This window comes from Paraburkholderia sp. (genome assembly GCF_024281035.1).
GTDB lineage: Bacteria > Pseudomonadota > Gammaproteobacteria > Burkholderiales > Burkholderiaceae > Paraburkholderia.
In genome coordinates this window covers 1-55,950 of record NZ_JAMXLH010000023.1, presented here as the reverse complement: position 1 = coordinate 55,950, position 55,950 = coordinate 1, and the positions used below count along the sequence as shown (strand labels likewise).

Sequence of the window (55,950 nt, the reverse complement as noted above, 5' to 3'; positions counted from 1 at the left end):
GTGATAGTCGAGGCCCGCGCGGCGCATTTTTGCGTCGTCGAGCGGGAAGCCGAGCGGCTCGATCAAATGCAGCCGCGCGCCCGTATTCGCGCACAGGCGAATTACGTTACCGGTGTTCGGCGGGATTTCCGGTTCGACGAGAACGACGTTGAACATGGTGATGAAAGTCGATGAAAAGCAGTTGTCTCTAGCAGTTTTACCTGGCCGTTGCCCCGCGCAGTTGTGTCGATTCAGCCCGTCAATCTTTCGACGTGCGCAGCGCGACGAAATTCGTCACGCGCCGTGCGCCGGCTGTCTTGAGCGTGCGCGCGAGCGCATCGAGCGTGGCGCCGGACGTCATGACGTCGTCGACCACGCCCACGTGCAGGCCGCGCACCGGCCTCGTCAGCGCAAACGCGCGTTCCACGTTGCGTCGGCGCGCATTGCGGTCGAGCCGCGATTGCGCCGCGGTGTGAAGCGCGCGGCGCACGAGCGTCGCGTCTGCACGCGTACCGAGTGCGCGCGCGAGCGGACGCGCGATCTGCCACGCCTGGTTGTAGCCGCGCTCGATCAGCCGTTTGCGCGAGAGCGGCACGGGCACGAGCACGTCGGGACGGTCGGCGGGATCGAGCGCGTCCTCGGCAATCCGCGCGAGTTGCCCGGCAAACGCCGCGCCCGCCGCGAGCTGCGCGCGGAACTTCAGGCCGAGCACCAGCAAGTCGAGCGGCGCACGATAGTCGCCCAACGCGAGCGTGGCGTCGAACGCGGGCGGCGTGTCCACGCATGCGCCGCAACGGTAGCGCGGCTCACGCGTGACGCGTCGTGCCCCCGCGAGCGGCATCGCACACACGGTGCAGCGCAGGCGCGGCTCGTTCCAGCAGAGCGCCGCACAATCGGCACATAGCGTCGTACGCGACAAATTGCCGCACAACGTGCACAGATTGGGCAACGCGAACTGGGTCAGCCGGGGCCACTGCGCCCGTGCGACCTGAGAGACGCGCACGCCGACCCGACGGCTTTGACGGCATGCGCGACGGATGGCGGGCAGTAAAACGGACGACGGCGGCATCGACGGACGGCCCGGGTGCGGACTCGCGAACTGAAAGCCTGGGAGTGAGCGAGTATACTTCGCACACTTCGCCAATACGACCGACATGTCCCTGTCTTCCCCCAGACCCGGCCGTCCGGCCTACGATCCCCGGCATCTGCGGCGGATTTTCGACCGCCGTGCCGCGACCTTCCATGAGGTCGCTTTCCTGCCACGAGAAATCGCTCAGCGCATGCGCGAGCGGCTCGACTACATCAAGATGACGCCTGCGAGCGTGCTCGACGCGGGCTGCGGCCCGGGCGAGGACCTGCCCGGCTTGCGTGAGCGCTTCCCCGAGGCGCCCGTCTTCGGCACCGATCTCTCCTTCGCGATGCTCCAGCGCGCGCTGCGCCACGACGCGGGCGACACGAGCTGGCGGCGTTTCCTGCCGGCCTCGGTGGGGCGCGCGCTCGGCTCGCGCGGTCCGCGCTTCACGCAGGCCGATTTCGCGGAGCTGCCGTTCCCGCATGGCACCTTCGAGCTGCTCTGGTCGAACCTCGCGCTGCACTGGCATCCGCACCCGGACCTCGTGTTCGGCGAATGGCAGCGCGTGCTCAAGGTGAACGGCCTCCTGATGTTCAGCACGCTCGGCCCCGAGACATTCAAGGAGCTGCGCGGCGCCTGGGCCGAAGTCGAGGCCGCGCACGGCGTGCCGACGCGCAAGCACGTGATCGACTTCGTCGACATGCACGATCTGGGCGACATGCTCGTCGAAAACGGCTTCGAGATTCCGGTCATGGACCAGGAGACGCTCACCGTCACCTATCGCTCGGCCGAGAAGCTGCTCGCCGACGTGCGCCGCTGGGGCGCGTATCCGTTCGAGCGCGAGGCCGGCATGGGCTACGCGGCGCGCCGCCTGCACCGCGCGTTCATCGCCGCGCTCGACGCGCGCAAGCGCGACGACGGCACGATCCCGCTGACTTTCGAAGTCATCTATGGGCACGCCTGGAAGGCCGTGCCGCGCACCACCGCGGATGGGCACGGCATCATCCGGCTCGAAGACATCGGCCGCGGTCCGACAAGGAACCGCTGAAGCTACTGAAACCACTGAAGCGATCGCGCGGCCTTTGCCGCGCCCGGGAATCCCGGCTGAACAGCCTTCAAAAGAATCGGTTAAAAGCCCGAAGATCCTTGACTGGCAAGGGTTTGACGGATATCAAGGTTGCCTTGCTGACACAGGTGTTCGCGTTATAATGCGTCAGTTTGTCGCGCAAAGGTGCACCAATTCCAATGCGTGCGGTACCGATGCCTACAGAGTTGTGCGAGGTTGTGCGAGGCGCCGGGCAGCGATAGTCTGAGGTTGTTGCAGTGCTGGGGGCGGGAGACAGCGATGCAGACGTCCGATCTGCTGGCGAGTCCGGAGCCGGTCCTGAAGGACTGGACCATGAAGCGCAACTGCTCGCTCTCCCCCAGGCAATTCATGTGCTTCTATGCTTCTCTGGCATTCGTATCCATCGCAATTGCCGTCCTGCTGTTGATCTACGGTGCCTGGCTGGTGTTGCCGTTCACTGGCTCGATCTGTTGGTGGTGGGGTGCGCCTTTGCCGTCTATGCGCGCCATGCTGTCGATTACGAACGAATCAGGCTGTATCCGAACCGGCTGGTGATCGAACAGGTAAGCGCGGATCTGCGCTCCCAGTTCGAATTCAATCCCCGCTGGGTCCGGGTCGAGCCGGGCGTGATGCTTCGCGATCCGGTGCGTCTCGTGTCCCGCGGCCAGTCGGTCGCTGTCGGGTTGCATTTGCCGCAGTATCGGCGTGCGCAGTTCGCGCGGGAACTGCGCGTGTGGCTCGCGTGCGGCGCCTGAGCGGTGCATTTCATCCCAGGGATTTGCCTGGGTGCCTGGCCGCCGTCCGTGCGCACGATGCGAAACCTTCCTGCGGGGTCGAGGGTTGGAATGGAAAATATGGGTAAGGAAGCGATGAAAACAATCAAGCGAACCCTTTCGGGCGTGCTGGCATCCTGCGGACTCCTGTTCGCTGGCGCGGCCCAAGCGGTGGGCGACAGTCCCGGCGGCCCGCGGGTCAACCAGATCAATCTGCAGCCGCCCGTGACAAAAATCGCGGAGCAACTCTACAACCTCCATACAACGATGCTGATCCTGTGCACCGTGATTTTTGTCGGTGTGTTCGGCGTCATGTTCTATTCGATCTTTGCGCATCGAAAATCGAAGGGCCATCAGGCCGCGCACTTCCACGAAAGCACCACCGTCGAAATCCTCTGGACCGTCGTGCCGTTCGTCATCGTCGTGCTGATGGCGCTGCCCGCGACCAAGGCCGTCGTCGCGATGAAGGACACGTCCAACGCCGACATCACGATCAAGGTCACCGGCTACCAGTGGAAGTGGGGCTACGACTACGTGAAGGGGCAGGGCGAAGGCATCAGCTATCTGTCGACGCTCAGCACGCCGCGTGAGGAAGTGAACGGCCAGATGCCGATCAGCGACACCTATCTGCAGGAAGTCGACAATCCGCTCGTCGTCCCGGTCGACAAGAAGATCCGCATCATCACCACCGCGAACGACGTCGTGCACTCGTGGTACGTGCCCGCCTTCGGCGTGAAGCAGGATGCGATTCCGGGCTTCGTGCGCGACACGTGGTTCAAGGCCATCAAGACCGGCACCTATCGCGGTTTCTGCACGGAACTGTGCGGCAAGGAACACGCGTTCATGCCGGTCGTCGTCGAGGTTCTCTCGCAGGACGACTACGCGAAATGGGTTGAGACGCAGAAGGCGAAGATGGCGTCCGCCGCCGACGATCCCAACCGGACCTACACGCTCGCCGAACTGAAGGAGCGCGGCGAGAAGGTGTACATGTCGAATTGCGCGGTTTGCCACCAGCCGACCGGCAAGGGCGCGGGTGCATTCCCGGCGCTCGACGGCAGCAAGGTCGCGAACGGTCCGGTCGGCGCGCACGTGAGCCTCGTGCTGCACGGCAAGAATGCGATGCCCACGTGGGGGCCGGTGCTCAACGACGTCGAGATCGCTTCGGTCATCACCTTCGAGCGCAATTCGTGGGGTAATCACACAGGCGACATTCTGCAGCCGCGTCAGGTTGCCGATGCGCGCAACGGCAAGCTGCCCGAAGGCGGCGACCATACGGCCGACGCGGGCGCTGCGGGTGCCGGGACTGCGGCGGCGGCCTCGGGCGCGGAGGCTGCGAGCGGCGCGGCGGTGAGCGGCACAAGCGGTGCAAATGGCGCAGGCGGCACAAGCGGTGCAGGCGGCGCCGTCGCGGCATCGGGCGCGGCGCAGGCGAGCGCATCGCTGCCGGCCAGCATCTATTTCGACATCGGCAAGAGCACGCTGCCTGCCGATGCGAAGGACGCGATTGCGGCGGCCGCCGACTACGCGAAGGCTCACCCGGAGGCGAAGTTCACGCTCTCGGGCTACACCGACGCGAGCGGCAACGCCCACGCAAACGAGGAACTCGCAAAGCATCGTGCACAAGCGGTACGCGACGCGCTGAAGGCCGCGGGCATCGCCGACGATCACATCATTCTCAAGAAGCCGGAAACTGTCACTGGTGGCGGCAATGCCAAGGAAGCGCGACGTGTAGAGATCAACGCGGCAGCCTGAGCGGTCGACCCGGTACGCAACGCAGCATTCGATCCAGGAGGAAGTCATGTCTAGTATTGGACACGATGTCGCGGGCCACGGTCACGTTCACGGCGACCATGCGCACGCGACGCCCCACGGCTGGCGACGCTGGCTGTTCGCGACCAACCACAAGGACATCGGGACGCTGTATCTGATCTTCTCGTTCACGATGTTCCTGTCCGGCGGCGTGATGGCGCTCGCCATCCGCTCCGAGCTGTTCGAACCGGGCCTGCAGATCATGCGGCCCGAGTTCTTCAACCAGCTCACCACCATGCACGGCCTCATCATGGTGTTCGGCGCAATCATGCCGGCGTTCGTCGGCTTCGCGAACTGGATGGTGCCGCTGCAGATCGGCGCGTCGGACATGGCGTTCGCGCGCATGAACAACTTCAGCTTCTGGCTCCTGCCTGCCGCCGCGTGTCTGCTCGTCGGTTCGTTTTTCGCGCCGGGCGGCGCGACCGCCGCGGGCTGGACGCTCTACGCGCCGCTCTCGACGCAGATGGGCCCGGGCATGGACTTCGCGATCTTCGCGGTGCACATCATGGGCGCCTCGTCGATCATGGGCAGCATCAACATCATCGTGACGATCCTGAACCTGCGCGCGCCGGGCATGACGCTCATGAAGATGCCGATGTTCGCGTGGACATGGCTCATCACCGCGTACCTGCTGATCGCCGTGATGCCGGTGCTCGCGGGCGCGATCACGATGCTCCTCTTCGATCGCCACTTCGGCACGAGCTTCTTCAATGCGGCGGGCGGCGGCGATCCGGTGATGTACCAGCACATTTTCTGGTTCTTCGGCCATCCCGAGGTCTACATCATGATCCTGCCGGCGTTCGGGATCATCTCGCAGGTGATTCCGGCGTTCGCGCGCAAGCCGCTGTTCGGCTATAGCTCGATGGTCTACGCCACGGCATCGATCGCGATTCTCTCGTTCATGGTCTGGGCGCACCACATGTTCGCGACCGGCATGCCGGTGACGGGCCAACTGTTCTTCATGTACGCCACGATGCTGATCGCCGTGCCGACCGGCGTGAAGGTGTTCAACTGGGTCGCCACGATGTGGCGCGGCTCGCTCAGCTTCGAAACGCCGATGCTGTTCGCGATCGGCTTCCTGCTCGTGTTCACGTTCGGCGGCCTCTCGGGCCTCATGCTGGCGATGGCGCCGCTCGACATCCAGTATCACGGCACCTACTTCGTCGTCGCGCACTTCCACTACGTGCTGGTGGCGGGATCGCTCTTCGCGCTCTTCTCCGGGTGGTACTACTGGTCGCCAAAATGGACCGGCTGGATGTACAACGAAACGCGCGGCAAGATCCATTTCTGGTGCTCGCTGATCTTCTTCAACCTCGCGTTCCTGCCGATGCACTTCGTCGGCCTCGCCGGGATGCCGCGCCGCTATGCGGACTATCCGGCGCAGTTCACCGACTGGAACCAGGTGATCACGATCGGCGCATTCGGTTTCGGGCTTTCCCAGGTGTATTTCCTGTTCGCGGTGGTGCTGCCCGCCTATCGCGGCGGCGGCGAGCTGGAACCGGCGCCGGATAAGCCGTGGGACGGCGCAACGGGCCTCGAATGGACCGTGCCGAGCCCGGCTCCGTTTCACACGTTCGAGAATCCGCCGACGGTCGAGTAATCCGTCAACGGGCAATGCCCGAACACCCGGCTGTGTACGCGCGGCGAGCGCAGCCGGGGAAGAACAACAGGAAGCGTCGAAAAGAAAACAACGCGGCGCCATTTGCAGCGAGCAGTCAAACACGCATGAACCGGAATTCACAAAAAAGGCGAACGCCCGGGCAAATCCGCGCGGGCAATCTGCGACTCGGCCTGATCCTGCTCGCCGTCGTCGTCGTCTTTTTTGTGAGCGCCATCGTCAAGCAGGTGTACTTCGGCGGCCATTGAGCCGGTGCGTCCTGCGAGGAACGTAAGAGGTAGTCCGATGCCCACGCAACCAACGCGCAGCGACCGCGCCTTCAACCGTTCGATGCTCATCAAGCTCGTGATCGTGGCGATCCTGATGTTTGGCTTCGGCTTCGCGCTCGTGCCGATGTATCGGGCGATCTGCCAGATCACGGGCGTCAACAACCTCGTGCAGCGCGACGCCACCGAGCGCGACGCGCGCAACATGCAGGTGGACACGACGCGCACGGTATCGGTCGAGTTCGACGCGAACGCGCACGGGTTGCTCGCCTTCAAGCCGGAGCAGTCGAACCTCGACGTGCATCCGGGCGAAGTGATGACCGTGATGTACGACTTGTCGAATAACGAAGGGCGCACGGTGAACGCACAGGCGATCCCGAGCTACGCACCGAAGCAGGCGACCGAGTACTTCCGCAAGATCGAGTGCTTTTGCTTCACGCAGCAGACGCTGAAGGCGGGCGAATCGCGGCGCATGCCGGTGGTGTTCGTGATCGATCCGAAATTGCCAAAAGACGTGAAGACGATCACGCTGTCGTATACGTTCTTCGAATTGAATACGCCGACGGCGGCGAACACGCCGCCAGCGGCACAGAGAACCGGTGCCGGCACGTAAGGCAGGCAGGGCGATGTTCACGGTGCAACACGGTACAACGCGGCACAACACGGCATAACACGGCGTATGGAGACGACGCCCATGAACGGCGGTACGAACGGAGATGGCGGCGCAGGGAAGAAGAAGAGCGGCGCGCTGCAGCTTTTCAAGGCGGTTGCGTGGTCGTTCATGGGCGTGCGCAAGCGTGCGGATCTCGAGTCCGACGCGGCGCAGCTTCACCCGCTCGCGCTGATCATTGCCGGGATCCTCGGCGCGGCTATCTTCGTCGGTGTGCTGCTGCTGGTCGTGCACGCCGTGGCGGGGTAGCGAGCGAAGACGCCCGACGTCGCCCGACGTTGCCTGATGTTGCGCACTGCAGGCCGCACGAAGGCATGGCGAAGACAGAAAGCCGGAATATTTACGGAGCAACTGGAAATTGGAGAATCAGGTATGAGCGGCCAAAACGATAGCCCGTACTACTTCATTCCGCACCCGTCGCGGCATCCGATCAGCGCGTCCATCGGCCTTCTCGTCATGCTCGCGTCGCTCGCCTCGTGGATCAACGGCGAGTCCTGGGGGCCGATCGGAGTGGCGATTGGCCTGCTCTGGGTGCTCTTCACGCTGTGGCACTGGTTCGGCGACGCCATCGCCGAATCGGAAGGCGGCATGTACGGCAAGCGCGTCGACGCGTCGTACCGCTGGAGCATGAGCTGGTTCATTTTTTCCGAGGTGATGTTCTTCGGCGCATTCTTCGGCGCGCTCTTCTACGCGCGCGCGATTGCGCTGCATCAGCTCGGCAGCCTCGACTACAAACTGATCTGGCCGGACTTCACGGCCGTGTGGCCGAACACGGGACCGGGCGAGCTGGTCTCGCAGTTCCGCTCGATGACGCCGTGGCCGGTGCCGACGATCAACACGGCGCTGCTGCTCTCGTCGGGCGCGACGCTCACCGTCGCGCACCACGCGCTGCGCGAGAATCATCGCACCAAGGCCATCGCCTGGCTCGCCGGGACGATCGTGCTGGGCTTGAGCTTCCTCTGCCTGCAGGCATTCGAATACATTCACGCCTACACCGAATTGAATCTCACGCTGGCGTCGGGCATTTATGGCTCGACGTTCTTCCTGCTGACCGGCTTCCACGGCTTTCACGTGTTTCTCGGCGGCACGATGCTGACTGTGGTGATGATCCGGCTGATTCGCGGCCACTTCACGTCCGAGCATCACTTCGCATTCGAAGGCGCGGCGTGGTATTGGCACTTCGTCGACGTCGTGTGGCTCGGCCTGTACATCGTCGTGTACTGGCTGTAGAGGCTATAGACGAAAGCGACGCTACGCATGGCGCGGATGATGAATCCGCGCCATGCGTGAAGCCGAATAAGAGTAGAAGAACCTGATGACGCGCCGCGGCCGACTTTGTCGGCGCGGCGTTTTGTCTTTGTGGGCCACACATGCACGCGCGCGTGCGCGATATGGGCGATCCTAGCGGCCGTACGGAATGCCGGTTGACTGGATCCAGCCCATCCAGTGCGCGAAAAGGATGAAGAGGAAGAGTGAGATGGAGAGCCCGACGCGCGTCGCGAGCGACCAGACCATCCTTTTGGTGCGACCGCGGTCGTGCATCATGAAGTAAAGTGCGCTGATCAAGCTCGCAATGATCAATGCAAACGCAATAGGAACGAGGATGTGCATGAAGTTCACGGAATCCGCCATGCCTGAAAGCTATGGCTTCATTATGTCACCGTGCGCTGGCGGACGGCGGCCGATCGATTTTGGCGAGGAACGTGCGCGATGAAGATCCGACTCGTTCCCGTATTGCTGATTATGTTCGTCATGGCCGTGACGATCCGGCTCGGCTTCTGGCAGCGCGATCGCGCGCATCAGAAGGAAGCACTGCAAGCGCACATCGAAAGCAACGAATCGGCGCCGCCGCTCGCCGTGGGCGCAACGCCGCTGCCGCTCAAGCAAGTCGAATTCCACCGGATGCGCGCGACCGGCACGTTCATGCCCGAGCTCACCGTGTACCTCGACAACCGGCCGTACAACGACCAGCCGGGCTTTTACGTCGTGATGCCGCTCAAGCTGCAGGACGGGGGCTACGTGCTCGTGAACCGGGGCTGGCTGCCGCGCAACTATGAAGATCGCACTGTGATCGCGCCCTTCAACACGCCTTCCGGACCGGTCCAGGTGGAGGGCATCGCGCGCGCGGATGCCACACGCGCCTATGATTTGGGAGCGGAAGACTCTGCGCTGCATCAAAAGATACGGCAAAATCTCGACGTTACATCGTACGCGACGGAAATCGGACTGCCGCTTCAGCCGTTCGTAATCCAGCAGACAGCCTTTGTGCCAGCGGCGAAAGACGGTCTCGTGCGCGATTGGCCGCAGCCGAATTTCGACGTCGACCGCAACTATGGCTACATGCTTCAGTGGTGGGGAATGGCTGCCGCAGCGCTTGTTTTTGGCCTTTATGCGGGCCGTCGCGCTGCGACAAAAGCGCGCAGCGCGGGTAGCGATCAGACCGCGAAGGGGACCTGACGATTCGTCGGAATGGTGATTCGCGCTGCTGATATCGCGTGGCGCGGATTGCACGGGCCGACCAGGAAAATACGCGCTGCGTTCGTAACACATCAACAAAAGGAAGAGGTTCGAGCAGTGTCGACACAAACCCCCCGTTCGCCACAGGCTGGCAGCGACGCCGCGCCCCTTCGCGCGGCGGGCTCGCCCGTGCGCCCGGACGGCGCTGCGGCGAGCGCGCGGCGGGGGAGCCGCTGGACGTTTTGGCTGATCGCGCTGATCTGCGCGGCGCCCATTGCGATCTCGTACTTCGCGTATTACGTGATCAAGCCGAAGGGCGGCACGACGAGCTACGGCACGCTTATCGAGCCGCAGCGCCCGATTCCCGACGCGCTGACCGTGACCGGCGACGACGGCCAGACGGTCCCGCTCGCATCACTGCGCGGGCACTGGCTGATGATTTCGGTCGATGGCGGCGCGTGTGGCGAGCCGTGCGCGACCAAGCTTTATTTCATGCGCCAGGTGCGCGCGACGCAGGGCGCGGAGCGCGAGCGCGTCGAGACGCTCTGGCTGCGCACCGACGACGCACCGGTCGCGCAGGTGCTGAAAACCGCGTACCCGGATACGCGCATGCTGCGCGCCGATCCGGCGGCGCTTGCGCAATGGCTGCCCGCTGCGCAAGCGATGAAGGACACCGATCACATCTACCTCGTCGATCCGAACGGCAATCTGATGATGCGTTTTCCGGCGCACCCGGATCCGTCGAAGATCAAGGGCGACGTGACGAAACTGCTGAAGTGGTCGCGCATTGGATAAGGCGCGGCGCACGCTTTTAACGCTGACAAGGTAAGGAATGTTCATACTGGAGCTGGGTCTGATCGGTCTTTGCATCGCGCTGCTGCCGCTCTCCTGGGTGTGGGTGAAAGCCGACGACAACAAGTTCCGCAAGCTCGTTTGGGTGACGACGTTCATGACGCTCGACCTCGTGATGTTCGGCGGATTCACGCGGCTCACCGACTCCGGCCTCGGCTGCCCGGACTGGCCGGGATGCTACGGCACGTCGTCGCCGTTCATCGCGCATGCGCAGATTGCCGCCGCGTATGCGGCGATGCCCACCGGCCCGGTCAGCCTCTCGAAGGCGTGGATCGAGATGATCCACCGTTATTTCGCGATGTCGATCGGCGTGCTGATCATTGCGCAGACGGCGATTGCCTGGCGCGCGCGCATCAAGCGCCTGCCCCTCTCGGTTTCGCCCTGGTGGCCGACGGCGCTGCTCGGGCTGATACTCGTGCAGGGCATCTTCGGCGCATGGACCGTCACGATGAAGCTGCAGCCGATTATCGTCACCACGCACCTGTTGCTCGGGCTCGCGCTGCTCGGCACGCTCGGCTGGCTCGCGGCGCGCATCACGCCGTTGCCGGCCTACGAACCCGAGACGGGCAACTGGCGCGCGGCGGCGCTCGCGGCGCTCGCGCTGCTCGTGGCGCAGATCGCGCTCGGCGGCTGGGTGAGTACGAACTACGCGGTGCTCGCCTGCACGGATTTCCCGACCTGCAACGGCGCGTGGATTCCGCCGATGGATTTCCATCACGGTTTCCATCTGTGGCGCGCACTCGGCATGGACGGCAACGGCGACGTCATCACCCAGGATGCGCTCGTTGCAATCCACTGGACTCACCGGACGTTCGCATTCGTGGTGATCGCTTATCTGGTATGGTTAGCTTTCAGGTTGAGACGCTTCGAATCGCTACGGCGTCCTGCAAATTGGGTTCTTGTCGTAGTCCTGATTCAGTTTTTGACGGGGCTGTCGAACATCGTGCTGCAATGGCCGCTTGCCATCGCAGTGGCGCATAACGGCGGGGCGGCGATCATGCTGCTTCTTGTCGTCATGCTAAACTTTCGAATCGCTTACAGCCGCTCCGGCCGCGCCGTTTTGTCAGCGCGCGACGCCGCACCGGCCTAATCCGCCCATATGGAAAGCACAACCTTCTCCCACACGCCCGGCAGCCGGATCTCGCAATACGTCGCGCTCACGAAGCCGCGCGTGACCCAGCTTGCGGTGTTCTGCGCCGTGATCGGCATGTTCCTCGCCGTGCCTGGCATGGTGCCCTGGAAAGTGCTGATCGGCGGCACGATCGGTATCTGGCTCACGGCCGGTGCTGCATTCGCCATCAACTGTCTTGTCGAACAGAAAGTCGACGCGATGATGCGCCGGACTGCCTGGCGTCCCTCGGCGCGCGGCGAGATTTCGAGCGCGCAGATCCTGCTGTTCTCGGCCGTGCTCGGCGCCATCGGCATGTGGACGCTCTACACGTTCACGAATGCCCTCACGATGTGGCTCACGTTCGGTACGTTCGTCGGCTACGCGATCATCTATACGCTGCTGCTCAAGCCGGCCACGCCGCAGAACATCGTGATCGGCGGCGCTTCGGGCGCCATGCCGCCTGCGCTTGGCTGGGCGGCCGTCACCGGCCACGTGCCCGGCGACGCCTGGATTCTCGTGCTGATCATCTTCGTGTGGACGCCGCCGCACTTCTGGTCGCTCGCTCTCTACCGCCGCAAGGACTACGAAAACGCGGGCCTGCCGATGCTGCCCAACACGCACGGCGAAGCCTATACGCGCCTGCATATCCTGCTCTACACGGTGATCCTGTTCGCGGTCACGCTCATGCCGTTCATCTCGGGCATGAGCGGTGTGCTGTATCTCACGGTGGCGGTGCTGCTCGGCATGGCGTTCCTCGCCTACGCGTGGCGAATCTACCGCGAGTATTCGGATGCACTCGCACGGAAGACTTTCCGCTATTCGATCGTTTATCTCTCAGTGCTCTTTGCAGCGCTGCTCGTCGACCACTACGTTCGCGTTCTGATAGGGGCGTGACAGCAATCAGGCTCATGATCCGTAATAAATTCACGCGCTTCGGGCGCACCTCGCTCGTGGCGCTCGCCACGGTTTGCGCCCTCGGCGCCGGCGTAATGACCGCGGGGTGCGGTCAGCAGGCGCCCTCGTTCACGAACCTCGACATCACCGGCAATACGCAGTTCGGCAAGGATTTTTCGCTGCCGGACTCGGGCGGCACCATGCGCTCGCTCGCCGACTACAAGGGCAAGGTTGTCGTGCTGCTGTTCGGTTATACGCATTGCCCGGACGTCTGCCCGACCACCCTGGCCGAACTTTCGCAGGCGCTCCAGCAACTCGGGCCGGATGCCGCGAAGCGCGTTCAGGTGCTGTTCGTCACCGTCGATCCTGAGCGCGATTCGGCCGAGCTTCTCGGCCAATACGTGAGCGCGTTCAACCCGACCTTCGTCGGCCTGCACCCCGCCAACGACGACCAGCTCAAGCAGATCGCGAGGGACTTCCGCGTGTACTACGCGAAGGTGCCGGGCGCAACGCCTGGCAGCTACACGATGGACCACACAGCTGCGGGCTACGTGTTCGACTCGACCGGCAAGCTGCGGCTTTTCGCTCGCGACGCGCAGGGCGCGACGCCCTGGGTTCACGACCTGAAGCTGCTGCTCGACTAGGCGCCCGGACTACATCGCCGGAAATATCGGTATGTGATTTCGGTATTTCACGTACCGGGCCTCCTGTGAGACCATTTGGACCCGCTGGCGGAGCGCATTCAATGCGGTTCTGGCTGGCCACATTGAAATAACAAGCAGGAATACTTTCTCCATGCAGCGCAGAATTCTGATCAAGACCCTCCTCGCCGGCTTTGCCGCCACCACGCTCGCCACCAGCTTCAGCGCCCACGCCGACGACCAGACCATCAAGGTCGGCACCGTCGCCGGTCCGGACGCGCAAGTCTGGAACGTCGTCCAGAAGGTCGCGAAGCGCGAAGGCCTGAACGTCAAGGTCGTCGAGTTCAACGACTACGTCCAGCCGAACGCCGCGCTCGACGCGGGCGACCTCGACGCCAACAGCTTCCAGCACCAGCCGTACCTCGACAGCCAGGTCAAGCAGCGCGGCTACAAGATCATGACCGCGGGCCTGACCTACATCTCGCCGATGGGCGCGTATTCGAAGAAGCTGAAGTCGCTGAACGATCTGCCGCAAGGCGCGAAGGTCGCGGTGCCGAACGACCCGTCGAACGAGAACCGCGCGCTGCTGCTGCTGCAGAACAAAGGCGTGATCAAGCTGCGCGCGGGTGCAGGCGCGAACGGCAACAACGCGACGCCGCTCGACGTCGCAGCGAATCCGAAGAAGGTGAAGCTCGTCGAACTCGACGCCGCGCAACTGCCGCGCGCGCTCGGCGACGTGGATGCCGCCGTCATCAACACGAACTACGCGCTCGCCGCGGGCATGCAGCCGACCAAAGACGCGATCGCGCTGGAAGACATCCGCAGCCCGTACGCGAACGTGATCGCCGTGCGTATTCAGGACAAGGACAAGCCCTGGGTGAAGAAGCTGGTCGCGGCCTACCAGTCGGAAGACGTGCGCCAGTTCATCAAGAACGAGTTCAAGGGTTCGATGGTTCCGTCGTTCTGATTGGGATCTCTGCAGTACCTCTGCGTGCAGCTTGTTGCTGTACGCAGTGCTCGTAAAGAACCGCGGCTCGTGCCGCGGTTTTTTTTGTCCGGCGCGTAGACACCTGCCGGATGCCCGGAAGCGGGTGTGTCGAGCGCTCGCCTGGCGATTCTGTAGGGATATTAGTCGGATCCTTCCGATAACACCAATACCAGACCATTCTGGTCTTGTTATGGTCCTACTCAACTCCCCTTTTTGGACCTAACTAGGGGAAAGTCCCAATGTGCCAAGTCGTCGCGTGAGAGCCGGTAAACACCTTATATGTAATTGATTTAAATGATTTTTATAGGGTTGATAGAGGCTCGGCGCCATCCTGTTGACTGGTTTTATGCTGGTTATATAATGGGCTCGCCCTAGAGCCCGGATACGCGCATCCCGCGCGCGGACGCCCCCACGATCTCCCCACTGGCTGGAATCCCATGGAAACCCGTTGGTCTGCCCTGATGCCCGACGCGCGCAATGTGACGCCGCTCTATCTGCAGCTTGCGCGCAACCTTGCCACGGCGATTCATTGCGGCGTGTGGTCGGCTGGCGAGGCGCTGCCGTCGGAGCGCTCGCTTTCCGATGCCATTGGCGTCTCGCGCATCACCGCACGCAAGGCGATCGAACTGCTCGTGGAGCAGGGACTGATCCGGCGCGCGCGCGGCGCGGGCAGCTTCATCACGCCGCGGGTCGAAGATCCGCTGTCGCGTCTGACCGGTTTCACGAAAAAGATGGAGCAGCGCGGCTTCACGCCGGATTCGGTGTGGCTCGCGCGCGAAGTGCGCCCCGCGCACCGCGAGGAGATCGTGCAGCTGGGTCTCTCGCCGGGCGCGTCGGTGACGAGCCTGCGCAGGCTGCGCCGCGCCGACGGCATCGTGATGGCCGTCGAGCATTCGGCGCTGCCGGTTTCGATCGTGCCGGACCCGAAGGCCGTCGACACGTCGCTCTACGCGTTTCTGGAGCAGTGCGGCGCGCCGGTCGTGCGCGCGCTGCAGCACTTTCGCGCGGTCAATGCGACGGGCGAGATCGCGGCGCTGATGGGCGTCGAGCCGCGCGCGGCGCTGCTCGTCATCACCCGCGTGGGCTTTTCGGCCGACCAGCGCGCGATCGAATTGACGGACACGTATTGCCGCGATGGCTACTACGACTTCGTTGCGGAGCTGCGCCAATGAACCCCTGCGCCCGCGCGAGTGGACGTGCAGCGCCACTGGACGAATTACGCATGCGAGCCCCGAACACGACGCCTCGTGCCGCGTCGCAACCGATCGGAATCCGGAACAGATTCTGAAAGACATTCAGGAAGACATTCATGCTGAGCGGAAACATACTCACCCCTGAAGGCTGGATCTACGGCACGCTGTCGTTCGAGAACGGGCGTATCACGTCGATCAGCGGCAATGCGGCCGATCCGGCGACGAACGACGCGCCGTACATCCTGCCGGGCTTTATCGATCTACACGTTCACGGCGGCGGCGGAGCCGACGTGATGGAGGCGGGCGACGCCATCGAAACCATCACGCGCACGCACGCGCGCTTCGGCACGACGAGCCTGCTCGCGACCACGATGACCGCGCCGCGCGACGAACTCATGAACGTCGTGACGGGTCTCGGCGATGTCGCGCGCACGCGCACGCCGGGCGGTTCGCGCGTGCTCGGCGTGCACCTGGAAGGGCCGTACATCAACCCGGGCAAGCTGGGCGCGCAGCCGGACGCGGCGGTATCGGCGGTGCTCGCCGAAGTGCTCAAATACCTGTCGATCGCGCCGATCCGCGTCGTGACCGTCGCGCCGGAAATCGCGGGCCACATCGAGATCATTTCGGAGATGGCGGCGCGCGGCGTGCGCGTGCAGCTCGGCCACTCGCTCGCGACCTACGACGACGGCGTCGCCGCCCTCAAGCACGGCGCGCGCGGCTTCACCCACCTGTTCAACGCGATGTCGCCGCTCCATCACCGCAATCCGGGTCTCGTCGGCGCGGCGCTCGCCCATGCCGAATACGCGGAGATCATCCCCGATCTGCTGCACGTCCATCCCGGCGCGATCCGCGCCGCGATGCGTGCGATTCCGCGCCTCTACGTGGTTACCGACAGCACGTCGGCGACCGGCATGCCCGACGGCGAATACCGTCTTGGCAGCCAGCACGTGACCAAGTGCCTCGGCGGCGTGCGTCTTGCCGACGGCACGCTCGCGGGCAGCACGCTGACCATGGATCAGGCGCTGCGCAACCTCGTTTCGCTCGGCTTCCCGATCGCCGATGTTTCGATGCGTCTGTCGCGCTACGCGGCCGACTATCTCGGCATCGAGGATCGCGGACGCCTCGCGCGCGGCGCATGGGCCGACGTTGTCGTGTTCGACCGCGAACTGGCTCTCGCCGCAACCTATGTCGAAGGAGAATCGATTGTCGAATATGCTTAAGGAAGCGCTGGCCTCGTCCAGCATCGTCGCCATGCAGCTCGCGGACACTTCGCGTGTCGAGGCGCTGGCGCGAGCGCTCGATGCCGAGCCGCGTCAGGTGGCGCTCACCGTCGCGCGCGGCAGCTCGGATCACGCGGCAAGCTATTTCGCCGCGCTCACGATGAGCCGCATCGGCGTGCCGGTCGCCTCGATTCCGATGTCGATTGCCACGCTTCAGCAGGCGCCGCTACGCGTACGCGGCCAGTTTGCTCTTGCTTTTTCCCAATCAGGCAGGAGTCCTGATCTTGTCGAGACGATGCGCGTGCTGCACGAAGCGGGCGCGCTGACGGCGGCTGCGGTCAACGTGCCGGGTTCGCCGCTTGCCGAAGCCGCCGGCATCGAGCTGCCGCTCCAGGCCGGTGCGGAGCTGAGCGTCGCGGCCACGAAGAGCTATATCGCGATGCTGTCGCTTTCGGCGCAACTCGTGGCGTTCTGGCAGCGCGATGCGGCATTCGTCGACGCGCTGCGCGCGCTGCCCGATGCGCTCGAGCGCGCGGGCAAGCTCGACTGGTCGAAGGCCGTGGACGAACTGCGCGACGTGTCGCAGATGATCGTGATCGGCCGCGGCGCGGGCCTCGCCATCGCACAGGAAGCGGCGCTCAAGCTCAAGGAGACCTCGGGTATCCAGGCCGAGGCGTTTTCGAGCGCTGAGGTGCGTCACGGTCCGATGGAGCTGATCGACCGCGACTATCCGCTGCTCGTGTTCGCACCGCGCGGACCGGAGCAGGCGGGCCTGATCGGCCTCGCGCGCGACATGACGAAGCGCGGTGCGCGCGTGCTGCTCGCCGCACCCGCCGACGTGCCGGACGCGACGCTGCCGCTCGCGACCACCGCCGATCCGGCACTCGATCCGGTCGCCGCGATTCTTTCGTTCTACGTGATGGCGGCAGGCCTTGCCGCCGCGCGCGGTCGCAACCCCGACGAGCCGCGCTACCTGAACAAAGTCACCGAAACACACTAGATTGGAAAACTGATGGAGCGCATCCTGGAGTCCCGTCTGATGAATCCCGTTGAACCCGCCGCGGGCGACGTTGTGCTTGTCTCGCCCCTCACCGGGCCGGTCGTGCCGCTTGCCGAAGTGCCCGATCCGGTGTTTTCGGAAGGCCTGTTCGGCGATGGGATCGGCATCGATCCGCTCGTCGGGCGGCTCGTCGCACCCTGCGACGGCATCGTCATGCACCTCGCGCGCACCGGTCACGCCGTCACGCTGCAAACCGCAGAGGGCGCGCAGGTGCTCGTGCACATCGGCATCGATACGGTCGAACTGCACGGCAACGGCTTCAAGCCGAAGGTCGCACAGGGCGCGCAGGTGCATCGCGGCGATCTGTTGATCGAATTCGATCTCGATGTCGTCGCGTGTGAGGCGCGAAGTCTCGTTTCGGTCGTGGCGATCGCGAACTCCGAAGCGTTCGACGTGATTTCGCGTGCGCCGGCGGGCAACGTGGAAGCGGGCGTGACGCCGCTGCTCGTGCTGCGCCCGCGCGCCAGCGCCGAGTCGGCAGCGGACGGCGCGTGGCCGGTCGTCACGGAAGCGCGCAAGAGCGTGACGCTCGCCCATGCGGGGGGCCTGCACGCACGGCCCGCCGCGCGGGCGCGCCAGGCTGTACGCCCGTTCGATGCGCGCGTGGAAGTGCGCTTTGGCGAGCGCAAGGCCGCCATCGAGAGCGTGGTCGGCCTCCTCGCGCTCGGCGCAGGCGAAGGCGCGACCATCGAAGTGGTCGGCATGGGCCACGACGCACAGCAGGCCGTCGACGCGGTCGTCAACGAACTCACGCGCGAAGCGCCGGGCGAGACCGGCGAGGCGCCCGCGCGGCAACTCTCGCCTGCGCCGCGCGCGGCTGCCAGCGCACCGCCCGCGACGGCCGCGAGCGCCGGTGCACGTACGCTCGTCGGCGTGTGCGCGGCGCCGGGCGTGGCGGTCGGCACGCTCGTGCACTGGGGCAACGCGGAAATCGTGCCGCCCGAACTGGCGAGCGGCAGCCTCTCGACCGAGAGCCGCGCGCTCGACAAGGCCATCGCCGCCGTCGACGCCGAACTGAACAGCGCAGTGCGCGCCGCCTCGCAGCGCGGCGCCATCGGCGAAGCGGGCATTTTCACGATGCATCGTGTGCTGCTCGAGGATCCGACACTCGTCGATGCCGCACGCGACCTGATCAGCCTCGGCAAGAGCGCGGGCTTCGCGTGGCGCGAAGCGATCCGCGCGCAGATCGCGGTGCTCGGCAAGGTTGAAGATCCGCTGCTCGCCGAGCGTGCCGCCGACCTGCGCGACCTCGAAAAGCGCGTGCTGCGCTTGCTCGGTTACGCGAACACGGCTGCTCGCACGCTGCCCGACGAAGCCGTGCTCGCCGCCGACGAATTCACGCCGTCCGACCTTGCAACGCTCGACCGTAAGCGCGTCACGGCGCTGGTCATGGCGCGCGGCGGCGCGACGTCGCACGCAGCGATTATCGCGCGCCAGGCGGGCATTGCCGCGCTCGTCGCGGTGGGCGATGCGCTGCACACGATTCCGGACGGTACGCAGGTTGTCGTGAACGCGGGCGAGGGCCAGCTTGCCTACGCGCCGAGCGAACTCGACATCGAGCATGCGCGCAACGAGCGCCAGCGCCTCGAAGGCGTGCGCGAGGCCAACCGGCGCACGTCGCAGGAGGCGGCGACGACGCGCGACGGCCGGGCGATCGAGGTGGCGGCGAATATCGCGACGCTCGACGACGCCAACGCCGCCGTCGACAACGGCGCGGACGGCGTGGGCCTGTTGCGCACCGAGCTGATGTTCATCCATCGCCAGGCGGCGCCGAGCGTCGAAGAGCATCGCCAGAGCTATCAGGCGATTGCCGATGCGCTCGCCGGGCGCACGGCGATCATCCGCACGCTCGACGTGGGCGCGGACAAGGAAGTCGATTACCTGACGCTGCCGCCCGAGCAGAATCCCGCGCTGGGCCTGCGCGGCATCCGTCTCGCGCAGGTGCGCCCCGATCTGCTCGACGACCAGTTGCGCGGCCTCGTTGCCGTGCGGCCGGCGGGTGCGGTGCGCATCCTGTTGCCGATGGTTACCGATGTCGGCGAACTCGTGCGCCTGCGCGCGCGCATCGACACCTTCGCGCGCGAGCTGGGCCGCACGGAGCCGATCGAGGTGGGCGTGATGATCGAGGTGCCGTCGGCGGCGCTGCTGGCCGATCAGCTCGCGCAGCACGCGGATTTCTTCTCGATCGGCACGAACGACCTCACCCAGTACACGCTCGCGATGGACCGCTGCCAGCCCGATCTCGCGGCCCAGGCAGACGGCCTGCACCCGGCCGTGCTGCGTCTCGTCGCGGCGGCGGTGCAGGGCGCGGAAAAGCACGGCAAGTGGGTTGGCGTCTGCGGTGCGCTGGCGGGCGATCCGCTTGCCGTGCCGCTGCTCGTCGGGCTCGGCGTGACGGAGCTGTCCGTCGATCCGGTGTCCGTGCCCGCGATCAAGGCGCGCGTGCGCAACCTCGACTGGCAGCAGTGCCGACAGCGTGCGCAGGATGCGCTCGCGCTCGAATCGGCGCAGGCCGTGCGCGCGTTGAGCACCAACGTCTGGCCGCTCGACTAACCGGCCATACCACCGTTACCACCCTTACCACCAACCCGTCAGCGCGCACGGTGTGCCGTACGCGCTGACGACTCGCAACCCCAACCGACGTCACCAACGTCACCAAATAGACCGGGACTGGAGGCAGTTCTATGGATGGCAATCCGTTTCTTAAAATTCAAAGCTTAGGCCGCGCGCTGATGCTGCCGATCGCAGTGTTGCCGGTGGCCGGCATCCTGCTGCGCTTCGGGCAGGCCGACATGCTGAACATCAAGATCATCGCCGATGCGGGCGGCGCGATCTTCGACAACCTGCCGCTGCTTTTCGCGATCGGCATCGCGGTGGGCTTCGCGAAGGACAACAACGGCGTCGCGGCGCTCGCTGGCGCGCTCGGCTATCTCGTCCAGACGGCCGTGATGAAGGACATCAACGACAAGCTCAACATGGGCGTCCTCTCGGGCGTCGTCGCGGGTATTGTCGCGGGCATGCTGTACAACCGGTTCAAGGACATCAAGCTGCCGGAGTTCCTCGCGTTCTTCGGCGGCAAGCGGTTCGTGCCGATTGTCACGGGGCTTGTGTGTCTGGTGCTCGGGGTCGTCTTTGGCTATGTGTGGGGGCCGGTGCAGGGCGCCATCGATTCCGCGGGCCACTGGCTGACCACCGCGGGCGCCATCGGCACGTTCGTCTACGGCCTCCTGAACCGGCTGCTGCTCGTCACGGGCCTGCACCACATCCTGAATTCGCTCGTCTGGTTCGTGTTCGGGTCTTTCACGCCAGCGGGCGGCGGCGCGCCGGTGACCGGCGACCTGCATCGCTTCTTCGCGCAGGACCCGACGGCGGGCAGCTTCATGGCCGGCTTCTTCCCGGTGATGATGTTCGGCCTGCCGGCCGCGTGCCTCGCGATGCTGCACGAGGTGCCGAAGGAGCGCCGCGCGACGGTTGCGGGCCTGCTGCTCTCGATGGCGCTCACCTCGTTCCTCACGGGCGTGACCGAGCCGATCGAGTTCACGTTCATGTTCCTCGCGCCCGTGCTCTATGCGATCCACGCGGTGCTGACGGGCCTGTCGCTTGCGATCTGCTCGCTGCTGGGCATCAAGCTCGGGTTCACGTTCTCGGCAGGCGCGATCGATTACGCGCTGAATTACGGCTTGTCCACGCACGGCTGGCAGGCAATTCCGCTCGGCATTGTCTACGCGATCGTGTATTACGGGCTGTTTCGCTTCTTCATCCGGCGCTTTAACCTGCCGACGCCGGGCCGCGAACCCGTGAGCGGCGATGCGGCGGTCGCGACGGCGGTGACTGGCGCAGCGGCAAGCGCGAGCGCCGCAGGCGCGACGCGTGCCGGGCGCTATATCGACGCGCTTGGCGGTGCGGACAACCTCAAGGTCGTCGATGCCTGCACGACGCGCCTGCGTCTTTCAGTGGCGGACGCCGCGAAAGTCTCCGAGCCCGCGCTGAAGGGGATTGGCGCGCGCGGCGTGCTCAAGCGTGGCGGCGGCAGCGTGCAAGTCATCATCGGACCGGAAGCGGACATGATCGCCGATGAAATCCGCAACGAAATCGGGCGCGGCGGCCATAAGGTGGTGCCGCAGGCGCAGGTGGTGCCGCAAGCGCAGGCGGTGCCGCAGGCACAGGTCGTGACGCAAACGCACGATGCTGCGCCGGTTCAGGCCGTTGCCGCGGAAGGCGCAGTGCAGGGGCCGCTCCAGGGGCCGCTCGATCCGGATCCGGCCGAGTGGCTCGAGGCGCTGGGCGGTTCGGCGAACATCGCGTCGATTGACGCTGTGGCCGTGACGCGTCTGCGCGTGACGGTGCATGATGCGTCGGCGGTCGATCGCCAGCAGCTCGAAGCGCTCGATGTCGTGTGGGTTTCGGACAAGACGCTGCACATCGTCGTTGGCCGTGCTGCGTCGCGCTACGCGCAAATGCTCGCGCCGCAACCGGCCTGATCGACGGAAAGCAGCAAAAAAGCCCCGCCTCCTGAGAGGACGGGGCTTTTGACTGTGCCTCGTAGTCCGCGTGAGCGGGCCAAACGCGATCAGTTGTACTCGGCGAGCGTCGTGCGCATCTTCTTCATCGCGCTTGCTTCGATCTGGCGGATTCGCTCCGCCGAGACGCCGAACTCGTCGGCCAGTTCGTGCAGCGTCGAGCCGCCAGAGCCGTCGTCGGAGACGTTGAGCCAGCGCGCTTCGATGATGCGGCGGCTGCGTGCATCGAGCGCTTCCAGCGCGCTCGTGATGCCGTCCGACTGCAGGCGGTCGCGCTGACGCGCGGCCAGCACGGCGGTCGGCTCGCTGTGCGAGTCCGCGAGCCACGCGATCGGTGCGAAGGATTCTTCGCCGTCGTCGGATTGACCCTCGAGCGCAATATCGGCGCCCGACAGCCGCGTTTCCATCTCGACGACTTCCTCGCGCTTCACGTTCAGTTCCTGCGCCAGGCCGTCGATTTCCTCCGGCGTGAACGACTGCAGGCCCTGCTTGTGGCTGCGCAGGTTGAAGAACAGCTTGCGCTGCGCCTTGGTCGTGGCGACCTTGACCATGCGCCAGTTGCGCAGGATGTATTCGTGGATCTCGGCCTTGATCCAGTGCATGGCGTACGACACGAGGCGGACGTTCTGCTCCGGGTCGAAGCGCTTCACCGCCTTCATCAGGCCGATGTTGCCTTCCTGGATCAGGTCGGCGTGCGGCAGGCCGTAGCCGAGGTAATTGCGCGCGATCGACACGACGAGGCGCAGGTGCGACAGCACGAGGCGCCGTGCGCCTTCGAGACTGTTTTGCTCGCGATATTCGGTCGCGAACTGGCGCTCCTCTTGCGGCGTCAACATCGGGATCCGGTTGACGGCCTGGATGTACGCGTCGATGTTGCCCAACTGGCCGGGCAGCATCGATTGATTCGCGAGCGCCAGCGCGCCTGACCGCGCCGCCTTGGCCGGCGTCGGGCTCAGCGTACCAGGAAGGGTCATTGTCAGTGCGTTGCTCACGTAGTGAACTCCTCTATATCTGCAAAAGTCGGACTGCGACTCCACGGTGGATGTTAGCACTCTGATCCACCGAGTGCTAACCCTTGGAGTCTGTAGTGGATTGAAGGTTCCGCAATAGCTATCGAGATTGTGTTTCGATAGATTTATGCGTGAACCAAGCTGGGCGGGGCTGACAGCCTGCGTGGGTCGCTCGCGCAGGATCGCGTCGAGTAAACCCTCTAGTCGTGAGCACGAAGGCCCACAGAATGGAACCGAATCAGGGTTGGCATTGCAGATGCCGCGCCACCGGGGCTGCGGCCAAACCAGGCGAAGCGCGGGCAAGGTGCCCAACTTCGATATACGAAGCATAGACGCCGCACCGGCCGGAAAGTGCTGCGCTGCGACGATCAGGCGCGTCGCGCCGACCGGCCGTTTCGGGTGTCGTTCAGAGGGCCAGATTCGTCTCGTGAGCGCTATGCGTGCTGAGTCACGCGGTAATTCGATTGCACATATCCACGCGTCAAATCCTGGTATAAATTTCAGCCAGGCGCGTGCGGTACATCTTCGGCGCAGGTTCGAGGCATTGGCCCGGACTCGTGCGCAAGGGGCTTGAGCAATGGCTGCAAAAGTAATCGAAGCGATTCGCGGACTGGAGCGCGAGCGGTTTCGCGCGATGGTGGACGGCGATGGCACGTCGCTGGACGAACTGCTGTCGGACAACGTGATCTACGTGCACACGAACGGCAAACGCGAAACCAAGCAGCAGTTCATCGATGCCATCACGGCAGGCCGCCGTCGCTACCGGCAGATCGAGATCCAGTCGCAGGACGTGCTGCCCGTGGGGCGCGAAACCTGTGTCGTTTCCGGTCGCGCGCTGGTCGAAATGGAGGCCAACAACGGCGCGCTGCTGTTTCCGATTGCCTATACGGCCATCCAGACCCAGGAAGACGGACGCTGGCGTCTGCTTGCCTGGCAGGCAACGCGTTGCGCGCTCGAATGAGATCGGTGAATCTCTTCTTCCGGCGCGTCTTCTGAACGCTCCGGGCTCGCGCCAGCAGTCTGTCCGACCGCCGGCGCCCAACGGCGCTGCCTGCTGCTTCTCGTCTTTCAGAATTTCCGTTGCCGAATTCCTGCCGCTGAGTCCCTGCGGCTGAATCTCTTCCGCTGAACGCCTTCACCTGGTCCGCGCCGCTGGACTGTGCCGTGCGGCTCGGCTGCCTTCCTGGCTCCCTCTGCCGTTGCCCCGTTACGTCAAGCCGCGGCGCGACGGTCGACCTGCGGCCACGACGCGCGATTCACGCTGCTCACCACGGCTTCGATTGCCGCGTGCGCTGCGTCCTCGGCGATGGCCACGCCGTGGCGGATTCCCTGCGATCCCACGCGGCATCCGACGAACACCGCCGTGCAGCCAACGGATGTGCGTGCGGTTTCGAACGACGTAAGCTCGACGTCTTCACCCGATGCCGCCGCAATCGCGGCCACGACGGCCCGTGCCTGCTCATCGAGACTGCTGGCCGACGCAGGCGCACCGACATCGCAGCCCTCCCAGCGCACGCGCCCCGCGCCCGTGTGCGCGGCCGGACCGCGCGTCTTGAAGTATTCGCGCGCGAAGAGCGCGCAGATCGCGTCGCCCGTGATTTCTTCGCCGGACGTGTCGGCGAGCGTCTGCACCGCATGGCTGAACTCGATCTGCACGCGGCGCGGCGGCGTGAAGCCCATGCCGTGCTCGAGCAGCCAGGTCGCGCCGCCTTTACCGGACTGGCTATTCACGCGGATCACGGCGTCGTAGCTGCGCCCGAGGTCGGCGGGATCGATCGGGAGATAGGGCACTTCCCAGACCGCATCCGGACGCTGCTGCGCGAAACCCTTGCGAATCGCATCCTGATGCGAGCCCGAGAATGCCGTGAACACGAGGTCGCCCGCATACGGATGGCGCGGATGCACCGGCATCTGGTTGCAGCGCTCGACCACGCGGCGTACGGCGTCGATATCGGAAAAATCGAGGCCCGGATCGATGCCCTGCGTGTAGAGGTTCATCGCGAGCGTCACGAGGTCGACGTTGCCGGTGCGCTCGCCGTTGCCGAACAGGCAGCCCTCGATGCGGTCCGCACCCGCGAGCAGCGCCATTTCGGCGGCGGCCACCGCTGTCCCGCGATCGTTATGCGGATGCACGGAGAGCACGATGCTGTCGCGGTACGCGAGGTTGCGGTCCATCCATTCGATCTGGTCGGCAAAAACGTTCGGCATCGCCGCTTCGACCGTCGCCGGAAGGTTCACGATCATCTTGTGATCGCGCGTCGGGCGCCAGGTTTGCGCGACGGCGTCGCACACTTCGCGCGCGAACGTCAGTTCGGTCATGCTGAACGTTTCGGGCGAGTACTCGTAGGTCCACTGCGTCTGCGGGCGCGCATCGGCGTATTCGCGGATGATGCGCGTGCCTTCCACGGCGAGGGCTTTCGTTTCGTCCTTCGACTGACCGAACACGATCTCGCGAAACGACGGGCAGATCGCGTTGTAGAGGTGCACGATCGCACGCGGCGCGCCTTCGAGCGCCTCGAACGTGCGTGCAATCAGCGCTTCACGCGATTGCACGAGCACTTCGATCGTCACGTCGTCGGGGATGCGCTTCTCCTCGATCAGCTTGCGCACGAAATCGAAGTCGGTCTGCGATGCCGACGGAAAGCCGACTTCGATTTCCTTGAAACCGATCGCCACCAGCATGTCGAAAAATTCCGTCTTCTGCTCGATGCTCATCGGCTCGATCAGCGACTGGTTGCCGTCGCGCAGATCGGTGCTCATCCAGACCGGCGCGCGTTCGATGGTGCGGGTGGGCCATCGGCGGCCATTGAGGCGGAAGGCGGGAAACGGGCGGTACTTCTCGGCAGGGTTACGCAACATGGCGAGCCTCGTTCGATTTGTCGTCTGCGAAGGTGGCCGGCAGCGGGCGGCTGGCGGACTGCTGGCGAAGCACGGTGCGCGAAACTTCGAGCGAGCGGGCGATGACGGCGCATGCAAGCGCGGCAGCGGCGGTGGCCGAACCGGAAGCAAACGTGACGGAAGCCCATGCAACGTGCATTTTGACCCTCGCAACTCGTCCGAACGGTAGACGGACGAATGCAAACGACAGACAGGTTGTAAAAGGAACTACGGTTTGGAGGTACTGCTGAAACTGCTTGGGAGGACTGCGCTACCGAGGAGGTGGTCGCGCAGCGCTAAGCCTGGCTTACGCTAGACGTAGCGATAGGGCCGCTAGGCGGCCGGAGGTAATTCGGAGGGTGTTCTGGAAGGAACGCATCTGCACAATGTAAGGCAGGCTGGATGCGCGTGTCAACGAGGAATTTTGAGCTGGCGCGTTTTCAGACGCGCCGGGCAGATGCGGCAGGATGCGCGCAGAAGCACGCCGATGGTGCATTCTGCCGCGATGGCGGGCGAGCGTCATGTGGTGCGCCTCGCGTCGCGCGCCGTGCTCAGCGTTTCGCGATGCGCCGGATCGTCTCGACCTGGCGCGCAAGCGCGTGCGGCACCGGCGCATCGCCGCGCAGCACCGCTTCGATCCATGCGGCCGTGGTGGGTGCATCGCGGCCTTCGGGCAGCGCGACGTCGGGCGTATCGGGCGACGAATGCTCCGGCTCGATCAGCGTCTCGCAGATGCCGTCGTGCAGCCAGTCGACCTGGACCTGGCGGCGCGTATCGGCGACTGCTTCGCCTTCCGTGCCGCGCGCGAGCAATGCGCCGCCCGCAGCGGCATCCGGATGCGCCGCAAACAGTGTGCGCATGCTCTCGCGATACGGCGGGTGCGTGTAGTTCACGAGCCGCAGGCCGGGTTGTGCGAAAGGCTGCAGCAGCTTGACGAGCGTGTGCGTCGAATTGCGCACGCCCATGCGGCGGCGCAGTGCGAGCAGGCGCGCGAGCTTCGGCGCGAGCGCTTCGATTGAAGCGAACGCGACGCGGCGCTCTTGAAGCTGATGTTCGATATCGGCGTGATCGCGCGCGTCGGGCAGATTCAGCGCCGCGAAGATTTCGGCGCTCGTGACCCGGCCAGGATCGCTGCTCACGCCGTGGACCAGCACCGGCACGCCTTCGCGCGCGAGCAGCAACGCAAGCAGCGGCACGAGGTTCGGCTGCTTGCGCGCACCGTTGTAGCTCGGGATCGCGACCGCGCGATAGTCGCCCGCCGGGGACGCAAGCGGCGCGAACGAAGCGTGCGCGGCAGCCAGCATCGCGGCGAGTTCGTCGGCGGATTCGCCTTTCAGCCGGTACGCGAGCAGCACCGCGCCGAGTTCGAGATCGGGCACGCGGCCGTCGAGCATGGCGGCGTAGAGCGCGTGCGTGTCCTCCGGCGACAGCGCGCGTGCGCCGTTCGGCCCGCGGCCGATCTCCTTGATGAAGCGGGCGCAGGAAAAAGTGTCGGGGGCGTCGGGGGCATTCATGGGGAGCGGAATTCCTGGGTGCCGGTACGCGTGCGGTGCGCGGTGTTTATCGCTGTGGTGATCGCAGCGGTCATGGAAGGGCGGATGCGCAAAGTATCGCATGAGGCGCGCAAGCGATGCCTGGCGCCAACGCGTAATCCCACGGTCACGCAGTGCCTGCGCCGGGCGTTACACTGCCTGCACTGACCTTCAAGCATTGGGAGAATTTCATGACGTACGCTTTTGAGCCGGCACCGCCGGTATCGGTGCCGGTTGCAGGAAGCGACCAGCGTTTTCCGGTGCGCCGCATCTATTGCGTCGGACGCAACTACGAAGCGCACGCGCGCGAGATGGGCCACGATCCGGATCGCGAGCCGCCGTTCTTTTTCTCGAAGCCTGCCGACGCGATTCTCTATGTCGCCCCCGGCGCGACCGCCGAATTCCCGTATCCCGCGCAGTCGAAGAACGTCCACTTCGAGATGGAACTCGTCGCGGCGATTGGCAAGGGCGGAAAGGACATTCCGGTTGCGCGCGCACTCGAACATGTCTGGGGCTACGCGCTTGGCCTCGACATGACGCGCCGCGACCTGCAGGCCGAAGCGAAGAAGCTTGGCCGCCCGTGGGATACCGCCAAGGGCTTCGATCATTCGGCGCCGATCGGCCCGATCCATCCCGTTACGCAAGTCGGTCAGGTCGCACGCGGCGCGATCTGGCTATCGGTCAACGGTGAGGAAAAGCAGCGCGCGGACGTCTCGACGATGATCTGGCCGGTAGCCGACACCATCGCGTTTTTGTCGACGTTTGTCGAGCTGAAGGCGGGCGATCTGATCTACACGGGCACGCCTGAGGGCGTCGGCGCGGTGGTGAAGGGCGATCTGATGCGCGGCGGCGTCGAGGGGCTCGGCGAGTTCGCCGTGCGCGTGGTCTGAAGCGCGCATAAGGTCACAACCATAAGGTCACAATTGGACAACGATTCGCGCTTCTGAACGGGAGTGAGACGGACATGAAGCTCTACAGCTATTTCCGCAGCTCGGCAGCGTACCGTGTGCGCATCGCGCTGAATCTGAAGGGCCTGCCGTACGAGTACGTGCCGGTGCATCTCTTGCGCGACGGCGGCGAGCAACTGAAACCGGCCTACCGGCAGATCAACGAAGACGGTATCGTGCCGACGCTGATCGACGACGAACAGCACGCCATCCAGCAGTCGCTCGCGATCATCGAGTATCTGGACGAGACGCACCCCGAGCCGCCGCTGTTGCCGAAGCTGCCCGTCGACCGCGCCCACGTGCGCGCGCTGGCGCTTCAGGTGGCGTGCGAGATTCATCCGTTGAACAACCTGCGCGTGCTGAAGTATTTGAAGCACACGCTCCGCGTCGATGGCGCCGCGAAGGATGCGTGGTACCGCCACTGGATCGAATCGGGGTTCGAGACGCTGGAGCGCCGTCTTGCGGACGATCCGCGCACGGGCAAGCTCTGTTACGGCGATACGCCGACGCTTGCCGATCTGTGTCTCGTGCCGCAGGTGTTCAACGCGAACCGCTTCGACATCGAGACGTCGTGCTACGCGACGATCCAGCGCATTTACGACTACGCGTCGCAACTCGAGGCGTTCGCGCGTGCCGCGCCGGGCGTGCAACCGGACGCCGAGTGAGCGAGGTGCGGCGAGGCGCCGTGCCAGTGAGCGGCGCACAAGAAAAAAGGGCGTCGTTCTTCGGAACGACGCCCTTTGTTTTGGGCACTGCGCGCTGATTGCGCCTAGTTGCCGAGCAGCGCGTCGGTGAATTCTTCTGCGCTGAACGGCTGCAAATCCTCGACCTTCTCGCCCACGCCGATGAAATACACCGGCACCGGACGCTGACGCGCGATGGCCGCGAGGATGCCGCCCTTCGCCGTGCCGTCGAGCTTCGTGACGATGAGACCGGTCAGGCCGAGCGCGTCGTCGAATGCCTTCACCTGCGCGAGCGCGTTCTGGCCCGTGTTCGCGTCGATCACGAGCAGCACTTCGTGCGGTGCGCCGTCGAGCGCCTTGCCGATCACGCGCTTGACCTTCTTCAGTTCGTCCATCAGATGAAGCTGCGTCGGCAGGCGGCCGGCCGTGTCGGCCATCAGCACGTCGATGCCGCGCGCACGCGCGGCGCTCACCGCATCGAAGATCACCGCGGCCGGGTCGCCGCTTTCCTGCGAAACGACCGTCACGTTGTTGCGCTCGCCCCAGACCGCGAGCTGTTCGCGCGCGGCGGCGCGGAACGTGTCGCCGGCGGCGAGCAGCACGGACTGGTCGAAGCGCTGCAAATGCTTCGCGAGCTTGCCGATGCTGGTCGTCTTGCCCGCGCCGTTTACGCCCGCAATCATCATGACGAGCGGCTGCGCGCGGCCGAGCATGAGCGATTTTTCGAGCGGCTTGAGCAGGTCGATGAGCAACTGGCGCAGCGCATCCTTCACCTGCTGAGCTTCGGTGAGGCGCTCGCTGCGCACTTTCTGGCGCAGCGTTTCCAGCAGGAATTCGGTGGCGTCGACGCCCGCATCGGACATCAGGAGCGCCGTTTCGAGTTCCTCGTAAAGATCGTCGTCGATCTTCGCATTGACGAAGATGCTCGCGAGGTTCGAACTTGTCTTCGAGAGGCCCGATTTCAGGCGCGCGAGCCAGGATTGCTTCGCGGCCGTTTCAGGCACGGGCGGCGGAACGATGTCGACGGCCTCGACGGCCACGGCGGTTTCAGGGGCGGATCGCGCGGGCGAGGGCGAGGACGCCGCGGCGGGCTGGCGTGCCTGCGCAGGCTCGGCTGCGGGCGAGGGCGTGCGGGTTTCGGATCCGGCCGGTGCTGAATCCGCGGCTTGAGCCTCGGGCGTCTGCGCGGCTTCGGCCTGCGCGGTCTCTTCGGCCTTGGAGCCGCGGAGTCGTTTGAAGAAACTGAACATGATCTGGTTCGTGAAGGCGCGTTGCGGGTCGGACCGCGGAGTGGTCGCCGACGTCGTGGAAATGGAGGCAACGCACGGAAAACACGGCATTTTATCAGGCGCCCCCGGCCGCGTCGTTGCGGTAACCGGGCGGCGCGCACGCGGGGCTGTGGTAACGTTCGCGCATCAGGGGGCCGGCGCGCGCGGCGCGTCGCCCAGACACTCTAAAGCGGTATAGAAAAACGCATGTCCCGTTCCTCATCTTCGCGCCCGCAGGGTGCCCGCTCCGTTCAGTCTGCTGCGCCGGGCAAGGCCGTGCGCGGCGGTGGCGCGCATACGATCCGTATCATCGGCGGCGACTGGAAGCGCACGCCTTTGCCGGTCATCGATCTCGATGGCCTGCGGCCCACGCCCGACCGCGTGCGCGAGACGCTCTTCAACTGGCTCGGGCAGCAGCTCGACGGCCAGCGCTGTCTCGACCTTTTCGCCGGCAGCGGCGCGCTCGGATTCGAAGCGGCGTCGCGCGGCGCCGCGCGCGTCGTGATGATCGAGCGTAATGCGCGCGTCGCCGCGCAACTGCGCGCGAACCAGTCGCGCTTGTCGGCGCGTACGATCGAAATCGCCGAAGCCGATGCGCTGCGGCTCGCGGCCAGTCTTGCGCCGGGTTCGTTCGACGTGGTGTTCCTCGATCCGCCGTTCGGCGACACCGCGCTCCTCACGCGCGCGCTCGCGGTTTCCACGCCGCTCGTTGCCGCCGGCGGCTGGCTGTACGTCGAATCCGGCGAGCGGCTCGATCCCGCCGCGCGACCCGAACTGGCGGGTTGGAGCGTCGTCCGCGAGGGCAAGGCGGGCGTGGTCTTCTATCATTTGCTGCAGCGCGAAAATGAGGAATAATGCGCGTTCGATAACAAGTGGCGGGCAGCCTCATCGCCAGGCTCGCACTTGCGCCTGCACCGCGACGGCCACGATCGAACTGGCCGGGCAGTGTATCGCGCCCCATTTCTGATGAGAGGAGAAGCCTCATGGTAGTCGCCGTGTACCCCGGTACCTTCGACCCCCTTACGCGCGGCCACGAAGATCTCGTGCGGCGCGCGTCGAGCATTTTCGACACGCTGGTGGTTGGCGTTGCCGACAGCCGCAACAAACAACCGTTCTTCTCGCTCGACGAGCGGCTCGAAATCGCCCACGAGGTCCTCGGCCATTATCCGAACGTGCAGGTGATGAGCTTCAAGGGGCTGCTGAAGGATTTCGTGCGCGTCAATAACGCGCGCGTGATCGTGCGCGGCCTGCGCGCCGTGTCGGACTTCGAATACGAGTTTCAGATGGCGGGCATGAACCGCTATTTGCTGCCCGACGTCGAAACGATGTTCATGACGCCGTCCGATCAATATCAGTTCATCTCCGGCACGATCGTGCGGGAGATTGCCCAGCTCGGAGGCGACGTGAGCAAGTTTGTGTTCCCGTCGGTGGAAAAGCGCCTGCAGCACAAGGTCGCCACGCTGGGCGGCCCGGTCACGAAGGCTTGAGCAAGCGGCAAGAACGGACGCAAACCGGAGGGCCTGGCGACGACGCAGGCCCTCGCACCGCAATGCAGTGAGAAATGAGTGAGAAACGCGTGATTTTTGCGATTCTCGATGGCTTTGTTTATTGGTTGTGCTGATTACCTGATCGTGAATAGATGGGAGAGCAGGTCCGAAACGCGGGCCTGTTGGTGACATCGGCAGATTGAGTCAGTCAGGAGCCTTTAGCAGCCTTCGCGAACGCTTCGGCGAGTTTGTCGAAATGCTTGAGTGCGGCAGGTGTCAGTTCGATTTGTTTGCGGCGTGTGTCTTCCGTGTCGCTTAGTGCGAGCCAGCCTTTTTCACGCATCGACGTGATGCGCGCGTGAAGCGTTGCGGGGGAGCCAAGTTCGCTACGCGCCATCATGTCCCGCACCGAAAGCCGATCGTTCTTTTGGTTCGTGCGCGCGACGAATTCAAGGATTTTCTCTTCGAGCGGATCGAGTGCAGGCAGTGCGGGCAGGCCACGCAACGCTTCGGTCAGTTGCAAAAATCGAAGATAGATATCAGCAGGACGTTTCATTGCTTGCGTACCAACCGGATGGACGCCCGCTTAACGACGCGCGAGCTTTGACTTTGATGCAGCTATTTAAAAACGTAATGAGAATTATATCGCATGCAAAGCTTACGTTTACATTGCTGGTCGATCACCGGCACCGTGCTCGTGTACATACTGTCGTTGTGGCTGAATGAGGCGCTTTTCAGATACACGGAGTTTCTGAACGGCGTTAACTGGATCTATCTGCCTACCGGCATCCGGTTGCTGAGTACGCTGCTGCTCGGCGCGGATGGTGCGATTGGCTTATTGATTGCCGCGCTAATCGTCGATTTTGCTTATTACTTTCCGCACGATCCGGTGCGAGCCATTGTGGGGGCGATCATCAGCGCAGCGGGGCCCTATGCGGTCTATCGTCTGGCGCTTGAGCGGTACCAACTAAAAGCGTCATTGGCGAACCTGACACCCAGGCGGCTCCTCGTTCTGGCGTTCGCCGTGGCAACGACGAATGCCGTGCTACATCATCTCTGGTTTGCGTTGACCGGGGATACGCAAAACTTCATCGAACGCTTCTGCATGATGTACATAGGCGATTTGCTTGGAGCGCTGATCGTGCTTTATGTCATGAAGGGAGTGCTTTCAATCCTTTGTAGTTTCGTGATTCGAGCGAAACAACATTAGCAGTGCAATATATATTAAGGTAATGCGCGATTGCTAAAACGTGCAGTCGCTGTGGTTTGGCAGCCAGGGCGGCTTCTCATTCAAGCGGTTATTTACAGCTGGAACCTGCGGCGAGGGCAAACCCTGTCTCGCCGCAACGCAGCGGGTCTTCAAAAACCGGATGGCAGGTGAGCCATATACCAGGAGGCGCCAGGCGGCGTCTCAATGTGGCGTATCTGTCGTTGTGCCGCCATTTGTCGTTCGGTTGTCCGTGAGGCGGTCATACAAGGTGGGCCAATCGACTGCCAGCAGCGGAATTGTCCCGTCGTTACGGGCCCAATACGTGACGAAGCGTTGCCAGCCTTCAAGGAAGATGCCTTTGCCGGGGCTGAGCAAACAGGGTGGTCTGGCAACGAGAGGGACGACTGCCGGTGGAAAAGTTGCGGCAAGCGTTTCGAGGACGTCCGCTGTCTCGTCTGATGAATCCACATTGTTGGCTTCCGACGAGAAATAATGCCGTACAACCTCTGCGACAGAAGGCGTGCTGACTTCGATATAAGCGGCGCGTACTTCATTTAGCGCGACCCAGACAGAAGATGGCGCAAATGCGCATCCGGCCAACCGCCGGAGCACAGGGAGTTTCACGTATGGGGGTAACGCTCCAAAATCTGTCTCTTCGCGTTGCAATGCATCATGAAACGCGGCATAGCCTAGAAGCCATGCGCTGGCCGGCTGGGCGACTGATTGATTCCGGGAAGGAATTAATCCCATCTGGCCATGTTGGGCAGTATGCATACCACCTCCTTTTGGTATAAAAAGCATAACAAATGAAAGTGCGCAGTACAAGTTTCGTTATAAGCAAATAACCGGAGTAAGCAGTTCAGGCAAGAGAAGGCGCGTGAGCGCAACTCGGCGCGCAGCGCGTAAGCACGTATGCCGGGTAATGTTGTCCGGCGGCACAGATGGCTTGAGCGCTATAATGCACTGTTTTTAAACGTGAAGTTGGTGGAAGTATGGCCCTGATGATTACCGACGAGTGCATCAACTGCGACGTTTGCGAGCCCGAGTGCCCGAACGACGCGATTTCGATGGGCCCGGAAATTTACGTGATCGACCCGAACAAGTGCACGGAGTGCGTCGGCCACTTCGACGAGCCGCAGTGTCAGCAGGTGTGCCCGGTCGACTGCATTCCGCGCGACCCTGCGCATGTCGAGTCGCCCGAGCAGTTGATGCAGAAGTACCACGCGCTGATGGCGGCGAAGAAAGGCTGAGCGCTGTTTCTGCTTGCGACATGAAAAAACGCGCTTTATAGGCGCGTTTTCTTTTTCCGGGCCTGAACTCAGGCGTTACTTCACGATGCCTTTTAGCGCGGCGACGAGCTTCTCGCATTCGGCGTCGGTGCCGATCGAGATGCGCAGATGCTGGTTCACGCGCGGCGCGTTGAAGTGGCGCACGAAGATTTCCTGCTCGCGCAGCTTCGCGCTGATGGCTGCCGCATCGTGCGAAGGATGGCGCGCAAACACGAAGTTCGCCGCCGACGGCACAACGTCGAAACCTAGTTCCGCGAGCGCCGCGGTGAGTCTTTCCCGGCTTGCCATCACGCGGGCGCTTGTCGTGTGCAGCCACTCGGTGTCTTCGTAGGCGGCGGCAGCGGCCGCTTGCGCCAGACGGTCCAGCGGATACGAGTTGAAGCTGTCCTTCACCCGGTTGAGCGCGTCGATCAGATCGGGATGGCCGAACGCGAAACCGACGCGCATGCCGGCGAGCGATCGCGACTTCGACGTCGTGTGCACGACGAGCAGGTTCGGATAGCGGTCGATGAGCGCGATTGCCGATTCGGCGCCGAAATCGACGTAGGCCTCGTCGATCACCACCGCCGATTCCGTGTTCGCCGCGACGAGTTTTTCGATTTGCGCGAGCGGCAGTGCGTGGCCGGTCGGCGCATTCGGATTCGGAAAGATCACGCCGCCGTTGGGTTGGGCGTAATCCTCGATCCGGATCGCGAAGGCTTCGTCGAGCGGCACCGTGCGGTATTGCACGTCGTAGAGCCGTGCGTAAGTCGGGTAGAAGCTGTAGGTGATGTCGGGAAAGAGGATCGGCAAGTCATGCTTGAGCAGCGCCTGGAACGCGTGCGCGAGCACTTCATCGGAGCCGTTGCCGACGAACACCTGATCGGCGTTCAGCCCGTGATGCGCGGCGACGACGGCGCGCAGGCGCCTCGCGACCGGATCGGGATAGCGGCGCAGTGATTCTGCGTGCTCGCCGAGTTCTGCGCGGATTGCCTCAAGCACGCGCGGCGACGGCGGATACGGATTCTCATTGGTGTTGAGCTTCACCGGCTTCGCGAGTGCGGGCTGTTCGCCCGGCACGTAGGGCACGAGACGGTGGACGATGTCACTCCAGTAACGACTCAAGACACTCTCCTGTCGACCAGAGTTAGCGCTTCAGCCCTTACTCTGGTCCCATGCACAGCAGTCAATCCGGGTTAGCGCTTTAGCGCTTGCCCGGATCCCAAACAACACGCTCAACTACCATTGCGATGCAGCAGCATGACTGCACGCTCCGTTTCGCCTTTCACGAAAGTTGGCATCACAACGAGCGCGCGCTCGATCGACCGATCGATCACATCCTGCTCTTCCTTACGCGGCGGTTTGAGCACGAAGTTCGCGACATCGGGCTTGGCGCCGGCGCGTGCACTTTCCGGAATCAGATCGCGCGGATGCCCGATGCCGATACGAAGGCGCCAGTACTGCTGGGTCGACAGATGCGCGGAAATGTCCTTCAGGCCGTTGTGCCCGCCGCTGCCGCCGCCGAGCTTGAGCTTGACGGCGCCGGGCGGCAGGTCGAGTTCGTCGTGCGCGACGAGGATCTCGTCCGGCAGGATCTTGAAGAAGTGCGCGAGCGCGACGACCGACTGTCCGGAGCGGTTCATGTAGGTTTGCGGCTCGAGCAGATGCACTTCCTCGCCGAACAGCCGCGCGCGTGCGTAGTGGCCGTGAAAGCGCCGCTCGTCGCGCAGCGATGTGCCTGCTTCGCGTGCGAGCTGGTCCACGAACCAGAAACCGGCGTTGTGGCGCGTCGCGGTGTATTCGGCGCCCGGATTGCCGAGTCCGACGATCAACCTGATCATGTGCTATTGCCCAATGCGATCAAATGCGCGAAAGAATGAAAAAAACGCGAGAAAAAGCGCGAAAAAAAACCCGCCGGGGCAAACCGCGGCGGGTTACGTCGACCGTTTCATTGAAACGGATCGAGAGGATATCGGCTTGTCGCCGCAGCTTACTCGGCTGCTGCTTCTTCGCCTTCGGCTGCCGCCACGGCACCGGCCGGAACCGTCGCCGAGACGATCACCGGGTTTTCCGCTTCGACGTGCGCGACGAGCGTCACGCCTGCGGGCAGTGCGATGTCCTTGGCGTGCAGCGTCTGGCCAGCTTCGATCTTGGCGAGGTCGACTTCGACGAACTCAGGCAGCGACGTCGGCAGGCAGATCACTTCGATTTCGTTCACGACGTGCGAGATGATCGCGCCCGACAGCTTCACGGCAGGATTTTCTTCCTGGTTCATGAAGTGCAGCGGCACCTTCGTGTGCAGCTTCTTGTTCGGGTCGACGCGCTGGAAGTCCACGTGCAGCACGAGCTGACGGAACGGGTGGTATTGCACGTCGCGCAGCAGGACTTGCTGCGACTTGCCGGCCACTTCGAGTTCGAGAATCGACGAGTGGAAAGCTTCCTTCTTCAGGGCGTGCCACAGCGCGTTGTGATCGAGTTCGATCATCTGCGGCTCGACGCCGACACCGTAAACGATGCCAGGGGTCTTGCCAGCATTGCGCAGGCGGCGGCTCGCACCCGTACCTTGCAGGTTGCGCTCGAAAGCGACGACTTTCATGTTTTTCTCCTATGCACTGCCCGCGACCAGGCAGTAAAACGGGGCCTTTCCGGCAAATTAGCTGCCTGAAGGCCCCAAACAATACAGCGCAAACCTTCGTCCGTTTGCGCTGATTACGTCAAAAGCGCGGCTTTCTTGCGAACGCCGCGCCTTGACGCGAATCTCTTAACCTTCCGCGAACAGCGACATCACCGAGTCGCCGCGACGGATACGCGAGAAGGTTTCCGCCAGCAGACCGGCGCTCGAAAGCGCGCGAATCTTCGCGCACGAACGTGCTTCGGCGCCAAGCGGAATGGTGTCGGTAACAACGAGTTCGTCGAGTGCCGAGGCGGCGATACGCTCGCCTGCGCCACCCGAGAGAACCGGGTGCGTGGCGTAAGCGAACACCTTCTTCGCGCCGCGCTCCTTGAGCACTTGCGCGGCCTTGCAGAGCGTGCCGGCGGTGTCGACCATGTCGTCCATGATCACGCAGGTGCGGCCGTCGACTTCACCGATGATGTTCATCACTTCGGCGACGTTCGCCTTCGGGCGGCGCTTGTCGATGATCGCGAGGTCGCAGTTGAGCTGCTTGGCGAGCGCACGGGCGCGCACCACGCCGCCGACGTCCGGCGACACGACCAGCAGGTTCTCGTAGTTCTGCTTGCGCAGATCGCCGAGCAGCACGGGCGTGGCGTAGATGTTGTCGACCGGGATATCGAAGAAGCCCTGAATCTGGTCGGCGTGCAGATCCATCGTGATGATCCGCTCGACGCCGGCGATTTCCAGCATGTTCGCCACGACCTTCGCCGAGATGGCGACGCGCGCCGAACGCGGGCGGCGGTCTTGACGGGCATAGCCGAAGTAGGGGATCGCTGCGGTGATCCGGCCTGCGGATGCGCGCTTGAGCGCATCGACCATGATCATCAATTCCATCAGGTTGTCGTTCGTCGGCGCGCAGGTGGACTGCAGGACGAAGACGTCCTTGCCGCGTACGTTTTCCTGGATTTCGACCTGGATTTCACCGTCGGAGAAGCGGCTAACCATAGCCTTACCGAGGGGAATACCGAGGATCTTGACGACTTCCTGTGCAAGCGCGGGATTTGCGTTGCCAGTAAAAACCATCAGGCCGTCATGGCTGCTCATCATGCACCTGCTGCGGACTTGGGGCGAGAGGAACTACTAGATATCTGCAGGCGTTGCTGCAGGAATACTTGGCAGGGGAGGAAGGACTCGAACCCTCGCATGCCGGAATCAAAATCCGGTGCCTTAACCAACTTGGCGACTCCCCTACACTTAACTCTGCGCTTCGCTGGGAGGGCAGGGCCGTTCAGCGAGGCTAAATCTATGCCGCGAAAGCGAAGAGAGGATGGGTATCAAGACTCGATGTCACCGCGCTTCTCCACGCCGGTTGAGCTTCACGCAGTTTGGTTTGCACCGCTTCTGCTTCGGCCCGGCTGGAAAACGCTGCAAAAACGCTCGCGCCCGATCCGGTCATCCGCGCTGGCGTGATGCTGGTTTCGATGCCGCTAAACCACTTCAACACCTGCGCTACTTCCGCGTATTTCCCTGCGACAACCGCTTGCATATCGTTTTGGCCGAAACTGTCTGGCCATCCGTTTTGCGTTGCATGCTGTGCAAGAAAGACTGCTATTGTGCAGGGCTTCGTATCTCGTGTCAACGATTTTTCCGAAAAAATCGCGGCAGTCGGAACGTGTACCTGCGGCGTCACAACCAAAAAATGACGCGGGGGCAATTGTACAGTTTCCAGTGCTTCGCCAACACCCTCGGCAAACGCGTTTTTGCCGAACACGAAGAACGGCACGTCGGCGCCGAGTTTCAGTGCGAGCGTCTGGAGTTCGGCGCGCGTCAGACGAAGTTTCCACAGGCGGTTCAGTGCGAGCAGCGTCGTCGCCGCGTCCGAGCTGCCGCCGCCGAGTCCGGCGCCCATCGGCAGACGCTTTTCGATGTCGATCTCGACGCCGTCCGGCGTGCCCGTGTGCTCCTTGAGCAGCATCGCCGCGCGCACGGTGAGGTCCTGCTCGGCGGGAACGCCGTCCACTTCGGTCGTGCGCGTGATGCGGCCGTCCTGGCGGCGCTTGAAGTGCAGCGTGTCGCCCCAGTCGAGCAACTGGAACACCGTCTGCAGGTTGTGATAGCCGTCCGCGCGGCGGCCGGTGATGTGCAGGAACAGATTGAGTTTCGCGGGCGCGAGGCAATCGCGCAGCGAGTCTTGAGTTTCGGTCATGATGCGTGTGACGGACGGGGCCGCCCGGTTTATTGGTCGAGCACCAGCTTGATCGCGAGCGGCGGGTTGTCGCGTGTGAGGTTAAGGCGCTTCACGCCGGTGGCGGGCGCATCGGCATAGGCCATGTAGTCGATGGTCCAGCCGTCCTGCTCGATTTGTGCGAGGCGCGACGGATCCTGTGGATCGGCCTTCGTGTACGCGTGGGAAGTCGGCGCGACAGAGGGCTGCAGCCAGTAACGCAGGCCCTCGACCGGCAGTGCGAAACCGAGTGCCTGGCGCATCAGGGTCGACACGTTGTCGGCGGTGAGCGGCTGCCGGTTCGGCAATTCGAGCGTCGCTTGCGCCGGCGACGACGTGACGATCGCCATCGTCTGTCCAAGCGGATTGCGCAGTTGCAGCGTCACCGTCGAGTCGGCTTCGCGCATTTCGAAGTTGCCGTAGGCGTTGTTCGGGCGGCCGTACTGGTCGACGTACTGCACGGCGAAGCGGCCGTGCCAGGCGCGGTTCGTCTGCGTCGTGAGCGACGTAGTGGCGTTCGAAGTGGACGGCTGATGCGGCGGTTGCGTGGCGCAACCTGCGAGCGCGAGCAGCGCCGACGCCGCTACGCCGAGCGCCGGGCGCCGCACGAGGCGGGTGTAGATCGAATGCAGTACGGCGGAGCCGGAAGTCGGTCGGGTATCGGGTTTCAACGCGGGTTTCAACACAGGCATCAGCGGGACATCGGCGGTATATCAGAGATCGTTCACCTGGAAGCGCTTGAGCGTCTTCAGGAGCGTGTCGTTATCGGGTTCGAGCTTGTGCGCCTCGCGCCATGCGGCACGCGCGCCGTCCTGGTCGCCGTTTTTCCACAGCACTTCGCCGAGGTGCGCGCCGATCTCGGCGTTCGGCTGCATGCTGTACGCCTTGCGCAATAGCTTGATGGCGTCGGCGTTGTCGCCGAGGCGGTATTTCACCCAGCCCACGCTGTCCATGATGAACGCGTCGTCGGGTGCGAGCGCCGAAGCCTTCTCGACCAGCTTGTCGGCTTCCTGCAGGCGCAGATTGCGATCCGCAAGCGAGTAGCCGAGCGCGTTGTACGCCTGCGGGTTGTCGGGCTGCGCCTTGATGAGCTTGCGCAACTGCGCTTCCATCACGTCGTAATGGCCGGTTTTTTCGGCCGTCATCGCGTAGTCGTAGACGAGATCGGCGTCGTCCGGGAAGTCGCCCACGGCCTTCGCGAGCCGCTCTTCCGCTTCCGGATAGCGCTTCGCGTCGAACAGGATCGTCGCGTCCGTGCGTGCGATCAGCGCCTGGTCGTGCGGATCGTCGGAGTGAATGCTCGCGAGCTGGCGCCGCGCGTCGTCGGTCTTGCCTTCCTTGTCGAGCAGCTGCGCGCGGGCGATCTGCCCCGGAACATACTGCTGGCTCGTCGTGCTGATCCTGTCGAGCCACTTCTGCGCCGCGGCGTCGTCCTTCTGTTCGACGGCAAGTTGCGCGAGGTAGATGTAGCCCTGGCCCGGGTCCGCATTCGGCGTCTTTTCCGCAAGCTGCACGTATTGCGTCAGATACTTTTGCGCGGGCTCGAACTTCTTCTGCTGCACGTTGATCAGCGCGAGCGCCATCAGCGGCATCAGGTCTTTCGGACCGTCCTTGCGCAAGATTTCGAACTGCTTTTGCGCGTCGTCGAGGCGGTCGGCGGCCAGGTAGGTCTGTGCGAGTGCGAGCCGTCCTTCGCGCGACTTCGGGTTCTGCTGCACGAATTTCTCGATGGCCGCGATGCCCTCGCTGCGCTCTTCAGGCCCCATCTGCGACAGCATCAAGGCCGCGGGCAGGTAGCCGGGCTTGAGCGTGAGCGCCTGCTCGAACGACTTGCGCGCGCCGGGCAGATCGTCGGCGAGCAATTGCTGACGTCCGATCGCAAGTTGCGCCTCGGGACGGTTGATGTCGTCCTTCAGCAGATCTTTCAGCACCGCCAGACCGCCGATGCGGTTCGGTCCGCGCGAGATCAGGAGCTGCAGCGAGACGAGCGCCGGCCCGCGATTCTCCGCGGGCACATGCGCCAGTTCGCGCGCGAGCAGCGGTGCGGCGTCTTCGGGACGGCCGGACAGCACGAGCAGCGACGCGTCGAGTTGCGCGGCGCGCTCCGAATCGGGTGCGTACTGCTGCCAGAGCTGGACGGCGTTCAGCGCGTCGGACGGGCTCTGCGCGGCAAGCGCGATTTCCGTCGCGCGCTGCGCCATGCGCGGATCGTGCGTGTCGCGCGCGAGTGCGAGGTACGTTTGATAAGCGGGCGCCGGCTGGTCGCGCTGGAGCGCGATTTCCGCGGCGAGAACCTGGAACAGTATCTGGCTCGACAGCGGCGTGTCGGGCAGATCTTTCATCTCATCGGGCGTTTCCGGGCCGAATGCGTCCGGGATCGAAACGGACGTGTCGTCCGTGTCGGGGGCCGGATCCTGTGCATATGCGCTCGACGTGGTCAACGCCCAGGCCGCGACCACCGCCGCGCCGATCAGGCGGACGCCGATGGTGGAAGGCAGGCGTGGCGCGTGAGGGGCCGGGCGCTTCGCAAACAGTTTTACGAAAGACAGTTCCATGGATTTCGGTCGAATGTTTCGGTCGATTGTAACGCGCTGGCTACAATACGCGCACAACGACGACGCAAGTTGCAGACCAACTCCGAACATCACCAGGTCAAGACCTTAGACATGCCCGAATTGCCGGAAGTTGAGGTTACGCGCCGCGGAATCGAGCCCTGGGTCACGGGCCGTCGCATCGAGCGCGTGGACGTGCGCAATCCGGCGCTGCGCTGGCCGGTTCCGCCTGCGCTCGCACGCACGCTGCGCGGCCGCACGATCCGTTCCGTGGGCCGCCGGGGAAAATATCTGCTGTTCGAAGTGGAGGAGGGCTGGTTCATCGTCCACCTCGGCATGACCGGGACGTTGCGCGTGCTCCGGAATGGGGCGCCGGGTGCGAAGCTGCACGCAGCGGAAAAGCACGATCACGTCGACTGGCTCTTCGACGACTTTACGCTTCGCTTTCGCGATCCGCGCCGCTTCGGCGCGGTGCTCTGGCATCCGCGCGAGGCGGGCGACGTGCTCGGCCATCCGTTGCTGGCGAAGCTCGGCATCGAGCCGTTCACGCCGGCGTTCGACGGCGCGCTGCTCTATCGCGAAACGCGCGGGCGCAAGGTTTCCGTCAAGCAGGCGCTGCTCGCGGGCGACATCGTGGTGGGTGTCGGCAATATCTACGCGTCGGAGAGCCTGTTTCGCGCGGGTATTCGTCCGACCACGCCCGCGGGCCGCGTATCGCTCGCACGTTACGAACTGCTTGCGGATGCCGTGCGCGCCGTGCTCGCTTCGGCGATAGAAAAAGGCGGCAGCACATTGCGCGACTTCGTCGGCAGCAACGGCGAAAGCGGCTATTTCCAGCTCGAATATTTCGTCTACGACCGCGCGGGCCAGCCGTGCCGCGTGTGCGGCACGCCGATCCGGCAGATCGTGCAGGGCCAGCGGTCCACTTATTTCTGTCCGCGCTGCCAGCGCTGATTCACCGGCTATTTCATGTACGTTTCTTCGCCGCCATCCGGCACGCATCTCACCGAACTGCTCGCCGACTATCCTGCGGAACTGCGCGCGAACTTCGCGCCGCGCCTCATCGCGTGGCAGCGCGAGCACGGCCGCCACGACCTGCCGTGGCAGAACACGCGCGATGCGTATCGCATCTGGCTTTCGGAAATCATGTTGCAGCAGACCCAGGTCGGCACCGTGATTCCGTACTACGCACGATTTCTCGAGCGCTTTCCCACCGTCGAGGCGCTTGCGCGCGCGCCACTCGATGACGTAATGGCGCGGTGGGCCGGGCTCGGCTACTACACGCGCGCGCGCAATCTCCATCGATGCGCGCAGGCGGTTGCTGACGAGCATGGCGGGCAATTCCCGTCCACGGTTGAGGGGCTGGCCGAGCTTCCCGGCATCGGCCGTTCGACGGCGGCGGCCATCGCATCGTTCGCATTCGGTGCGCGTGCAACGATCCTCGACGGCAACGTGAAGCGCGTGCTTGCGCGCGTGTTCGGCGTGGAGGGTTTTCCGGGCGACAAGCGCGTGGAGAACGCGATGTGGACGCTCGCCGATTCGCTCGTACCGAACGACGGCGCGAGCAATGCGGACGTGAGCGCCTATACGCAGGGACTGATGGATCTTGGCGCGACGCTGTGCGTGCGCGGCAAGCCCGATTGCGCACGCTGCCCGTTCGCCGCGGATTGCGTCGCGAATACGACGGGGCGCCAGCGCGAACTGCCTGCGGCGCGCCCGAAGAAGACGGTGCCCACGCGCCGCACGTGGATGCTCGTGCTACTCGATGGCGATGCGGTGATGCTGCAAAAGCGTCCGCCGAGCGGCATCTGGGGCGGCCTCTGGAGCCTGCCCGAAGCGGACGGCGAAGCGGCGGTCGCCGCGCGAGCACAGTCGCTCGGCGCGGCGGGCGCAGTGTCGCCGCTCGCGCCGTTCTCGCATACGTTCACGCACTTCAAGCTTGAAATCGAGCCGCGCGTGATCGAGCTGGCTCGCGATGGCGGCGTGTCATCCGCGCTTGAACTTTCCGATGAAGAAACCGTGTGGGTCGCGCTGGGCGAGATCGACGCATTCGGCGTGCCTGCGCCGGTGCGCAAGCTGCTCGACGGGCTGCGCGGTTCGCTGATCTGACGCGCGCGGATCGACGCTTGGATCGAATGCGTTATAGCAGCTGATGTTGTTGCATGTAGTGATGCACGACGTCGATGCGCGCGCCGGCGTCGGGCAGTTCCATGAGCTTTTGGCGCGCACGCAGCGCGATCGGCAGCACTTCGGCAAGGCGATTGGAGACCCACGAGGGATCGTTCAGGCACAACGGCTGCGCGAACGGCACGCTGTCCGGATCGCGCTCGCGCATCGTCGCGATGATGCGTTCGAGCACCTCGGCACATGCGCCGAAACGCGCGAGCCGATCGCTGCCTTCCATCGGAATGTCGTCGGGCAGCAGCTCGGCGGCGCCGACGAGCAGGCCGTCGGTTTCGACGTGATGCGACAGCAAGCGAAACCGCCGCGTGCCGTGCGCGCGGATCAGCAGCATGCCGAATGCCTCGACGTCGAACTGCTCGATTTCGGCGAGACAGCCGACCGTTTCGGGCACCGCGGTTTCGTCGGGTTGCGCGACTTCGGCGCCGCTCTTGAGCAGGCACACGCCGAACGGCGTCTTCTCGCGCAGGCACTCGCTTGCCATGTCCAGGTAGCGCGCCTCGAAGATCTTCAGCGGCAGCAGGCCGCCTGGAAAGAGCACCGTATGAAGTGGAAACAACGGCAATTCGGCGAGCACGGCAGGGGACGAGGACATGGCGCAGCGCTTTCGGTCAAGGCCCGCACGCGGGCCGGTTAGGCAATCAGCCGGGACGATTCTCCAACATCGAGTGGTGCATCGCGGTGACGCACGATGACGTTCGATTCGCCCGCGAAGCGCGTGGCGAGCGTCTGGGCGATGTGAACCGAGCGATGCTGGCCGCCCGTGCAGCCGATCGCCACGGTGAGATAGCTGCGGTTGTCCGCACGAAAATGCGGCAGCCACCTGGCGACGAATCCATAGATATCGTCGATCATTTCGTGGACTGCCGGCTGCGCGCGAAGAAAGTCGATCACGGGCTGGTCGAGGCCCGTGAGCGGACGCAGACGGGCGTCGTAGTGCGGATTGGGCAGTGTGCGCACGTCGAACACGAGGTCCGCGTCGAGCGGCACGCCGCGCTTGAAGCCGAACGATTCGAAGGTGAGCATGAGCGAGCCGCGCGTGCTCTCGACGAACGCTTTGACCCACGCGCGCAGCGCGTTGGCGCTCAGGTTGCTCGTGTCGATCTGGTGGCCGAACTCGGCGAGATTCGCGACGAGTTCACGTTCGTGCTCGATGGCCTCTTCGAGCGATTTCAGCATGCCAACGTTTGCGTCGTGCGCCGCAGAGCCGGAAAGCGGGTGACGGCGGCGCGTTTCCGAAAAGCGCTGAATCAGCGATTGCGTGCTCGCGTTGAGAAACACGACGCGCACGTCGTGCTCGTGCGAGAGGTCGCGGATCATCTGGGGCATGTCGTCGAGCGACGAACTCGAGCGCGCATCGATCGCGACGGCGAGGCGATCGTAACCGTCGTCGGTCAGATAATGCGCGAGCTGCGGCAGAAGGCGCGGCGGCAGGTTGTCGACGCAGAAGTAGCCGACGTCTTCGAGCGCATTGAGCGCCACCGACTTGCCGGAGCCTGAGATACCGGTGATCAGGATGATTCGCATGGAAAAGCAGAAGGACCCGATTGGCCCATCATAGCATTGGACCCGCACGGCCGTGATGACAGGGCGGGCGGGCAGTACGTGATACGAAAACCCGCGAACGCCCACGAAAACCCGCGAACACCCGCGAACACCCGCGAGAAGCAGGCCTCGCGGGCCTCGCGGGTGTTCGCGCGTCAGATCAGCTTGCCCGCGAACTGGCTGTCGGGGTCCTGCATCGCGAGGCGCTGGCGGTCCATGAAGTCGCGCAGCGTATCGATGCCGCGCAGTTGCAGGATCGTGTTTCGCACGGCGGCCTCGACGAGCACGGCGAGGTTGCGACCCGCCGCCACCTGGATCGTGACCTTGCTGATGGGCAGGCCCAGCACGTCCACCGTCTGGCTTTCGAGCGGCAGCCGCTGGAATTCGCCGTCCGGGCGGCGCACCAGTTGCACGATGAGCTTGAGCTTCATCTTCCGGCGCACGGCGGTTTCGCCGAAGATCGTCTTGATGTCGAGCAGACCGAGGCCGCGCACTTCCAGCAGGTTCTGCAAGAGCGGCGGGCAGCGGCCCTCGACGAAATCCGGACCGAGGCGCACGAAATCGACTGCATCGTCGGCGACGAGGCCGTGGCCGCGGCTGATCAGTTCGAGGCCCAGTTCGCTCTTGCCGAGGCCCGAATCGCCGGTGAGCAGCACGCCCATGCCGAGAATGTCGAGGAACACGCCGTGCAATGTCGCGCGCGGCGCGAGGATGCGCGACATGTAAAGGCGCAGGCTGTCGATGACCGTTGCCGCCGACATCGGCGTCGTGAAGAGCGGCGTCGACGAGCGCGTGCAGCGCAGGACCAGCTCGGGCGGCGCCGTCATGCCGTCGGCGACGACGAGGAACGGCGGCTCGAGCGCGATCAGCTCGGCCATGTGGCGTGAGCGGTCTTCGTCGGTCTGGCGCTGGTAGTACTGGATTTCGGCTTCGCCCAGCACCTGGATGCGGTTCGGGTGGATCAGGTTCAGGTGGCCGACGAGGTCCGCGCTCGCCGTGGCCGTCGCCACCGTCTCGGTGGAAAAACCGCGTTCCCAGCCTTCGTGCCCCGTCAGCCAGCTGAGCTTCAGCGTGGTGGCGTTGTCGTCGAAGATGCTTTGGGCGTTGATGCTGGAAGTATCCATGAATCCATGACTCCGCGAGTGACACCGTTATGATCCGCGCCCGGCCTGAGCCGGGCGTTGCCGCTGGCCGGGCCCGGCGCCATGGCTGGCTGCCGTGCCCGCAAGGGCCCGCGCGTGTCCGTTGCCCGGGGCGTTTCGCCCGCGGGACCGGCACGCGATGCGGTGCGTTACCTCAAGGTTGCCACTGGGTGAGCAGACGATGCAACGTTTCGCGTTCCTGTTCCGTATTCAGACGCTCGCGCGCCTCGCGGTCCGACAGCAATTGTGCGATCTCGGACAGGATTTCAAGGTGCTGCTGCGTGGCCTGTTCGGGCACAAGCAGGAAGATGAGGAGCGAGACGGGCTGGCCGTCGGGCGCTTCGAACGGGATGGGCTCGGCGAGGCGCACGAACGCGGCGAGCGGATGCTTCAAGCCCTTGATGCGGCCGTGCGGAATGGCGACGCCTTCGCCAAGTCCCGTGGAACCCAGGCGCTCGCGCGCGAAGAGATTGTCGGTGACGGTGCTGCGGGCAATGCCGTTCTGGTTTTCGAAGATCAGGCCGGCTTGTTCAAAGACGCGCTTCTTGCTGGTGACGGACAGGCCGACGACGACGTTCTCGACAGGCAGTATTTTGGCTAAACGATTCATATTGGCAGGCGAAAACGTGGCCTGGATGCCCTTTACCCTGGCATGCGGCCCGAAATCCGGCGCCGAGCCCCGCGTCTCCGTAGTGCATGTGATTTTCGCGACGAAGCCGGTGCCGGGACCGTAGGGCGGTACGCCCCAAATGCGACTGGATCATTATAGAGCAAGCATACGGGCCGATGGTGCGATGCGCCTCGCATACGTGCAACCCCTTGCGCAGGGTTGCACCTGATCCAATCATTCGATGTGCTGCCTACACGAAAAAGCCGCCCGTTTCGGGGCGGCTCGTGCTTGCGGCCGGTTCTCCGGCTGCTGGTGAGCATCGCTCACCGGTGCGCATCACAGCTGAAACTCGCCGATGAAAAGCGCCGCGATCATTGCGGCGGAGCTTCGGCGGCCGGCGTGGCTTCCTGGTACTTCAGTGCATCGTGCTGGTGACCTTGCAGACGGTCCTTGTGGCGGACGACCTGGCGGTCGAGCTTGTCGACGAGCAGATCGATGGCCGCGTACATGTCGCCGTTCGCGCTTTCCACAAAAATGTCCTTGCCCTTCAGATGAAGGCTCACTTCAACCTTCTGTCTCTTATCCTTTTCCTTGTAGTTGTCGACCGAGAGGACCACATTGCCATCGATTACCTGATCGAAATGTCTTAGCACCCTGTCTAGCTTGGTGATCACGTATTCTCGCAAAGCTGGCGTTACTTCGAGATGGTGTCCACTGATCTTGAGATTCATAGTGCTTCTCCAGGCTATTGGCCGCTTGGCGCGTGAAACGCGGCTATGCCGGTCGACTGGTGCGGCCGCGCGCGGTTTCCCCGAAAGGCCTGCGCGGCGGACTACCTCGGCCGGCCATATCCGCCAACTGGCGCGGCGGCCGGAAAACGCCCATGCCGGAATCCCGGCAAAAGGCTAAAGAGACTTGCGCAGATTGACTGCCGGAATCTTCAGCGCCTCGCGGTACTTGGCGACGGTGCGTCGCGCGACCACGAAACCCTGTTCGGCCAGCAGTTCGGCTATGCGGCTGTCTGAAAGAGGAGTTTTAGGGTTCTCGGCTCCTATCAATTGTTTGATGAGTGCGCGGATGGCCGTTGATGACGCCGCGCCTCCTGTGTCGGTCGAGACATGCGATCCAAAGAAGTACTTAAATTCAAGTGTACCGAATGGAGTCAGCATGTATTTACCGGTTGTCACACGCGAGACAGTTGATTCGTGTAGGCCCAGCGTATCAGCAATCTCTCTCAAAACCAAGGGGCGCATGGCGATTTCACCATGCGCAAAAAAATTCTTCTGACGCTCGACGATGGCCTGCGCCACGCGCAGGATCGTTTCGAAACGTTGCTGGATGTTCTTGATTAGCCAGCGCGCTTCCTGCAGTTGCTGGCGCAGCGATCCACTGCCCGGATCCCCGCGGTTGTTGCGCAGGATATTGGCGTACAGATGGTTGATGCGCAGCTTCGGCACGACTTCCGGGTTGAGTTCCGCATGCCAGCTCTGGCCCGTCTTCCGGACGATGATGTCCGGCACCACATAGTCCGCCTCGGCCTTGCCGTAGGCGGCGCCCGGGAACGGTTCGAGCGAGCGGATCAGCGCATGCGCCTCGCGCAGCTCGTCGTCGCCGGTCTTCAGTTGCTTGCGCAACCGTGTGAAATCGCGTGCGGCGAGCAGTTCCAGATAGTTGGACACGATCTCCAGCGCGAGCGTGCGCGTGGGCGACGTATTGACGCGCATCAACTGCAGCTTCAGACATTCCGATGCCGAGCGTGCGCCCACGCCCGCCGGATCGAAGCTGTGCAGCAGCGCGAGCGCGGCGTTCAGCTCGTCGGCGTCGACTTCGAGTTCGTCGGGAATATCGGCAAGAATTTCATCGCACGTCGCGCACAGATAGCCATCGTCGTCGAGCGATTCGATCAGGAACGTGATGAGTGCGCGATCGCGCGGGCTCGCCTGCGTCACGCGTAATTGCGCCATCAGGTGATCGCGCAGCGTCGTGGTCGATTCGTGGATCTGTAGCGGCGGCAGATCGTCGTCGTCGGAAGCGGAACCGGAGCGGCCGTAGTCGTCGAGGTTCCACTGGGTGGCGTCGCCGGCCGCGTCGGCTCCGAGGCCATCGTATTCGTCGACGCCCTGCGGTTCGCCTTCGCTGTTTTCGCTGCCGTTCGCCGAAGAGGTCGATGTCGATGCCGCAGGTGCGCCCGCCGTGGAGATCGCCTCGCCCGAAGGCATGGGCGGCTGCGCGATGAGCGAGCCGTCGGCGGCAACGCGCAGCGGGCTCGCGATCCAGTCGTCGTCGTTTTCGAGCAGCGGATTCTGTGCGATCGCCGTGGACACCTCCTGCTGCAGTTCGAGCGTCGACAGCTGTAGCAGCCGGATGGACTGTTGCAGTTGTGGGGTCAGCGCAAGATGCTGCGAGAGGCGGAGTTGGAGGCTGGCTTTCATGGCGGTCTGCGATTCATTGTAAAGAGTTTGCCACGCCCGCGATACCACGCAGCGCCCACAAAAACGCGTGCGCCCCGCGTTGGTGCGGCCCTCAAATGGTTCGGCTCTTCGGCTCGCTTTTCGATCTGCTTTCGTTCTGTTCAGCGTCGGCGAACAGATCGGCAAATGCGGCCGCGATTACTTTGCAGCTAGCGGCGCTGCGCACACGTTTCAATCCTCTTGTTTCAATCCTTTTCGCGCGCGCGGCGGCACACCGCCCGCGCGAGGCGAGCGACGCGGCAAGGGAAAACACTGCTGAGGGAAGGCTTGCGCGCGCGGCGCCCGGCGGCACGGCCGGGGCGCGCGTGCGGGAATTACATGCGGAAGTGTTCGCCGAGATACACGCGGCGCACGCTTTCGTTTTCGATGATGTCGCCGGGCGCGCCGGCTGCGAGCACGGTGCCGTCGCTGATGATGTACGCGTGGTCGCAGATGCCGAGCGTCTCGCGCACGTTGTGGTCCGTGATCAGCACGCCGATGTTGCGCTGCTTCAGGAACTTTACGATCTTCTGGATTTCCAGCACGGCGATCGGATCGACGCCGGCGAATGGTTCGTCGAGCAGGATGAAGCTCGGATCGGTGGCGAGGGCGCGTGCGATTTCCACGCGCCGACGCTCGCCGCCCGAAAGCGACAGCGCCGGGTTTTCACGCAGATGCGCAATCTGCAGTTCGTCGAGCAGCGCTTCGGCGCGTTGCGCGATGATGTCTTTCGACAGGCGCTTGCCGTCGCTGTCCACCTGCAGTTCGAGCACCGCGCAGATGTTCTCTTCGACGGTGAGCTTGCGAAACACCGACGCTTCCTGCGGCAGATACGAAAGCCCGAGCGCGGCGCGCTTGTGGATCGGCAGGAGGCTGATCGACTGGCCGTCGAGATCGATCTCGCCGGCGTCGAGCGGCACGAGGCCGACGATCATGTAGAAGGACGTGGTCTTGCCCGCGCCGTTCGGGCCGAGCAGGCCGACGACTTCGCCGCTCTTCACGTCGAGCGAGACATCCTTGACGACCGTGCGCGAGCCGTAGCGCTTTTTCAGGTTGCGCACGACGAGCGAGCTCGTCTTGCCTTCGAGCTGCCGTCCGTGGCTGAGGGGAGCGGTCACGGTGTTCATTGTTGCGGCGCTTCCTTCAGCGTGGTCGACGGCGCGAGCGTGGCCGGCGCGCCGGTGAGCTCTTGCCCGCCGGTGTTGCGCGGCGAGAGCGTCGCGCGCACGCGGCCGGTCGGGTTGCCCGGGCCTGCGACGTCCTTGCCCGACTTCGCAGTGTAGAAGTCGTTCTGGCCGTCATAGGTGATGATGCTGCCGTGAACCTGATCCATCACGGTCGAGAGCCCCTGCAGGCGGCGCACCGTTGCGCGCGTCGTGAGCGTGGTGAGATCCTGGCGGCCATCGTAGTCGATGCGCTCGGCAGTGCCGTCGACGTACTCGTCGACGGCTTCGCGCTTCTGGCGGAAGAACGCGAGCGTCGTGCTGCCCGGCGGCACCGTGCCGGTCGCGTACTGGTAGCCCTGCGGATCCTGGGTGACGACGAGCTTGTCGGCCTTGATCAGGATCGTGCCCTTCGTCGCGACGACGTGGCCGGTGAAGATGGTCTGCTGCTTCAGATCGTCATAGGTCATGTTGTCCGCTTCGATGTTGAGCGGCTTGTCCTTGTCGGCGCGCTCGGCGTGTGCTGCGGGTGCGAAGGCGACAAGCGACAGTGCGGCTGCGAGCGCAGCCAGTGCGCCAGCCATGGTGCGAGCCATGCTGCCTGCCATGGTGCGATATGCGCGCGAGGCGCCGGACGGAGGACGGGGAAGCGATTCGTTCATGCAATCGTGCCTGGGGTGGACGGCCCGCGGGTCAGGACGAGCCGCCGGAATCTGCCGGGGCGATCGCGCCGCGGACGTTGCCGTGAAGCTGGATGACCCGGGTGACGTTGTTGTAATTCATGCCGCTGCTGGCCGTCATGACCGACTGGCCGCGACGAAGTTTAACCGGCTTTTCCGTCTGGATCACATCGTCATTGACGAGCACGCGGAAATGCTCGGAATCGGCCTGCATATCCGGGTCGCCCTCGCCCGCCGCGCGCAGGATGTGCGCGTTGTCGTAAAGATCGACGATCGAGGCGTCGGCGTTCACCTTGCCGCGCTGGCCCGTGGCCGTCACGATCGGCTTGCCGGGCTGGAACGCCCGCACGGCGGGCATCGTGAGCTCGCTCTCGTCGTCGTCCTCGTAGTGGGTGAGGTGCGTCGCGGTGAGACGGTACTGCGTGGCGCCGGACTGGTCGAGCTCGGACACCGAGAAGTTATCGGCGAAGTAATCCGGCGTGTGCGTAAGCGGGCGCGGCGCCGCTTCCTTTTCGTGCGGCTGGACCGCCTGCAGCAGCCACCACGTAAAGCCTGCCAGCGCCGCCACGCAGACGAGCGGAACAAGCGATGTGAGGCGGAATTTCTGTGCACTCATCACGGCTTCGCCGCATGCGGCGCGCAGGCGGCGGCAAGCAGCGCCTCGTAGCGGTTCTGCGCGCGCAGGATCATGTCGGTGACTTCGCGCACCGCGCCGTGGCCGCCGTGCGCGGCGGCGACCCAATGGGCGCGCGCGAGCACGTCGGCGTGCGCGTTCGCCGGTGCGGCCGCGAAGCCGCACTGGAGCATCACCGCGAGGTCGGGCCAGTCATCGCCCATGTAGCCGCATTCCTGCGCCGTCACGCCCGTTTCGGCGAGCAGTTGCGCGAACGCGACGCGTTTGTCTTCCACGCCCTGGTACAGATGCGTGATGCGTAGCTCCTTCGCGCGCACGGCCACGATCTCCGAGCGTCGCCCGGTGATGATGGCCGTGTCGATGCCGGCTTCGCGCAGCAGCTTCGCGCCGTGGCCGTCGAGCGAGTTGAACGCCTTCATCGTGTCGCCCGCGCCGGTGAACATCAGGCCGCCGTCGGTCAGCACGCCGTCGACGTCGAAAATCATCAGGCGCACGCGTGCGGCGCGTGCGGTGGCGTCGAGTGGGAGGGCCGTCATGTTCAGATCACCTTTTTCGCAAACAGGTCGTGCATGTTGAGCGCGCCGATCAGCTTGCCTGCGCCGTCGACGACCAGCATCTGATTGATGCGGTGGCGCTCCATCAGTTCCACGGCTTCGACGGCAAGATTGTCGGGTCCGATCGTGCGCGGGCCCTTCGTCATGACCGTTTCGATCGGCAGATTGCGGAAATCGCCCACGCGCTCCAGCACGCGGCGCAGGTCGCCGTCGGTGAAGATGCCGCTCACGCGGTCCTCCGTGTCGACGACCGCCGTCATGCCCATGCGCATCGCCGTGAGCTGGAAGAGGGCGTCGCTCACGGTGGCGCCCTCGCGCACCGACGGGATCTGCTCGCCCGTGCGCATCACGTCGCGCACATAAGTGAGCAGGCGCCGGCCGAGCGCGCCGCCCGGATGCGAGCGCGCGAAGTCGTCGGCGCCGAAGCCGCGCGCGTCGAGCACCGCGAGCGCGAGTGCGTCGCCGAGCGCAAGCGCCGCCGTCGTGCTGGCGGTGGGCGCGAGGTTCAGCGGGCAGGCTTCCTTTTCCACACCGGAATTCAGATGCACGTCGGCGAGCTGGCCGAGCGTCGATTGCGGGCGGCCCGTCATGGCCACGAGTTTCGCGCCGATGCGCTTCACGAGCGGTAGGATCGCGACGAGTTCTTCGGATTCGCCGGAGTTCGAGAGCGCCACGAAGACGTCGTCGGCGGTGACCATGCCGAGGTCGCCGTGACTGGCTTCGGCAGGGTGGACGAAGAACGCGGGCGTGCCGGTCGAGGCGAGCGTGGCGGCCAGCTTGCGGGCAATGTGGCCCGATTTGCCGATGCCGGAAACGACCACGCGGCCACGGCAGCCAAGGATGAGATCGACTGCGCCGACGAAGCTGTCGTCGAGTCGTTCGCGAAGCGCGCGTACGGCGTCAGCTTCGGTGTCGAGCACGTCGCGAGCGAGCTTCAGCGCCCGATCGCCATTGATTTTCGCTATCATCCGCGGAGTATAGCAAAGGCGCCTGTTCGCCGTGCCGGCGCGCCAGGCCTGAAAGCCCCCGTTGGCGCGCTGTTGGCGGGCAGTCGGCAGGCGATCGAGCCGGGCGTCCGCGCGAAGCTTTTCACCCCCGTCGTGCTTCTGCGTTGCTTCCCGAAAGCACTTCCCTTTTGGCCCGCTTTGCGCCGATCATTGACGCAGCCGGCGCGTGCCCGATGCAAACATCCGTTTCCTTTGAGGGGCCATTGAGGGGCCAATAAGGGGCCAAAGACAAAAAGCCGCAGACGCAACGCTACACGAGGACGCTTCACACGATGATCTCCCCGCTGGAAATGACGCTGTTTCTGCTGCTTGCCTCGGTAGTCGGCGTCGTGCTGTTCCGTTACCTGAACCTGCCGCCGATGCTCGGCTATCTGAGCGTCGGCATCCTCGTCGGGCCGCGCTCGCTCGGCATCGTGCCGGACATTCACGGTGCGCAGAACCTCGCCGAGTTCGGCGTCGTGTTCCTGATGTTCTCGATCGGCCTCGAATTTTCGCTGTCCAAGCTGCGCGCGATGCGCTACGCCGTGTTCGGGCTCGGGCTGTTGCAGGTGCTCGGGACGATCGCCGTCGCGCTCCTGCTCGGGCTCATGCTGGAGCCGTGGGTGCATATCACCTGGCAGGCGTGCGTCGCGCTCGGCGGCGCGCTCGCCATGTCGTCGACGGCCATCGTCAGCAAGATGCTCGCCGAGCGGCTCGAAATCGAATCGGCGCACGGCCGCAACATCCTCGGCGTGCTGCTGTTCCAGGATCTGGCCGTCGTGCCGCTGCTCATCGTGATCGCCGCGTTCGGCGGCGATCCGAAGTCGCTCATGGAGTCGCTCGGGCTTGCCGGGATCAAGATCGTGCTCGCGCTCGCGCTCCTGCTGATCGTCGGCCAGAAGTTCATGACGCGCTGGTTCAACGTCGTCGCGCGGCGCCGTTCGCAGGAACTGTTCGTGCTGAACGTGCTGCTCGTCACGCTCGGCGCCGCGTTCATCACCGATAAATTCGGCCTCTCGCTCGCGCTCGGCGCCTTCATCGCGGGCATGCTCATCGCCGAAACGCCGTACCGGCATCAGGTGGAAGAGGACATCAAGCCGTTTCGCGACGTGCTGCTCGGCCTCTTCTTCGTGACCACCGGCATGCTGCTCAATCCGCACGTGATCGTGCAGCACCCGCTGCTGGTGGCCGCGTTCCTGATCGGGCCGGTCGTGCTCAAGGCCGTCATGATCACGGCGCTCGCGCGGCTCTCCGGCGCGTCGCCCGGCGTCGCGATGCGCACGGGCCTCGGTCTCGCGCAGGCGGGCGAATTCGGCTTCGTGCTGTTGAACCTCATCCTCGACAAGCATCTCGTCGATCCGACGCTGCTCCAGGCGATCCTCGCCTCGATGCTGCTCTCCATGCTCGCCGCGCCGTTCCTGATCCAGAACGCCGACCGCATCGTGCTGCGCCTGTCGTCCACGGAATGGATGCAGCAGTCGCTGATGATGACACGCATCGCCACGCAGAGCATCAAGCAGACCGGCCACGTGATCGTGTGCGGCTATGGCCGTGCGGGACAGAACCTCGCGCGCATGCTCGAATACGAGGGGCTCTCGTACGTGGCGCTCGACCTCGACCCCGACCGCGTGAGTGCGGCGGCGGCGGCGGGCGAATCGGTGGTGTTCGGCGACGCGGCGCGGCGCGAATCACTCGTGGCGGCCGGCATCCATCGCGCGGCGGCGGTGGCGATCACCTATGCGAACACGCAGTCGGCGCTGCGCGTGCTGCACCATATTCACGAGCTCGAACCCACGCTGCCCATCATCGTGCGCACCGTGGACGATGCCGATCTCGAACGCCTGCTCGCGGCGGGCGCGACCGAGGTGATTCCCGAGATCGTGGAGGGCAGCCTGATGCTGGCCTCGCACATGCTCGTGGTGATGGGCGTGCCGATGCGCCGCGTGGTGCGGCGCGTGGAGGAGATGCGCGACGAGCGCTACAGCCTCTTGCGCGGCTACTTCCACGGCACCGACGATGTAGGCGAGGACGGTCACGAGCAGGTGCGGCTACAATCCGTACCGATCGACGAGCGCGCCGACGCCGTAGGTCGCACGCTCGCGGAACTCGGCCTGTTCGACCTCGGCGTGGATGTGACGGCGATC

55 protein-coding genes, 1 tRNA gene and 1 pseudogene (1 of these 57 only partly in view) are annotated in these 55,950 nt (G+C 64.4%); 29 read left to right on the top strand and 28 right to left on the bottom strand.

The features are described from left to right. On the bottom strand, positions 1-156 hold the 5' end (the start) of the coding sequence (gene trmL, locus Q0L30_RS07245; protein WP_296653166.1) for a tRNA (uridine(34)/cytosine(34)/5-carboxymethylaminomethyluridine(34)-2'-O)-methyltransferase TrmL. Its footprint begins 315 nt before the window's first position; only the first 156 of its 471 coding nucleotides appear in the window; it begins with the start codon at positions 154-156; its stop codon lies off the left edge, out of view. 82 nt (positions 157-238) lie between these two features. After that, entirely contained in the window at positions 239-1,048 is an 810-nt protein-coding gene (locus tag Q0L30_RS07240) for a ComF family protein (protein ID WP_296653242.1), read from the bottom strand. A gap of 85 nt (positions 1,049-1,133) precedes the next feature. Here Q0L30_RS07240 and Q0L30_RS07235 point away from each other — a divergent pair, with 85 nt between their 5' ends. From Q0L30_RS07235 to Q0L30_RS07200, 8 genes and pseudogenes are all read left to right on the top strand, one after another. After that, positions 1,134-2,099: a methyltransferase domain-containing protein gene (locus Q0L30_RS07235; protein WP_296653164.1), complete on the top strand. Its 966-nt coding sequence runs from the start codon at positions 1,134-1,136 to the stop codon at positions 2,097-2,099. A 297-nt stretch (positions 2,100-2,396) separates the two neighbouring features. Further along, positions 2,397-2,872: pseudogene (locus Q0L30_RS07230) on the top strand (DUF2244 domain-containing protein). Positions 2,873-2,962: 90 nt separating this feature from the next. Further along, complete coding sequence (coxB, locus tag Q0L30_RS07225; RefSeq protein ID WP_296653161.1) at positions 2,963-4,642, top strand: cytochrome c oxidase subunit II; 1,680 nt, start codon at positions 2,963-2,965, stop codon at positions 4,640-4,642. 46 nt (positions 4,643-4,688) lie between these two features. Further along, positions 4,689-6,299 (top strand): cytochrome c oxidase subunit I, encoded by a 1,611-nt coding sequence (gene ctaD / locus Q0L30_RS07220; protein WP_293042666.1) that lies wholly within the window; start codon positions 4,689-4,691, stop codon positions 6,297-6,299. 125 nt (positions 6,300-6,424) lie between these two features. Then, entirely contained in the window at positions 6,425-6,565 is a 141-nt protein-coding gene (locus Q0L30_RS07215; RefSeq protein WP_296653240.1) for a cytochrome oxidase small assembly protein, read from the top strand. Positions 6,566-6,602: 37 nt separating this feature from the next. Beyond that, the gene (locus Q0L30_RS07210; RefSeq protein WP_296653153.1) at positions 6,603-7,196 is read left to right on the top strand and encodes a cytochrome c oxidase assembly protein; all 594 of its coding nucleotides are present in this window, start codon (positions 6,603-6,605) and stop codon (positions 7,194-7,196) included. 81 nt (positions 7,197-7,277) lie between these two features. Further along, the gene (locus tag Q0L30_RS07205) at positions 7,278-7,502 is read left to right on the top strand and encodes a DUF2970 domain-containing protein (RefSeq protein ID WP_296653150.1); all 225 of its coding nucleotides are present in this window, start codon (positions 7,278-7,280) and stop codon (positions 7,500-7,502) included. 123 nt (positions 7,503-7,625) lie between these two features. Further along, positions 7,626-8,483, top strand: coding sequence for a cytochrome c oxidase subunit 3 (locus tag Q0L30_RS07200; protein ID WP_296653147.1), 858 nt, complete (start codon positions 7,626-7,628; stop codon positions 8,481-8,483). 171 nt (positions 8,484-8,654) lie between these two features. Here Q0L30_RS07200 and Q0L30_RS07195 read toward each other — a convergent pair whose 3' ends face one another. Continuing rightward, positions 8,655-8,864, bottom strand: a complete 210-nt coding sequence (locus tag Q0L30_RS07195; RefSeq protein WP_293042704.1) for a twin transmembrane helix small protein — start codon at positions 8,862-8,864, stop codon at positions 8,655-8,657. 99 nt (positions 8,865-8,963) lie between these two features. On the opposite strand from Q0L30_RS07195, the gene Q0L30_RS07190 reads away from it, so the two are divergent. The 11 genes from Q0L30_RS07190 (at position 8,964) to nagE (ending at position 22,150) form a co-directional block, all read left to right on the top strand. After that, positions 8,964-9,710: an SURF1 family protein gene (locus Q0L30_RS07190; protein WP_296653145.1), complete on the top strand. Its 747-nt coding sequence runs from the start codon at positions 8,964-8,966 to the stop codon at positions 9,708-9,710. A 189-nt stretch (positions 9,711-9,899) separates the two neighbouring features. Continuing rightward, positions 9,900-10,505: a cytochrome C oxidase subunit I gene (locus Q0L30_RS07185; protein ID WP_296653236.1), complete on the top strand. Its 606-nt coding sequence runs from the start codon at positions 9,900-9,902 to the stop codon at positions 10,503-10,505. Positions 10,506-10,542: 37 nt separating this feature from the next. After that, on the top strand, positions 10,543-11,652 hold the full coding sequence (locus Q0L30_RS07180) for a heme A synthase (protein WP_296653142.1): 1,110 nt from the start codon (positions 10,543-10,545) through the stop codon (positions 11,650-11,652). 9 nt (positions 11,653-11,661) lie between these two features. Continuing rightward, positions 11,662-12,567, top strand: coding sequence for a heme o synthase (gene cyoE / locus Q0L30_RS07175; RefSeq protein WP_296653139.1), 906 nt, complete (start codon positions 11,662-11,664; stop codon positions 12,565-12,567). 14 nt (positions 12,568-12,581) lie between these two features. After that, positions 12,582-13,211 carry an SCO family protein gene (locus Q0L30_RS07170; RefSeq protein WP_296653136.1) on the top strand — a complete coding sequence of 210 codons (630 nt, stop codon included), beginning with the start codon at positions 12,582-12,584 and terminating at the stop codon, positions 13,209-13,211. 151 nt (positions 13,212-13,362) lie between these two features. After that, positions 13,363-14,175, top strand: a complete 813-nt coding sequence (locus Q0L30_RS07165; RefSeq protein ID WP_296653133.1) for a MetQ/NlpA family ABC transporter substrate-binding protein — start codon at positions 13,363-13,365, stop codon at positions 14,173-14,175. A gap of 458 nt (positions 14,176-14,633) precedes the next feature. Next, positions 14,634-15,368: a GntR family transcriptional regulator gene (locus tag Q0L30_RS07160; RefSeq protein ID WP_296653131.1), complete on the top strand. Its 735-nt coding sequence runs from the start codon at positions 14,634-14,636 to the stop codon at positions 15,366-15,368. A 137-nt stretch (positions 15,369-15,505) separates the two neighbouring features. Beyond that, positions 15,506-16,609: an N-acetylglucosamine-6-phosphate deacetylase gene (gene nagA / locus Q0L30_RS07155; RefSeq protein ID WP_296653129.1), complete on the top strand. Its 1,104-nt coding sequence runs from the start codon at positions 15,506-15,508 to the stop codon at positions 16,607-16,609. Further along, entirely contained in the window at positions 16,602-17,609 is a 1,008-nt protein-coding gene (locus tag Q0L30_RS07150) for an SIS domain-containing protein (RefSeq protein ID WP_296653234.1), read from the top strand. Before nagA ends, Q0L30_RS07150 begins: the two co-directional genes overlap by 8 nt. Positions 17,610-17,621: 12 nt before the next feature. After that, entirely contained in the window at positions 17,622-20,222 is a 2,601-nt protein-coding gene (gene ptsP / locus Q0L30_RS07145; RefSeq protein WP_296653127.1) for a phosphoenolpyruvate--protein phosphotransferase, read from the top strand. Between the two features lie 131 nt (positions 20,223-20,353). After that, a complete protein-coding gene (nagE, locus tag Q0L30_RS07140; RefSeq protein WP_296653123.1) occupies positions 20,354-22,150 on the top strand; it encodes an N-acetylglucosamine-specific PTS transporter subunit IIBC in 1,797 nt (598 codons plus the stop codon). 89 nt (positions 22,151-22,239) lie between these two features. On the opposite strand, the gene rpoH is transcribed toward nagE, so the two are convergent. Beyond that, a complete protein-coding gene (rpoH, locus tag Q0L30_RS07135; protein WP_296653120.1) occupies positions 22,240-23,181 on the bottom strand; it encodes an RNA polymerase sigma factor RpoH in 942 nt (313 codons plus the stop codon). Between the two features lie 595 nt (positions 23,182-23,776). Here rpoH and Q0L30_RS07130 point away from each other — a divergent pair. Beyond that, a complete protein-coding gene (locus Q0L30_RS07130; RefSeq protein WP_296653118.1) occupies positions 23,777-24,160 on the top strand; it encodes a nuclear transport factor 2 family protein in 384 nt (127 codons plus the stop codon). Between the two features lie 251 nt (positions 24,161-24,411). On the opposite strand, the gene leuA is transcribed toward Q0L30_RS07130, so the two are convergent. Beyond that, positions 24,412-26,058 (bottom strand): 2-isopropylmalate synthase, encoded by a 1,647-nt coding sequence (leuA, locus tag Q0L30_RS07125; protein WP_296653115.1) that lies wholly within the window; start codon positions 26,056-26,058, stop codon positions 24,412-24,414. A 569-nt stretch (positions 26,059-26,627) separates the two neighbouring features. Then, on the bottom strand, positions 26,628-27,590 hold the full coding sequence (gene ybiB, locus Q0L30_RS07120; RefSeq protein WP_296653112.1) for a DNA-binding protein YbiB: 963 nt from the start codon (positions 27,588-27,590) through the stop codon (positions 26,628-26,630). A 209-nt stretch (positions 27,591-27,799) separates the two neighbouring features. Between ybiB and Q0L30_RS07115 the strand changes: the two genes are divergently transcribed. Together Q0L30_RS07115 and maiA are read left to right on the top strand one after the other, a co-directional pair. Then, complete coding sequence (locus Q0L30_RS07115) at positions 27,800-28,498, top strand: fumarylacetoacetate hydrolase family protein (RefSeq protein ID WP_296653110.1); 699 nt, start codon at positions 27,800-27,802, stop codon at positions 28,496-28,498. A gap of 74 nt (positions 28,499-28,572) precedes the next feature. Further along, on the top strand, positions 28,573-29,220 hold the full coding sequence (gene maiA / locus Q0L30_RS07110) for a maleylacetoacetate isomerase (RefSeq protein WP_296653107.1): 648 nt from the start codon (positions 28,573-28,575) through the stop codon (positions 29,218-29,220). A gap of 104 nt (positions 29,221-29,324) precedes the next feature. On the opposite strand, the gene ftsY is transcribed toward maiA, so the two are convergent. After that, entirely contained in the window at positions 29,325-30,488 is a 1,164-nt protein-coding gene (gene ftsY / locus Q0L30_RS07105; protein WP_296653105.1) for a signal recognition particle-docking protein FtsY, read from the bottom strand. A 225-nt stretch (positions 30,489-30,713) separates the two neighbouring features. On the opposite strand from ftsY, the gene rsmD reads away from it, so the two are divergent. Further along, positions 30,714-31,361: a 16S rRNA (guanine(966)-N(2))-methyltransferase RsmD gene (rsmD, locus tag Q0L30_RS07100; protein WP_296653102.1), complete on the top strand. Its 648-nt coding sequence runs from the start codon at positions 30,714-30,716 to the stop codon at positions 31,359-31,361. Between the two features lie 128 nt (positions 31,362-31,489). Beyond that, complete coding sequence (gene coaD / locus Q0L30_RS07095; protein ID WP_296653100.1) at positions 31,490-31,993, top strand: pantetheine-phosphate adenylyltransferase; 504 nt, start codon at positions 31,490-31,492, stop codon at positions 31,991-31,993. 208 nt (positions 31,994-32,201) lie between these two features. Here the strand turns inward: coaD and Q0L30_RS07090 are convergent, their stop codons facing one another. Further along, positions 32,202-32,549 (bottom strand): winged helix-turn-helix domain-containing protein, encoded by a 348-nt coding sequence (locus Q0L30_RS07090; protein WP_296653098.1) that lies wholly within the window; start codon positions 32,547-32,549, stop codon positions 32,202-32,204. A gap of 93 nt (positions 32,550-32,642) precedes the next feature. Between Q0L30_RS07090 and Q0L30_RS07085 the strand changes: the two genes are divergently transcribed. Continuing rightward, positions 32,643-33,203, top strand: coding sequence for a hypothetical protein (locus Q0L30_RS07085; RefSeq protein ID WP_296653096.1), 561 nt, complete (start codon positions 32,643-32,645; stop codon positions 33,201-33,203). Positions 33,204-33,404: 201 nt separating this feature from the next. Here Q0L30_RS07085 and Q0L30_RS07080 read toward each other — a convergent pair whose 3' ends face one another. After that, positions 33,405-33,977, bottom strand: coding sequence for a hypothetical protein (locus Q0L30_RS07080; RefSeq protein WP_296653093.1), 573 nt, complete (start codon positions 33,975-33,977; stop codon positions 33,405-33,407). A gap of 218 nt (positions 33,978-34,195) precedes the next feature. Between Q0L30_RS07080 and Q0L30_RS07075 the strand changes: the two genes are divergently transcribed. After that, positions 34,196-34,453, top strand: a complete 258-nt coding sequence (locus Q0L30_RS07075; protein ID WP_293034375.1) for a YfhL family 4Fe-4S dicluster ferredoxin — start codon at positions 34,196-34,198, stop codon at positions 34,451-34,453. A gap of 75 nt (positions 34,454-34,528) precedes the next feature. Here Q0L30_RS07075 and hisC read toward each other — a convergent pair whose 3' ends face one another. The 8 genes from hisC to Q0L30_RS07035 form a co-directional block, all read right to left on the bottom strand. Beyond that, complete coding sequence (gene hisC / locus Q0L30_RS07070) at positions 34,529-35,596, bottom strand: histidinol-phosphate transaminase (protein WP_296653089.1); 1,068 nt, start codon at positions 35,594-35,596, stop codon at positions 34,529-34,531. 110 nt (positions 35,597-35,706) lie between these two features. Next, positions 35,707-36,312, bottom strand: a complete 606-nt coding sequence (pth, locus tag Q0L30_RS07065) for an aminoacyl-tRNA hydrolase (RefSeq protein ID WP_296653087.1) — start codon at positions 36,310-36,312, stop codon at positions 35,707-35,709. Between the two features lie 149 nt (positions 36,313-36,461). Continuing rightward, positions 36,462-37,067 carry a 50S ribosomal protein L25/general stress protein Ctc gene (locus tag Q0L30_RS07060; protein WP_296653085.1) on the bottom strand — a complete coding sequence of 202 codons (606 nt, stop codon included), beginning with the start codon at positions 37,065-37,067 and terminating at the stop codon, positions 36,462-36,464. Between the two features lie 165 nt (positions 37,068-37,232). Beyond that, positions 37,233-38,189 carry a ribose-phosphate pyrophosphokinase gene (locus tag Q0L30_RS07055; protein ID WP_293046603.1) on the bottom strand — a complete coding sequence of 319 codons (957 nt, stop codon included), beginning with the start codon at positions 38,187-38,189 and terminating at the stop codon, positions 37,233-37,235. A 69-nt stretch (positions 38,190-38,258) separates the two neighbouring features. Beyond that, positions 38,259-38,335, bottom strand: a tRNA-Gln gene (locus tag Q0L30_RS07050). 53 nt (positions 38,336-38,388) lie between these two features. Beyond that, positions 38,389-39,291: a 4-(cytidine 5'-diphospho)-2-C-methyl-D-erythritol kinase gene (ispE, locus tag Q0L30_RS07045; protein ID WP_296653081.1), complete on the bottom strand. Its 903-nt coding sequence runs from the start codon at positions 39,289-39,291 to the stop codon at positions 38,389-38,391. Between the two features lie 29 nt (positions 39,292-39,320). Beyond that, the gene (gene lolB / locus Q0L30_RS07040; RefSeq protein WP_296653228.1) at positions 39,321-39,941 is read right to left on the bottom strand and encodes a lipoprotein insertase outer membrane protein LolB; all 621 of its coding nucleotides are present in this window, start codon (positions 39,939-39,941) and stop codon (positions 39,321-39,323) included. Between the two features lie 81 nt (positions 39,942-40,022). Continuing rightward, positions 40,023-41,864 carry a tetratricopeptide repeat protein gene (locus tag Q0L30_RS07035; protein ID WP_296653078.1) on the bottom strand — a complete coding sequence of 614 codons (1,842 nt, stop codon included), beginning with the start codon at positions 41,862-41,864 and terminating at the stop codon, positions 40,023-40,025. Between the two features lie 111 nt (positions 41,865-41,975). Here Q0L30_RS07035 and mutM point away from each other — a divergent pair, with 111 nt between their 5' ends. Continuing rightward, on the top strand, positions 41,976-42,815 hold the full coding sequence (gene mutM, locus Q0L30_RS07030; RefSeq protein WP_296653225.1) for a bifunctional DNA-formamidopyrimidine glycosylase/DNA-(apurinic or apyrimidinic site) lyase: 840 nt from the start codon (positions 41,976-41,978) through the stop codon (positions 42,813-42,815). Positions 42,816-42,830: 15 nt separating this feature from the next. Continuing rightward, complete coding sequence (gene mutY / locus Q0L30_RS07025) at positions 42,831-43,970, top strand: A/G-specific adenine glycosylase (RefSeq protein ID WP_296653076.1); 1,140 nt, start codon at positions 42,831-42,833, stop codon at positions 43,968-43,970. Positions 43,971-44,001: 31 nt separating this feature from the next. On the opposite strand, the gene Q0L30_RS07020 is transcribed toward mutY, so the two are convergent. The 11 genes from Q0L30_RS07020 to kdsD all read right to left on the bottom strand — a co-directional run bounded on the left by Q0L30_RS07020 (position 44,002) and on the right by kdsD (position 53,788). Continuing rightward, positions 44,002-44,637 carry an LON peptidase substrate-binding domain-containing protein gene (locus tag Q0L30_RS07020; protein WP_296653073.1) on the bottom strand — a complete coding sequence of 212 codons (636 nt, stop codon included), beginning with the start codon at positions 44,635-44,637 and terminating at the stop codon, positions 44,002-44,004. A 38-nt stretch (positions 44,638-44,675) separates the two neighbouring features. Beyond that, entirely contained in the window at positions 44,676-45,569 is an 894-nt protein-coding gene (gene rapZ / locus Q0L30_RS07015; protein WP_293038013.1) for an RNase adapter RapZ, read from the bottom strand. A gap of 173 nt (positions 45,570-45,742) precedes the next feature. Next, the gene (hprK, locus tag Q0L30_RS07010) at positions 45,743-46,711 is read right to left on the bottom strand and encodes an HPr(Ser) kinase/phosphatase (RefSeq protein ID WP_293038015.1); all 969 of its coding nucleotides are present in this window, start codon (positions 46,709-46,711) and stop codon (positions 45,743-45,745) included. A gap of 172 nt (positions 46,712-46,883) precedes the next feature. Then, a complete protein-coding gene (gene ptsN, locus Q0L30_RS07005) occupies positions 46,884-47,339 on the bottom strand; it encodes a PTS IIA-like nitrogen regulatory protein PtsN (protein ID WP_293038017.1) in 456 nt (151 codons plus the stop codon). A gap of 371 nt (positions 47,340-47,710) precedes the next feature. Further along, positions 47,711-48,070 (bottom strand): ribosome-associated translation inhibitor RaiA, encoded by a 360-nt coding sequence (gene raiA / locus Q0L30_RS07000; protein ID WP_296653064.1) that lies wholly within the window; start codon positions 48,068-48,070, stop codon positions 47,711-47,713. 174 nt (positions 48,071-48,244) lie between these two features. Beyond that, entirely contained in the window at positions 48,245-49,771 is a 1,527-nt protein-coding gene (locus Q0L30_RS06995; RefSeq protein ID WP_296653063.1) for an RNA polymerase factor sigma-54, read from the bottom strand. 353 nt (positions 49,772-50,124) lie between these two features. Further along, positions 50,125-50,916: an LPS export ABC transporter ATP-binding protein gene (lptB, locus tag Q0L30_RS06990; RefSeq protein ID WP_296653061.1), complete on the bottom strand. Its 792-nt coding sequence runs from the start codon at positions 50,914-50,916 to the stop codon at positions 50,125-50,127. Then, positions 50,913-51,614 (bottom strand): lipopolysaccharide transport periplasmic protein LptA, encoded by a 702-nt coding sequence (gene lptA / locus Q0L30_RS06985; protein ID WP_296653058.1) that lies wholly within the window; start codon positions 51,612-51,614, stop codon positions 50,913-50,915. Before lptA ends, lptB begins: the two co-directional genes overlap by 4 nt. Before the next feature lie 31 nt (positions 51,615-51,645). Beyond that, the gene (lptC, locus tag Q0L30_RS06980; RefSeq protein ID WP_296653055.1) at positions 51,646-52,248 is read right to left on the bottom strand and encodes an LPS export ABC transporter periplasmic protein LptC; all 603 of its coding nucleotides are present in this window, start codon (positions 52,246-52,248) and stop codon (positions 51,646-51,648) included. Continuing rightward, positions 52,248-52,802 carry an HAD family hydrolase gene (locus tag Q0L30_RS06975; RefSeq protein WP_296653053.1) on the bottom strand — a complete coding sequence of 185 codons (555 nt, stop codon included), beginning with the start codon at positions 52,800-52,802 and terminating at the stop codon, positions 52,248-52,250. Before Q0L30_RS06975 ends, lptC begins: the two co-directional genes overlap by 1 nt. A gap of 2 nt (positions 52,803-52,804) precedes the next feature. Further along, complete coding sequence (gene kdsD / locus Q0L30_RS06970; protein ID WP_296653050.1) at positions 52,805-53,788, bottom strand: arabinose 5-phosphate isomerase KdsD; 984 nt, start codon at positions 53,786-53,788, stop codon at positions 52,805-52,807. A 311-nt stretch (positions 53,789-54,099) separates the two neighbouring features. Here kdsD and Q0L30_RS06965 point away from each other — a divergent pair. Beyond that, on the top strand, positions 54,100-55,950 hold a 1,851-nt coding region (locus Q0L30_RS06965), incomplete at its 3' end, for a cation:proton antiporter (RefSeq protein WP_296653047.1).

Coding starts and splice junctions, on each gene's coding strand:
- Q0L30_RS07240 (WP_296653242.1), bottom strand. CDS start 1,048: ATGCCGCCGTCGTCCGTTTTACTGCCCGCCATCCGTCGCGCATGCCGT.
- Q0L30_RS07235 (WP_296653164.1), top strand. CDS start 1,134: ATGTCCCTGTCTTCCCCCAGACCCGGCCGTCCGGCCTACGATCCCCGG.
- coxB (WP_296653161.1), top strand. CDS start 2,963: ATGGAAAATATGGGTAAGGAAGCGATGAAAACAATCAAGCGAACCCTT.
- ctaD (WP_293042666.1), top strand. CDS start 4,689: ATGTCTAGTATTGGACACGATGTCGCGGGCCACGGTCACGTTCACGGC.
- Q0L30_RS07215 (WP_296653240.1), top strand. CDS start 6,425: ATGAACCGGAATTCACAAAAAAGGCGAACGCCCGGGCAAATCCGCGCG.
- Q0L30_RS07210 (WP_296653153.1), top strand. CDS start 6,603: ATGCCCACGCAACCAACGCGCAGCGACCGCGCCTTCAACCGTTCGATG.
- Q0L30_RS07205 (WP_296653150.1), top strand. CDS start 7,278: ATGAACGGCGGTACGAACGGAGATGGCGGCGCAGGGAAGAAGAAGAGC.
- Q0L30_RS07200 (WP_296653147.1), top strand. CDS start 7,626: ATGAGCGGCCAAAACGATAGCCCGTACTACTTCATTCCGCACCCGTCG.
- Q0L30_RS07195 (WP_293042704.1), bottom strand. CDS start 8,864: ATGCACATCCTCGTTCCTATTGCGTTTGCATTGATCATTGCGAGCTTG.
- Q0L30_RS07190 (WP_296653145.1), top strand. CDS start 8,964: ATGAAGATCCGACTCGTTCCCGTATTGCTGATTATGTTCGTCATGGCC.
- Q0L30_RS07180 (WP_296653142.1), top strand. CDS start 10,543: ATGTTCATACTGGAGCTGGGTCTGATCGGTCTTTGCATCGCGCTGCTG.
- cyoE (WP_296653139.1), top strand. CDS start 11,662: ATGGAAAGCACAACCTTCTCCCACACGCCCGGCAGCCGGATCTCGCAA.
- Q0L30_RS07170 (WP_296653136.1), top strand. CDS start 12,582: ATGATCCGTAATAAATTCACGCGCTTCGGGCGCACCTCGCTCGTGGCG.
- Q0L30_RS07165 (WP_296653133.1), top strand. CDS start 13,363: ATGCAGCGCAGAATTCTGATCAAGACCCTCCTCGCCGGCTTTGCCGCC.
- Q0L30_RS07160 (WP_296653131.1), top strand. CDS start 14,634: ATGGAAACCCGTTGGTCTGCCCTGATGCCCGACGCGCGCAATGTGACG.
- nagA (WP_296653129.1), top strand. CDS start 15,506: ATGCTGAGCGGAAACATACTCACCCCTGAAGGCTGGATCTACGGCACG.
- Q0L30_RS07150 (WP_296653234.1), top strand. CDS start 16,602: ATGCTTAAGGAAGCGCTGGCCTCGTCCAGCATCGTCGCCATGCAGCTC.
- ptsP (WP_296653127.1), top strand. CDS start 17,622: ATGGAGCGCATCCTGGAGTCCCGTCTGATGAATCCCGTTGAACCCGCC.
- nagE (WP_296653123.1), top strand. CDS start 20,354: ATGGATGGCAATCCGTTTCTTAAAATTCAAAGCTTAGGCCGCGCGCTG.
- Q0L30_RS07130 (WP_296653118.1), top strand. CDS start 23,777: ATGGCTGCAAAAGTAATCGAAGCGATTCGCGGACTGGAGCGCGAGCGG.
- leuA (WP_296653115.1), bottom strand. CDS start 26,058: ATGTTGCGTAACCCTGCCGAGAAGTACCGCCCGTTTCCCGCCTTCCGC.
- ybiB (WP_296653112.1), bottom strand. CDS start 27,590: ATGAATGCCCCCGACGCCCCCGACACTTTTTCCTGCGCCCGCTTCATC.
- Q0L30_RS07115 (WP_296653110.1), top strand. CDS start 27,800: ATGACGTACGCTTTTGAGCCGGCACCGCCGGTATCGGTGCCGGTTGCA.
- maiA (WP_296653107.1), top strand. CDS start 28,573: ATGAAGCTCTACAGCTATTTCCGCAGCTCGGCAGCGTACCGTGTGCGC.
- ftsY (WP_296653105.1), bottom strand. CDS start 30,488: ATGTTCAGTTTCTTCAAACGACTCCGCGGCTCCAAGGCCGAAGAGACC.
- rsmD (WP_296653102.1), top strand. CDS start 30,714: ATGTCCCGTTCCTCATCTTCGCGCCCGCAGGGTGCCCGCTCCGTTCAG.
- coaD (WP_296653100.1), top strand. CDS start 31,490: ATGGTAGTCGCCGTGTACCCCGGTACCTTCGACCCCCTTACGCGCGGC.
- Q0L30_RS07090 (WP_296653098.1), bottom strand. CDS start 32,549: ATGAAACGTCCTGCTGATATCTATCTTCGATTTTTGCAACTGACCGAA.
- Q0L30_RS07085 (WP_296653096.1), top strand. CDS start 32,643: ATGCAAAGCTTACGTTTACATTGCTGGTCGATCACCGGCACCGTGCTC.
- Q0L30_RS07080 (WP_296653093.1), bottom strand. CDS start 33,977: ATGCATACTGCCCAACATGGCCAGATGGGATTAATTCCTTCCCGGAAT.
- Q0L30_RS07075 (WP_293034375.1), top strand. CDS start 34,196: ATGGCCCTGATGATTACCGACGAGTGCATCAACTGCGACGTTTGCGAG.
- pth (WP_296653087.1), bottom strand. CDS start 36,312: ATGATCAGGTTGATCGTCGGACTCGGCAATCCGGGCGCCGAATACACC.
- Q0L30_RS07060 (WP_296653085.1), bottom strand. CDS start 37,067: ATGAAAGTCGTCGCTTTCGAGCGCAACCTGCAAGGTACGGGTGCGAGC.
- Q0L30_RS07055 (WP_293046603.1), bottom strand. CDS start 38,189: ATGAGCAGCCATGACGGCCTGATGGTTTTTACTGGCAACGCAAATCCC.
- ispE (WP_296653081.1), bottom strand. CDS start 39,291: ATGACCGAAACTCAAGACTCGCTGCGCGATTGCCTCGCGCCCGCGAAA.
- Q0L30_RS07035 (WP_296653078.1), bottom strand. CDS start 41,864: ATGGAACTGTCTTTCGTAAAACTGTTTGCGAAGCGCCCGGCCCCTCAC.
- mutM (WP_296653225.1), top strand. CDS start 41,976: ATGCCCGAATTGCCGGAAGTTGAGGTTACGCGCCGCGGAATCGAGCCC.
- mutY (WP_296653076.1), top strand. CDS start 42,831: ATGTACGTTTCTTCGCCGCCATCCGGCACGCATCTCACCGAACTGCTC.
- Q0L30_RS07020 (WP_296653073.1), bottom strand. CDS start 44,637: ATGTCCTCGTCCCCTGCCGTGCTCGCCGAATTGCCGTTGTTTCCACTT.
- rapZ (WP_293038013.1), bottom strand. CDS start 45,569: ATGCGAATCATCCTGATCACCGGTATCTCAGGCTCCGGCAAGTCGGTG.
- hprK (WP_293038015.1), bottom strand. CDS start 46,711: ATGGATACTTCCAGCATCAACGCCCAAAGCATCTTCGACGACAACGCC.
- ptsN (WP_293038017.1), bottom strand. CDS start 47,339: ATGAATCGTTTAGCCAAAATACTGCCTGTCGAGAACGTCGTCGTCGGC.
- raiA (WP_296653064.1), bottom strand. CDS start 48,070: ATGAATCTCAAGATCAGTGGACACCATCTCGAAGTAACGCCAGCTTTG.
- Q0L30_RS06995 (WP_296653063.1), bottom strand. CDS start 49,771: ATGAAAGCCAGCCTCCAACTCCGCCTCTCGCAGCATCTTGCGCTGACC.
- lptB (WP_296653061.1), bottom strand. CDS start 50,916: ATGAACACCGTGACCGCTCCCCTCAGCCACGGACGGCAGCTCGAAGGC.
- lptA (WP_296653058.1), bottom strand. CDS start 51,614: ATGAACGAATCGCTTCCCCGTCCTCCGTCCGGCGCCTCGCGCGCATAT.
- lptC (WP_296653055.1), bottom strand. CDS start 52,248: ATGAGTGCACAGAAATTCCGCCTCACATCGCTTGTTCCGCTCGTCTGC.
- Q0L30_RS06975 (WP_296653053.1), bottom strand. CDS start 52,802: ATGACGGCCCTCCCACTCGACGCCACCGCACGCGCCGCACGCGTGCGC.
- kdsD (WP_296653050.1), bottom strand. CDS start 53,788: ATGATAGCGAAAATCAATGGCGATCGGGCGCTGAAGCTCGCTCGCGAC.